51 protein-coding genes, 4 tRNA genes and 2 pseudogenes (2 of these 57 only partly in view) are annotated in these 56,947 nt (G+C 67.4%); 32 read left to right on the top strand and 25 right to left on the bottom strand.

Annotation, left to right across the window (positions count from 1 at the left end; translation table 11 throughout):
• Positions 1–68, bottom strand: partial view of a septum site-determining protein MinD gene (gene minD / locus PW843_17355; protein ID MDE1148356.1) — the 5' portion only. It extends 748 nt beyond the left edge of the window; 68 of the gene's 816 nt are visible here — the first part of the coding sequence; its start codon is at positions 66–68; its stop codon lies off the left edge, out of view.
• Positions 69–115: 47 nt separating this feature from the next.
• Complete coding sequence (gene minC / locus PW843_17350) at positions 116–886, bottom strand: septum site-determining protein MinC (GenBank protein MDE1148355.1); 771 nt, start codon at positions 884–886, stop codon at positions 116–118.
• 986 nt (positions 887–1,872) lie between these two features.
• On the opposite strand from minC, the gene PW843_17345 reads away from it, so the two are divergent.
• The 8 genes and pseudogenes from PW843_17345 to PW843_17310 all read left to right on the top strand — a co-directional run bounded on the left by PW843_17345 (position 1,873) and on the right by PW843_17310 (position 6,952).
• On the top strand, positions 1,873–2,625 hold the full coding sequence (locus PW843_17345; protein ID MDE1148354.1) for a PhoH family protein: 753 nt from the start codon (positions 1,873–1,875) through the stop codon (positions 2,623–2,625).
• A 162-nt stretch (positions 2,626–2,787) separates the two neighbouring features.
• Complete coding sequence (locus PW843_17340; GenBank protein MDE1148353.1) at positions 2,788–3,456, top strand: SCO family protein; 669 nt, start codon at positions 2,788–2,790, stop codon at positions 3,454–3,456.
• Between the two features lie 22 nt (positions 3,457–3,478).
• Complete coding sequence (locus PW843_17335) at positions 3,479–3,994, top strand: copper chaperone PCu(A)C (GenBank protein MDE1148352.1); 516 nt, start codon at positions 3,479–3,481, stop codon at positions 3,992–3,994.
• A 180-nt stretch (positions 3,995–4,174) separates the two neighbouring features.
• Positions 4,175–4,573 (top strand): AtpZ/AtpI family protein, encoded by a 399-nt coding sequence (locus PW843_17330; protein MDE1148351.1) that lies wholly within the window; start codon positions 4,175–4,177, stop codon positions 4,571–4,573.
• Entirely contained in the window at positions 4,563–5,312 is a 750-nt protein-coding gene (locus tag PW843_17325; GenBank protein MDE1148350.1) for a F0F1 ATP synthase subunit A, read from the top strand. The genes PW843_17330 and PW843_17325 overlap by 11 nt, the downstream gene beginning before the upstream one ends.
• A 74-nt stretch (positions 5,313–5,386) precedes the next feature.
• Positions 5,387–5,611, top strand: coding sequence for an ATP synthase subunit C family protein (locus PW843_17320; GenBank protein MDE1148349.1), 225 nt, complete (start codon positions 5,387–5,389; stop codon positions 5,609–5,611).
• Between the two features lie 213 nt (positions 5,612–5,824).
• Entirely contained in the window at positions 5,825–6,460 is a 636-nt protein-coding gene (locus PW843_17315; GenBank protein ID MDE1148348.1) for an ATPase, read from the top strand.
• A pseudogene (locus tag PW843_17310) lies at positions 6,460–6,952 on the top strand (F0F1 ATP synthase subunit B). Before PW843_17315 ends, PW843_17310 begins: the two are co-directional and overlap by 1 nt.
• Before the next feature lie 83 nt (positions 6,953–7,035).
• On the opposite strand, the gene PW843_17305 reads toward PW843_17310, so the two are convergent.
• The 4 genes from PW843_17305 to PW843_17290 form a co-directional block, all read right to left on the bottom strand.
• On the bottom strand, positions 7,036–7,569 hold the full coding sequence (locus PW843_17305; GenBank protein MDE1148347.1) for a hypothetical protein: 534 nt from the start codon (positions 7,567–7,569) through the stop codon (positions 7,036–7,038).
• 228 nt (positions 7,570–7,797) lie between these two features.
• The gene (locus PW843_17300; protein ID MDE1148346.1) at positions 7,798–9,600 is read right to left on the bottom strand and encodes a M3 family oligoendopeptidase; all 1,803 of its coding nucleotides are present in this window, start codon (positions 9,598–9,600) and stop codon (positions 7,798–7,800) included.
• A gap of 55 nt (positions 9,601–9,655) precedes the next feature.
• On the bottom strand, positions 9,656–10,702 hold the full coding sequence (locus PW843_17295; GenBank protein MDE1148345.1) for an aromatic ring-hydroxylating dioxygenase subunit alpha: 1,047 nt from the start codon (positions 10,700–10,702) through the stop codon (positions 9,656–9,658).
• A 62-nt stretch (positions 10,703–10,764) separates the two neighbouring features.
• The gene (locus PW843_17290; GenBank protein MDE1148344.1) at positions 10,765–11,727 is read right to left on the bottom strand and encodes a LysR substrate-binding domain-containing protein; all 963 of its coding nucleotides are present in this window, start codon (positions 11,725–11,727) and stop codon (positions 10,765–10,767) included.
• Positions 11,728–11,829: 102 nt separating this feature from the next.
• On the opposite strand from PW843_17290, the gene PW843_17285 reads away from it, so the two are divergent.
• On the top strand, positions 11,830–12,627 hold the full coding sequence (locus tag PW843_17285; protein ID MDE1148343.1) for a class III extradiol ring-cleavage dioxygenase: 798 nt from the start codon (positions 11,830–11,832) through the stop codon (positions 12,625–12,627).
• A 310-nt stretch (positions 12,628–12,937) separates the two neighbouring features.
• Complete coding sequence (locus PW843_17280) at positions 12,938–13,915, top strand: hypothetical protein (protein ID MDE1148342.1); 978 nt, start codon at positions 12,938–12,940, stop codon at positions 13,913–13,915.
• Between the two features lie 75 nt (positions 13,916–13,990).
• Here the strand turns inward: PW843_17280 and PW843_17275 are convergent, their stop codons facing one another.
• From PW843_17275 to PW843_17265, 3 genes are all read right to left on the bottom strand, one after another.
• A complete protein-coding gene (locus tag PW843_17275) occupies positions 13,991–14,251 on the bottom strand; it encodes a DUF2312 domain-containing protein (GenBank protein MDE1148341.1) in 261 nt (86 codons plus the stop codon).
• A 105-nt stretch (positions 14,252–14,356) separates the two neighbouring features.
• Positions 14,357–14,665 carry a DUF1244 domain-containing protein gene (locus PW843_17270; GenBank protein MDE1148340.1) on the bottom strand — a complete coding sequence of 103 codons (309 nt, stop codon included), beginning with the start codon at positions 14,663–14,665 and terminating at the stop codon, positions 14,357–14,359.
• Between the two features lie 12 nt (positions 14,666–14,677).
• On the bottom strand, positions 14,678–15,484 hold the full coding sequence (locus PW843_17265) for an N-formylglutamate amidohydrolase (protein ID MDE1148339.1): 807 nt from the start codon (positions 15,482–15,484) through the stop codon (positions 14,678–14,680).
• 407 nt (positions 15,485–15,891) lie between these two features.
• Between PW843_17265 and PW843_17260 the strand changes: the two genes are divergently transcribed.
• Positions 15,892–16,368 (top strand): GNAT family N-acetyltransferase, encoded by a 477-nt coding sequence (locus tag PW843_17260; GenBank protein MDE1148338.1) that lies wholly within the window; start codon positions 15,892–15,894, stop codon positions 16,366–16,368.
• Between the two features lie 73 nt (positions 16,369–16,441).
• Positions 16,442–17,212, top strand: coding sequence for an alpha/beta fold hydrolase (locus PW843_17255; protein ID MDE1148337.1), 771 nt, complete (start codon positions 16,442–16,444; stop codon positions 17,210–17,212).
• Between the two features lie 108 nt (positions 17,213–17,320).
• Here PW843_17255 and PW843_17250 read toward each other — a convergent pair whose 3' ends face one another.
• The 4 genes and pseudogenes from PW843_17250 to pdeM all read right to left on the bottom strand — a co-directional run bounded on the left by PW843_17250 (position 17,321) and on the right by pdeM (position 22,175).
• Complete coding sequence (locus tag PW843_17250; protein MDE1148336.1) at positions 17,321–17,845, bottom strand: ATP-binding protein; 525 nt, start codon at positions 17,843–17,845, stop codon at positions 17,321–17,323.
• 152 nt (positions 17,846–17,997) lie between these two features.
• Positions 17,998–19,332 (bottom strand): FAD-dependent oxidoreductase, encoded by a 1,335-nt coding sequence (locus tag PW843_17245; GenBank protein ID MDE1148335.1) that lies wholly within the window; start codon positions 19,330–19,332, stop codon positions 17,998–18,000.
• Positions 19,333–19,385: 53 nt separating this feature from the next.
• Complete coding sequence (locus PW843_17240) at positions 19,386–20,846, bottom strand: deoxyribodipyrimidine photo-lyase (protein MDE1148334.1); 1,461 nt, start codon at positions 20,844–20,846, stop codon at positions 19,386–19,388.
• Positions 20,847–21,424: 578 nt separating this feature from the next.
• Positions 21,425–22,175, bottom strand: a pseudogene (pdeM, locus tag PW843_17235) (ligase-associated DNA damage response endonuclease PdeM).
• Positions 22,176–22,333: 158 nt separating this feature from the next.
• On the opposite strand from pdeM, the gene PW843_17230 reads away from it, so the two are divergent.
• Positions 22,334–22,681 carry a carboxymuconolactone decarboxylase family protein gene (locus PW843_17230; protein MDE1148333.1) on the top strand — a complete coding sequence of 116 codons (348 nt, stop codon included), beginning with the start codon at positions 22,334–22,336 and terminating at the stop codon, positions 22,679–22,681.
• Between the two features lie 155 nt (positions 22,682–22,836).
• Here the strand turns inward: PW843_17230 and PW843_17225 are convergent, their stop codons facing one another.
• Positions 22,837–25,314, bottom strand: coding sequence for a ligase-associated DNA damage response DEXH box helicase (locus PW843_17225; GenBank protein MDE1148332.1), 2,478 nt, complete (start codon positions 25,312–25,314; stop codon positions 22,837–22,839).
• An 83-nt stretch (positions 25,315–25,397) separates the two neighbouring features.
• Between PW843_17225 and PW843_17220 the strand changes: the two genes are divergently transcribed.
• Both PW843_17220 and PW843_17215 read left to right on the top strand, forming a co-directional pair.
• Positions 25,398–26,168 carry a 5'-methylthioadenosine/adenosylhomocysteine nucleosidase gene (locus PW843_17220; GenBank protein MDE1148331.1) on the top strand — a complete coding sequence of 257 codons (771 nt, stop codon included), beginning with the start codon at positions 25,398–25,400 and terminating at the stop codon, positions 26,166–26,168.
• A 149-nt stretch (positions 26,169–26,317) separates the two neighbouring features.
• A complete protein-coding gene (locus PW843_17215) occupies positions 26,318–27,277 on the top strand; it encodes a pseudouridine-5'-phosphate glycosidase (protein MDE1148330.1) in 960 nt (319 codons plus the stop codon).
• A 39-nt stretch (positions 27,278–27,316) separates the two neighbouring features.
• Here PW843_17215 and PW843_17210 read toward each other — a convergent pair whose 3' ends face one another.
• Positions 27,317–28,210, bottom strand: a complete 894-nt coding sequence (locus tag PW843_17210) for an NAD(P)/FAD-dependent oxidoreductase (GenBank protein MDE1148329.1) — start codon at positions 28,208–28,210, stop codon at positions 27,317–27,319.
• Positions 28,211–28,353: 143 nt separating this feature from the next.
• Here PW843_17210 and PW843_17205 point away from each other — a divergent pair, with 143 nt between their 5' ends.
• The gene (locus tag PW843_17205; protein ID MDE1148328.1) at positions 28,354–28,836 is read left to right on the top strand and encodes an Rrf2 family transcriptional regulator; all 483 of its coding nucleotides are present in this window, start codon (positions 28,354–28,356) and stop codon (positions 28,834–28,836) included.
• On the opposite strand, the gene PW843_17200 is transcribed toward PW843_17205, so the two are convergent.
• Positions 28,830–29,984 carry a polymer-forming cytoskeletal protein gene (locus tag PW843_17200; GenBank protein ID MDE1148327.1) on the bottom strand — a complete coding sequence of 385 codons (1,155 nt, stop codon included), beginning with the start codon at positions 29,982–29,984 and terminating at the stop codon, positions 28,830–28,832. The genes PW843_17205 and PW843_17200 overlap by 7 nt on opposite strands.
• Positions 29,985–30,241: 257 nt before the next feature.
• On the opposite strand from PW843_17200, the gene PW843_17195 reads away from it, so the two are divergent.
• A complete protein-coding gene (locus PW843_17195) occupies positions 30,242–31,204 on the top strand; it encodes a phosphatidylinositol-specific phospholipase C domain-containing protein (GenBank protein ID MDE1148326.1) in 963 nt (320 codons plus the stop codon).
• A 180-nt stretch (positions 31,205–31,384) separates the two neighbouring features.
• Here PW843_17195 and PW843_17190 read toward each other — a convergent pair whose 3' ends face one another.
• The 7 genes from PW843_17190 to PW843_17160 all read right to left on the bottom strand — a co-directional run bounded on the left by PW843_17190 (position 31,385) and on the right by PW843_17160 (position 38,515).
• Positions 31,385–32,542 (bottom strand): M14 family metallopeptidase, encoded by a 1,158-nt coding sequence (locus tag PW843_17190; protein ID MDE1148325.1) that lies wholly within the window; start codon positions 32,540–32,542, stop codon positions 31,385–31,387.
• A gap of 402 nt (positions 32,543–32,944) precedes the next feature.
• Positions 32,945–33,409, bottom strand: coding sequence for a helix-turn-helix transcriptional regulator (locus PW843_17185; GenBank protein MDE1148324.1), 465 nt, complete (start codon positions 33,407–33,409; stop codon positions 32,945–32,947).
• Between the two features lie 157 nt (positions 33,410–33,566).
• Entirely contained in the window at positions 33,567–34,445 is an 879-nt protein-coding gene (gene aguB / locus PW843_17180; protein MDE1148323.1) for an N-carbamoylputrescine amidase, read from the bottom strand.
• A 61-nt stretch (positions 34,446–34,506) separates the two neighbouring features.
• Positions 34,507–35,271 carry an ABC transporter ATP-binding protein gene (locus tag PW843_17175; protein MDE1148322.1) on the bottom strand — a complete coding sequence of 255 codons (765 nt, stop codon included), beginning with the start codon at positions 35,269–35,271 and terminating at the stop codon, positions 34,507–34,509.
• Entirely contained in the window at positions 35,268–36,266 is a 999-nt protein-coding gene (locus tag PW843_17170) for an iron ABC transporter permease (protein MDE1148321.1), read from the bottom strand. The genes PW843_17175 and PW843_17170 overlap by 4 nt, the downstream gene beginning before the upstream one ends.
• Entirely contained in the window at positions 36,263–37,126 is an 864-nt protein-coding gene (locus PW843_17165; protein MDE1148320.1) for an ABC transporter substrate-binding protein, read from the bottom strand. Before PW843_17165 ends, PW843_17170 begins: the two co-directional genes overlap by 4 nt.
• Before the next feature lie 87 nt (positions 37,127–37,213).
• Positions 37,214–38,515 (bottom strand): pentapeptide repeat-containing protein, encoded by a 1,302-nt coding sequence (locus PW843_17160; protein ID MDE1148319.1) that lies wholly within the window; start codon positions 38,513–38,515, stop codon positions 37,214–37,216.
• A gap of 181 nt (positions 38,516–38,696) precedes the next feature.
• Here PW843_17160 and phoU point away from each other — a divergent pair, with 181 nt between their 5' ends.
• Together phoU and PW843_17150 are read left to right on the top strand one after the other, a co-directional pair.
• Complete coding sequence (gene phoU, locus PW843_17155; protein MDE1148318.1) at positions 38,697–39,428, top strand: phosphate signaling complex protein PhoU; 732 nt, start codon at positions 38,697–38,699, stop codon at positions 39,426–39,428.
• A gap of 79 nt (positions 39,429–39,507) precedes the next feature.
• On the top strand, positions 39,508–40,278 hold the full coding sequence (locus PW843_17150) for a hypothetical protein (protein MDE1148317.1): 771 nt from the start codon (positions 39,508–39,510) through the stop codon (positions 40,276–40,278).
• Positions 40,279–40,314: 36 nt separating this feature from the next.
• Here PW843_17150 and PW843_17145 read toward each other — a convergent pair.
• Positions 40,315–40,390, bottom strand: a tRNA-Thr gene (locus PW843_17145).
• A gap of 35 nt (positions 40,391–40,425) precedes the next feature.
• Positions 40,426–41,148, bottom strand: coding sequence for a 23S rRNA (guanosine(2251)-2'-O)-methyltransferase RlmB (rlmB, locus tag PW843_17140; protein MDE1148316.1), 723 nt, complete (start codon positions 41,146–41,148; stop codon positions 40,426–40,428).
• 400 nt (positions 41,149–41,548) lie between these two features.
• Between rlmB and PW843_17135 the strand changes: the two genes are divergently transcribed.
• The 13 genes from PW843_17135 to ltrA form a co-directional block, all read left to right on the top strand.
• Positions 41,549–41,634 (top strand) — tRNA-Tyr (locus PW843_17135).
• A 114-nt stretch (positions 41,635–41,748) separates the two neighbouring features.
• Positions 41,749–41,822, top strand: a tRNA-Gly gene (locus PW843_17130).
• Positions 41,823–41,889: 67 nt separating this feature from the next.
• Entirely contained in the window at positions 41,890–43,080 is a 1,191-nt protein-coding gene (tuf, locus tag PW843_17125) for an elongation factor Tu (GenBank protein MDE1148315.1), read from the top strand.
• Positions 43,081–43,438: 358 nt separating this feature from the next.
• A tRNA-Trp gene (locus PW843_17120) sits at positions 43,439–43,514 on the top strand.
• A 105-nt stretch (positions 43,515–43,619) separates the two neighbouring features.
• Positions 43,620–43,817, top strand: coding sequence for a preprotein translocase subunit SecE (gene secE, locus PW843_17115; protein ID MDE1148314.1), 198 nt, complete (start codon positions 43,620–43,622; stop codon positions 43,815–43,817).
• A gap of 5 nt (positions 43,818–43,822) precedes the next feature.
• Positions 43,823–44,356 (top strand): transcription termination/antitermination protein NusG, encoded by a 534-nt coding sequence (gene nusG / locus PW843_17110; GenBank protein ID MDE1148313.1) that lies wholly within the window; start codon positions 43,823–43,825, stop codon positions 44,354–44,356.
• Positions 44,357–44,519: 163 nt separating this feature from the next.
• A complete protein-coding gene (gene rplK / locus PW843_17105; GenBank protein ID MDE1148312.1) occupies positions 44,520–44,954 on the top strand; it encodes a 50S ribosomal protein L11 in 435 nt (144 codons plus the stop codon).
• Entirely contained in the window at positions 44,954–45,658 is a 705-nt protein-coding gene (gene rplA / locus PW843_17100) for a 50S ribosomal protein L1 (GenBank protein ID MDE1148311.1), read from the top strand. The genes rplK and rplA overlap by 1 nt, the downstream gene beginning before the upstream one ends.
• 359 nt (positions 45,659–46,017) lie before the next feature.
• Positions 46,018–46,536, top strand: a complete 519-nt coding sequence (gene rplJ, locus PW843_17095) for a 50S ribosomal protein L10 (GenBank protein MDE1148310.1) — start codon at positions 46,018–46,020, stop codon at positions 46,534–46,536.
• Between the two features lie 51 nt (positions 46,537–46,587).
• The gene (gene rplL / locus PW843_17090; protein ID MDE1148309.1) at positions 46,588–46,968 is read left to right on the top strand and encodes a 50S ribosomal protein L7/L12; all 381 of its coding nucleotides are present in this window, start codon (positions 46,588–46,590) and stop codon (positions 46,966–46,968) included.
• 315 nt (positions 46,969–47,283) lie between these two features.
• Positions 47,284–51,471 (top strand): DNA-directed RNA polymerase subunit beta, encoded by a 4,188-nt coding sequence (gene rpoB / locus PW843_17085; protein MDE1148308.1) that lies wholly within the window; start codon positions 47,284–47,286, stop codon positions 51,469–51,471.
• Between the two features lie 102 nt (positions 51,472–51,573).
• Entirely contained in the window at positions 51,574–55,773 is a 4,200-nt protein-coding gene (gene rpoC, locus PW843_17080; protein MDE1148307.1) for a DNA-directed RNA polymerase subunit beta', read from the top strand.
• A gap of 567 nt (positions 55,774–56,340) precedes the next feature.
• A protein-coding gene (gene ltrA, locus PW843_17075; GenBank protein ID MDE1148306.1) for a group II intron reverse transcriptase/maturase crosses the window boundary here: on the top strand, positions 56,341–56,947 show its 5' end (the start). The gene runs 644 nt beyond the window's last position; the window shows 607 of its 1,251 coding nt (coding positions 1–607); it begins with the start codon at positions 56,341–56,343; the stop codon falls past the right edge of the window.

The raw sequence follows: 56,947 nt of genomic DNA, 5'->3' as shown, positions 1-56,947 counted from the left end.
AAGGCGGCGGATGAGGTGGTCTTGCCGACGCCGCCCTTGCCCGATGTCATGACGATGATCTTGGCCAAGAACGTCTCCCTTGGAAAAGAAGGTTACTGGGAAAACCGGCCGTGCGTCAGACGGTGACCGGATCGATGTGAAGGAAACCCTGGTCCAGGTAGATCTGGACCTGGCGGCGCAGGACGGATTTCTCCAGATCCTCGCTGACACGGTACAGCCCGGCGATGGAGACCATCTCCGCCTCCAGGCTTTGGCAGAAGATACGGGCGTTGCGGTCGCCGGCCATGCCGGCCAGGGCGCGGCCGCGCAGCGAGCCGTAGACGTGGATGTTGCCGTCGGCCACCAGCTCGGCCCCGGGCGACACCGACCCGATCACCACCAGGTCGCCGCCCTGGGCGTACAGCTGCCGGCCGGACCGCACATTCTCCCGCACCAGCAGCGTGGCCTTCTGGTAGGGCAGGTCGTGCGCCGGTGCCGCCGTCACCGCCGGGGCGGGCGCGTCGGCCACGGCCACCGGCCGCGGTGCGGCCGGTTGGGCCGCCGGCGCCTCGGCCGCGGCGCGCCCTTGCGGGAACACGGCCAGGCCCACGGCCAGCGCCGCCTCCTGCTGTTCGCGGGTGCCGCCCTGCAGGCCCACGGCGATCAGGCCCAAGGTGCGCAGCAGGTCGCAGAAATTCTCAAAATCAAAACCCTGGCCCGGCGGAAGATCATCCAGGTCCAGCACTACCGGCGCATTGCGGAAAAAATTGGGCGCCTGGCGCACCTTGTCCGACAGCGCGAAGAAAAAGTTCTGGGCGTGCGGGTCCGAGACCTTCAGCACCATCATGGTGAAGTTGCTGCCGCGCAGCTGGAATGGTGCGTCGCGGAATGCCACCTGGTTGCTCATCTCGCCCCTGACCCCTCAAAATCCCCGGGGGAACCCCCGGGTGTAACCCTTGGCCTCGAAGCCCCACCACCGACCGGATGCCCCCGGCCACGCCCCGGCGGGGACGGACGTGGGGGACGATGGTCGCCCGAGGAGGGCAGAGGGCCCTATGATAAGGCGGCCACCTTCTGAAGAAGGGGGCCACGCCCGTGCCGAACCCGTCGAAAGCGCGTTTCAAGACCAGATAGGGTACAGGCGTCAAGGGAATCCTCAGATCCATATTTTGAGCGGAAACCGCCGGCGCACACAATATTTATTGAGTCTAAGTGCACCTTCGGGGGGAGGTGGCTGTCTTGCGTCGCACACGGTGTCCTTCGGCCCCGGGGGCCCAGGCGCTTGAATCGCGGGCGGGTTTTGGCTGTCGCGTGATGAAGCCCCGGGTGATGCGCGCGCCGGGCTTATCCCGAAGGGGCAGGCCGCCTCCGGCGACTCGGGGTACGGGCGTCGGCCGTGATTGCGGCTTTCCGACTCGAGCGACCTAGCCACTATATATAGTGTGAATATTCGGTGTACCACCCCAAGCCTGCTGACAGACGCTCGCACCTGCGGTAAAGTGCCTGCCAGGGTCGTCACTCCAGAATGACGGGTCGGGGATTTGCCAATCTGCGCGCTGCTGCCTTCGCTGCCGATTGACCACCGGGGGGATCAAGTCCCCCTGACGCACCCGATGCCGTTGACCCCCGCCCAGCCGCCATCGCCCCTTCGCCACGACGCACTGCCGGGACTTGGCGTCCCCGGATCGGGACGCCCCGCATCGGGATTGCCCGGATCGGGACAGTCCGCAGCGTCGCCCGCGATGGCCCATCCCAAACCGCATGCCCCACACCGGGGGATGCGGTTTTTTCGTGCCCGGCTGTCGCCGCGGCACGCGGTTCCTGCCTGCCTAGTAACCTTGACCGCCGGCGGTCCCGCCGGCGGCGCAAACCGGTGTGACTGAGGAGACAGACATGGCCAAGCGTCCAGTGAAGGTGACTTCCGGTGGCTCCACCTCGGACAACAAGGTCCGCCCGCTTTTCCCCGATGCCGCGCCCGTGCGCACCGGCACCTGGGACCCCATCGAGGAACGGCGGGACCAGAGCTATGTGCGCAAGGTCAAACCCCAGAGCCCCAATCAGAAGGTGCTGATGGAGGCGATACAGTCCCACAATCTGGCGCTGGCCCTGGGGCCGGCCGGCACGGGCAAGACCTATCTCGCCATCACCAGCGCGGTGGAGGCGTTGGAGGCCGGGACCGTCGATCGCATCATCCTGTCCCGCCCGGCGATCGAGGCGGGGGAGAGCATCGGTTACCTGCCGGGCGACATGGGGGAGAAGATGGCCCCCTTCCTGCGCCCGCTCTATGACGCGCTGAACGACCGCCTGGGCGGCAAGCGTCTGCGCACCCTGATGGCCGAGGGCACCATCGAGATCGCGCCGGTGGGCTTCATGCGCGGCCGCACCCTGAACAACGCCTTCGTGGTGATTGATGAGGCGCAGAACTGCACCTACGGCCAGATCAAGATGCTGCTGACCCGCCTGGGCTGGCATTCCACCATGGTGCTGACCGGCGACCCGGACCAGTCGGACCTGCTGAACGGCTTGTCCGGCCTGTCCGACATCGCCCGCCGGCTGGAACCGGTGGAGGGCATCGCCGTGGTGCGCCTGAACGAGAAGGACATCGTGCGTCACCCACTGGTGGCCAGCATGCTGAATGTCTTGTAGTTCCCGATAACGCTGGGAAGACGGGCGGGCGGTGCCGATGGGTGCCGCCCGCCCTTTTTTTGTGGCCGGCCAGACCCGCCGGAAGGACCATAGGAATGCCGGGGCAGGCGCGTTACCTTAGGCGCCGACCCCTTCTTCCCGTTGCGCGGGCATTCCCCATCCATGGCCAAGAAACGTCTGATCCGCCTGCTGCTGGCCGTGGTGCCGGCGCTCATCCTCGCCGCCCTGGTGGGCTGGTGGCTGGGGGCGCCGCCGTCGTCGCGGCCGGCGTCCAGCGCCAGCAGCACGGGCGGCGCGCCGGCCGGCGGTACGGGGGGCCGCATCGTGCCCGGCGTGGCGGTGGGCGGCCCCTTCGCCCTGGTGGACCAGTCGGGCAAGGCGGTGACGGAAAAGACCTACGACGGGTCCTGGCGCCTGATGTTCTTCGGCTACACCTTCTGCCCGGACATCTGCCCCACGGAACTGCAGGTCATGGCCCAGGCCATGGACCAACTGGGTCCCGACGCCGACAAGGTGCAGCCGCTGTTCGTCAGCGTCGATCCCGGGCGCGACACGCCGCAGCAGCTGTCGGACTACGTCGCCCAGTTCCATCCCCGCATGGTGGGGCTGACCGGCACGCCTGCCCAGGTGCAGGGGGCCATCCGCGCCTGGCGGGTCTATGCCGCCAAGGTCAATGGCGATGATCCGGAAAACTACCTCATGGATCACTCGACCTACGTCTACCTCATGGACCCGAACAACCGCCTGGCCACCATCTTCGCCCGCGGCACGACGGCGGAGGATATGGTGAAGGGCATCCGTGAGGCCATAGCCGCCGGCCCCGCCAAATAACATCCTGAAAAGGGGAGAACCCATGTCCTTGAAGCGACTCCGCACGGCGGCGATCCTGGTCCTGGCCGCCTTGCCCGTGGCGCTGCCGGCCTCAGCGCAAGAGGCGCCGGCGCCCGCCTCATCCATCCAGGCGGTGGCGGCCTGGTCCCGTCCCACCATCCGCGGCGCCCATGCCGGCGTCGCCTTCGTCACCCTGCGCAACACAGGCGCCGCTGACCGCCTGGTGGCTGTGGAGACGGACGTCGCTAAGATGGCGCAAATCCACATGGCAGAGGTTGTGGACGGCATCGCCCGCATGCGGCCCCTGGCCGATGGCGTGGCCCTGCCGGCGGGGGGCGACGTGACCCTGAAACCGGAGGGCGCGCACATCATGCTGATGGGCCTGACACGCCCGTTGTCGGTGGGGGAGCGCGTCCATTTGACCTTGCGCTTCAAGGCCGCAGCGCCGCTGGCGGTGGATGCCGTGGTGCTGGCGCCGGGGGCTGAACCGGGCATGGCCGGGGGTGCTACGCAGGGTGGCGGACACAGTGGTGGCTGAGGCTGCGGCATCGCCCCTGTGCGTGCCACGCGGGGCGGTAAAATAGTCCTTTAGAATCATATACTTGGCACTGTACTTTTGCGACTTGACAGGGGGTGGGCTGCCCCGTATGGTGCCGCCGCTTTCGCATGGCGGCGACTCCATTGCGGCGGAAGGGGCATACCTCCAGGGGTTTAGACCTTGACGGACCAGACACCCCCGCCTTCCTTGGAAGAGCTTGAAGCCCGCTTGGCGCAGGCGCGACGGGCCACCCATGCCCCTTCATCCACCGGTGACCGGAAGGATGAGGCGGGGAATGGTTGGTACGGCATCGCGTTTCGCATCGGGGCAGAGCTTGTCGCGGCGTTGGTGGTCGGGGTCGGTGGCGGCATGCTGATCGATCGCTGGCTGGGCTCTGCTCCCTGGGGACTGATCGTCATGTTCCTCCTGGGGTCGGCGGCCGGAATGTTGAATGTGTACCGTGCCGTCAACGGCATGGGATACGCGGTGGGATACAGGCGTCCTGAGGACGCCGGCCAAGGGGGTGGTGCTTCGCCGCCCCCGGCAAAGGATGAAGGCGAGGGGAATAGTGGCCACTGATCCGCTGCATCAGTTTCGCATCGAGCAGATCGTTCCGCTGCATCTCGCCGGGCACGATGTCTCCTTCACCAACTCCGCCCTCTACATGGTGATCGCGGCCGTGCTTGTCACGGGCCTGCTGACCATCGGCACCGCCTCGCGCGCGCTGGTCCCCGGCCGGCTGCAGTCCGTGGCGGAACTGCTGTACCAATTCGTATCGGGCATGGTGCGGGACAACGCCGGCGAAGAGGCGCGCCGCTATTTCCCGCTGGTGTTCTCGGTGTTCGCCTTCGTGCTGTTCGGCAACATGATCGGCATGATCCCCGGCTTCTTCACCTTCACCAGCCACATCATCGTCACCTTCGCCCTGGCGGCCATCGTCTTCATTTTCGTGACGCTGCTGGCGCTGTTCCGCCACGGCTTCCACTTCTTCAGCTTCTTCTTCCCCTCCGGCGCGCCGATCATCCTGGCGCCCATCCTGATCCCGATCGAGATCATCTCCTACCTGATGCGTCCGGTCAGCCTGTCCATCCGACTGTTCGCCAACATGATGGCGGGCCACACCATGCTGAAGGTGTTCGCCGGTTTCACCGTCACCATGATCGCAGCATTGGGCACCATCGGCTGGCTGGCTGGCATCCTGCCCATCGTCATCAACGTGGCGCTGATCGGCTTTGAAATCATGGTCGCCTTCCTGCAGGCGTACGTGTTCACCATCCTGACCTGCCTCTACATCCGCGACGCCATCGAGCTGCACTAAGCCCGGTATTCCCGCGTCGTTCCCGTGGGGCCTGTCTTCCCCTTTCAACCGTTCCATCACAAAGGAAGTCTACTATGGATCCGCAAGCCGCTAAGTTCATCGGCGCCGGTTTGGCCATGTTCGCCCTGGCTGGTGTCGGCATCGGCATCGGCAACATCTTCGCCAACCTGATCGCCGCCGTTGGCCGCAACCCGGCCGCCCGTGGTTCGGTGTTCCCGATCGGCATTCTGGGCTTCGCGCTGACCGAAGCCGTGGCGCTGTTCGCGCTGCTGATCGCCTTCCTGATCCTGTTCGCCTAAGCCTGATACCGGCTTGATGGAACGGCCGTGACGGCTGGCCCTTCGGGGGCGGGCGTCGCGTTTGGGTATGAGTGATGGGGCGGGGCCGGTTTGCCGGTCACCGCCCCTGATCCCATGTCCGGCCGCTGTTCCGGCTGAGCCATTCCAGGTTCTGTTTCCAGGTCCGGGCGACCTCGTAATCCAAGGTGATCTTCCATGGTGAATCCAAGGCTCATGGTCTGGCTCAAGGGCCTTGCCGTCGCCGCCGTCCTGGCGGTGAACCTGGGCGGCACGCCGGTGTTCGCGCAGTCGGGTGGTGATACCGTCCAGGCCGAGCCCAGCGTGGGGCAGGAGGTGGGCGAGCACGACGAAAAGGGCTTGCCCCAGCTCAACACCAAGACGTTCGCGAGCCAGATTTTCTGGCTGGTCGTCACCTTTGGCGCCCTCTACGTGCTGGTGTCCAAGGTCGGTCTGCCCCGTGTCGGCGCCGTCCTGGAAGCCCGCGAAGCCAAGATTTCCGGCGACCTGGACAAGGCCGTCCAGCTGAAGGCCGAGACCGACGCCATCGTCGCCGCCTATGAAAAGGCGGTGGCCGAGGCCCGGGCCGATGCCCACAAGCTGCTGAATGAGACCGCCGCCACGGCCGATGCCGCGGCCGCCAAGCGCACGGCCGACGTGGCCGCCGGCCTGGCGGTCAAGCAGAAGGAAGCCGAGGCGCGGATCGAAGGCCAGAAGCAGACCGCCCTGTCCAACGTTCGCACCCTGGCCGCCGAGGCGGCCTCCGCCGCCGTCGCCAAGCTGGCGGGCGTTGAGCCCGAGCAGGGCAACGTCGATGGCGCCGTCGATGCCGCCCTGAAGGAGCATGCGTGATGTTCAATCCGCAAGACGCCGAATTTTGGGTCCTCGTCGCCTTCGTCATCTTCTTCGCGCTGGTCATCTGGAAGGGTGGCCTGGGTGCCCTGGCCCGCAGCCTGGACGCCCGGGCGGAGAAGATCCGCCTGGAGATCGAGACCGCGCAGAAGCTGCGCCAGGATGCCGAGGCGGCCCTGACCGCCTATCAGAAGAAGCAGCGCGATGCCCTGAAGGAAGCCGACGACCATCATCGCGTCGGCCCGTGAAGAGGCCGACCGCATCCGCCAGCACGCGGAAGCCGACCTGGAGGCGACCTTGAAGCGCCGCGAGGCCCAGGCCCTGGAAAAGATCGCCCAGGCCGAAGCCACCGCCCTGCAGCAGGTGCGCAGCCTGGCGGTCGATGTGGCGCTGGCCGCCACCGAATCGCTGCTGGCCAAGTCCATTGACAAGACCCGCAGCGACGCGATGATCGAATCCGCCATCGCCGAACTGCCGGGCAAGCTGCACTGATCCACCGGATCGGACGCACAGCGACATGAAAAAGGGCGGTCCCATCGGGGCCGCCCTTTTGCTATGTGCGGACTGCGCACGGTTTATTTCGGCGTGTACTCCACCACCGGCGGTGCCTTCTTGGCGGCGGCGCCCAGGCCCCGGCGCAGGGTCACGTGGGTGCGGCCGGCCTTCCAGACGGCTTCCGCCGACAGGTTGTCCTTGGCTTTCGCCCGCTCGGCCGGGGCGCCCAATTGCTTGACCAGCAGGGCGTCGATGCCCTCGCCGCATTCCTTGGACGCCTCTTGCCCGTACAGGGTCACGCGACGCAGGGCGTTGCGCTTCATCTCGAAGTCCACAGCGTAGGTGCAGCCGGCCAGGCGCAGGCTTTCCAGCCCGAACAGGTAGCGGACGTGCGGCGGCGTGCCCAGTTCGTACTCGTGCGCCTTGGGATAGGCGGTCAGCACCTGCTTGTGCGTCATGCCCCAGGTCACCAGGCCCCAGCCGTTGACGTCCTTCGGCTTGGCCGGCGCCGCCTTGGCGGGCGGATGCTTGGCGGGCGCGGCAGCCGTGGCGGTGCCGGAAACCAGCAGCGCCGCCAGCAGGGGAAGCGCCAAGTGAATGGAAAGATGCGTCATGTCGTTGATACTTGCCCCAATCAACCAGAACACGCCCGAGTCAATGCCGCCCCCGGCCCCGACTCGGATAATGATCTTATAGCAGCGGCGTGAGGTTTCGCCTCATGCCGCTGTAGGCTGCGACCGCAGCCGCCGCAGATTTCCGGGGAGCCGTCGGCGGACCGGAAATCGAGGAAAAGCCCAGCCGGCGGATGCCGGCGCCCGGCGCCTGAGGGAACATTGTAAGAATCACCCCAGCGCTTCCAACTCGTCGATGAAGCTCTTTAGCATAGCCAGGCCCTTGTGCCAGAAGGCCGGGTCGGTGGCGTCCAGGCCGAAGGGCGCCAGCAGCTCCTTATGCCGCTTGGTGCCGCCGGCCGCCAGCATGTCCAGGTAGCGGCGGGCGAAGGCGTCGGCGCCATTATGGGCGGCGGCCTCCTCGTACGCGGCGTACAGGCTGTTCACCAGGCAATCGCCGAAGGCATAGGCGTAGACGTAGAAGGGCGAATGGATGAAGTGCGGGATGTAGGACCAGTAGGTCGCGTAACCCGCATCGAATCGCAACGCCGGGCCCAGGCTTTCCGTCTGCACGTCCAGCCATAGCTGGCCCAGCCGTTCCTCCGACAGTTCGCCCTGGCGGCGCTCGCTATGTACCCGGCGCTCGAAATCGTAAAAGGCGGTCTGGCGCACGACGGTGTTCAGCATGTCCTCCACCTTGCCGGCCAGCAGGGCGCGGCGGCGGGCGGGGTCGGTCTCCTGCGCCAGCAGGCCGCGGAAGGTCAGCATCTCCCCGAACACGCTGGCGGTCTCCGCCAGGGTCAGCGGCGTTTCCGATTGCAGGTGGCCTTGGGCGCCGGCCAGCACCTGGTGCACGCCGTGACCCAGCTCGTGCGCCAGGGTCATGACGTCCCGCGTCTTGCCCATGTAGTTGACCAGCAGATAGGGATGGACGCTGGGCACGACGGGGTGGGCGAAGGCGCCGGGGTTCTTGCCCGGTCGCGCTGGGGCGTCGATCCAGGCATGGTCGAAGAAGCGCCGGCCCACGTTCGCCAGGTCCGGACTGAAGCGCGCGTACGAGGACAGCACGATGTCGCGTGCCTCCTGCCACGGGATGGTGGGTTCGGCCACGTCGGGCAGGGGGGCGTTGCGGTCCCAGTAGTCCAGCGACTCGGCGCCGAACCACTTGGCCTTCAGTTTGTAATAGCGGTGGGACAGGGCGGGATAGCTGTCGCGCACGGCGCCCACCAGCGCCTCCACCACCCCATCCTCCACCCGGTTGGACAGGTTGCGGGCCGACCACGGCTGGTCGTAGCGCCGCCACTTGTCCTCGATCTCCTTGTCCTTGGCGAGCGTGTTGGTGATCAGGGTGAACAGACGGCCATTGCGGCCCAGCACGGCGCCGATCTCCACCGCCGCCGCCCGGCGCACGGTCGCGTCCGGGCTGGACAGCAGGTTCAGCGCCTCCGCCGAGGTCAGGTCGCGGTCCTCGATTCGAAAGCGCAACGATGCCATGGTCTCATCGAACAGGCGGGTCCAGGCGTTGCGGCCCACCACCGCCTTCTCATGCAGGAACCGCTCCACCTCATCCGACAGCTGGTGGGGGCGGTAGATGCGCACGTCGCGCAGCCAGGCGGCATAGCGCTGGGCCTCCGGCGCCTTCAGCTTGGCGGCCAGGTCCCGGTCCTCCAACTGGTTCAGTTCCAGGGTGAAGAACAGCAGGTTGACGGAAATGCCCGTCACCCGTTCCTGCATGGATTGGTAGAAGCGGGCGATGGCGCCGTCGCTCTGGTCGCCAGCGTACAGCAGGCCGGCGTAACTCATGACCCGGGTCAGCGCCTCGTCCAGCGCCTCATACGTGGCGATGGCCAGGCCCAGCTCGCGGCCCGACAGGCCGGGCAGCTTGGCGGCGTAGCGCTGGTGGAAGGCCTGGGCCTCACGCTCCACCCGGTCCAGTTCGGCCGCCAAGGCGGGGCTGTCCGGGGCCTCAAACAGGTCGGACAGGTCCCAGGTGGGCAGGGCGCCCAGGGCGGGGTCGGATGCGGGGGCGGTCATGGCCGGTCCTCTTGGTCTCAAGCGGGTACGGCCATGACTATAGCGGAACAGGGGATCAGCTGCGCCAGCGCAGCACGACGTCCTTCACCGGGTTTTCGAACGGCCGCGCCTCGTCCCGCGCGCGGCGGAACTCATTCTTCAGCTGATAGTACCAGCGCGCCTGGGTGTCGGCGTCCTTGATCAGCATCAGGGTCGGGTTGTGGCGCAGGCCTTCCTGCTGCATCACCACGGCGGTGCGGTCCTGGCCCAGGAAGTGTTTGGCGATGGGCTTGAAGATGGGCTTCAGCAGGCTGGCCCAGGGCATGGTCCAATAGAACATGTTGGTGATGCGGGTGTTGTTGTCGTCCAGCGGCGTCACCGCCGTCAGGTTCCACACCCGGTTCTGGCCGGCTTCGATCGTCTCCGTGCGGATGCCGGGCAGGCGGAAGGCGATCTCCGTCTCCGGCACGCCGCCCAGGATGGTGTAGGCGCGGGAGTTGCTGGACGGCCGGTGCTTTTTCATCACGAAGCCGAAGGGGCCGGGGCCGAACGCCTTCTGCTTGGCATGGATGGATTTCGGGCTGCGCCAGAACCAGTTCTGGTGGACGAAGGGGCCGTGCGCCGGGTCCATCAGGCCCACCACCGCATGGTCCAGGTGGCAGGGGAAATCCATGGTCATCAGCATGTCGGGTTGCTTGTCCACCGGCAGGCCCGGTGGCTGCGGCGGTTCCTGGTCGGGCTCACCCGTGCCCATCCACACCCAGATGTTGCCGCTCATCTCCCGCACCGGGTACTTGCGCACCTTGATGCGGTCCAGGTCGAAATCCTGGTCCGGCACCAGCGAGGGGATGTCGGTGCACTTGCCGTGCTGGTCGAAGCGCCAGCCGTGGTAGCAGCACTCCACCTCCGTCCCGTCGAACCGGCCGCAGGACAGCGGGATGCCGCGGTGGGGGCAGATGTCGCGCAGCGCGAACACCACGCCCTCCTTGGTGCGGCCGAACAGCACGGGCTGGCCCAGCAGGGTCATGGTCTTCATGGTGCCGGCCGGCAGCGTGCCGCTGCTGAGCGCGAAGTACCAGATGTCGTCCAGGAAAAAGTTCGGCTCGGGCCAAGGCGGGTACACCGGATAGGGGGAATCGAGGCGCGCACTTTACATCGCGGGCCCCCGGGGGCCAATGAGGCAGGTCAAGCGGCTGGGTTGCCGGCAAGTTCGGGCACTTCCGGAATGGGCGGCAGGGCGCGCGCCACCTCTGCCACCCGGCGGCGCAGCCAGGCATGGGCGGGGTGGCCATCCAGCCGGCGGTGCCAGACCATGGACAGGCGCATGCCCAGCCGCATGTCGCCCACATCCAGCGGCAGGGCGCGCACCACCAGGCCGAAGGCCGCCGCCAGCGGATGGGCCACGCGGGCCGACATGGTGCACAACAGGTCGCTGTCGCGCAGCATGGGGGCGGCCGCCAGCAGGTGTGAGGCCACCACCGCCAGGGTGCGCCGCCGCCCGATGGCCTCCAACAGTCGATCCACCGCCCCCACCCGCGCCGCGGTGGCGGAAACCAGCAGATGGGAATGGGCGAGATACGCCTCCAGCCCCCATTCGGCATCCTGCGCCGGGTGCCCCGGCCGCATCAGTACCGCCAGGCCGTCACGCACCAGCATCTGCCGCGTCATGTGCGCCGGCGGGTCGGGCAGCATGCCCAGCGCCAGGTCCAGTTGCCCTTGCTCCAGCCCCGGTAGGGCGGTGTCCTTGTCGGCATGGCGCAGCACCAGCGACAGGCCCAGCGCCTCGGCCCGCATGGCCGCCACCAGGGGCGGGGCCAGCACGAACTCGGCATGGTCGGACAGGCCGATGGTGAAATCGCTGCAGGCGGTACCCGGCTGGAAGGGCCGGCTGGCCGCCAAGGCCGCCCGCACCTGTTCCAGGGCGCCTTGCAGGGGGGCGGCCACCGCGTCGGCCACGGCGGTGGGCACCATGCCGTCGGGCGTGCGGATGAACAACTCGTCCTGCAAGTGCCCTCGCAGCCGGGCCAGGGCGTTGCTGACCGCCGATTGCGACAGGCCCAGCGCCCGGCCGGCGCGCGTCACCTGCCGCTCCCGGTACAGGGCGTCGAACACGTGCAGCAGGTTCAGGTCGATGCGGGTGAGATCCATGAATCATCATTATCATGAATGATGATGTTGATGATCAGTGATTTGGCAAATGACGATGCCGGGGCCATGTTGGGATGATCAATGCCCAGCTAAGGTTTCCTCATGTCCACCCCCGTCCGCCAGCCAGCCTATTTCATTTCCCACGGGTCGCCCATGATCGCGCTGGAGGACAGCGCCGCGCGGCGTTTCCTGATGGGGTTGGGGGCGGAGATCCGGGCGGCCGGCACCCCCCGGGCCATCCTGGTGCTGTCGGCCCATTGGGAAACGGGGACGCCCACCACCTCGACGGCCACGGCCCCGGAAACCATCCATGATTTCGGCGGCTTCCCCCGCGCGCTGTTTGAGATGCAGTATCCTGCTCCCGGCGCGCCGGAGGTGGGACGCCAGGCCTTGGCCGCCCTGGCCGCGGCCGGCATCACGGTGACGGGCGGGCAGGAACGCGGGCTGGACCATGGCGCCTGGGTGCCCCTGATCCTGATGTTCCCGGAGGCCGACATCCCCGTGGTGCAACTGTCCATCCAGCCGCAGCAGGACGCGGCCTATCACCGTCGCCTGGGCGCCGCCCTGCGGCCCTTGCGCGACCAGGGCGTGCTGATCGTCGCCTCCGGCTCCCTCACCCACAATCTGCGCGCCCTGAATTGGGAGGGGACGGATGAGGTGGCGCCCTGGGCCGCCGCCTTTCAGACCTGGATCCACGACAAGATCAGCGGCGCCGACGTCACGGCGCTGGACGACTACCGGAACCGCGCGCCCTTCGCCCGCCAGAACCATCCGCGCGACGAACACCTGCTGCCCCTGTTCGCCGCCGTGGGCGCTGGCACCCCCGGCGTCCCCGGCCGCCGCCTGCACGCCAGCGTGCAACTGAGCGCGCTGGCCATGGACACCTACCGGTTTGATTGAGGCGGCCTGGCATCGTCGCCTTAATTGATCGCCCGGCCGACACCACAGCCATATTCCATCCCCAAATGGTCAGCATTCCATCGGATGGCCTTTCTGACCTTACGGAGTTGATGGTGCATGCGATGTGTTCAGGCATCGCCACGACGGTGCGGGTGGGTTCGGGACGGGGGGATCTGGAAACCCGGTTGCCTTGAAGGGCGCCGGGCCTTGATCCAAGCGCACGGCGGCGGCGAAGTGAAGCACCTCCCCTAGCCAGATCCCGACTTCTACCCCAATGGTAAGGCCATGAAAAATGGCGACGGGGGTGGGGATGAAGCGGCATGCGACCCTTCTGTTTTTGGCGATATCGACACCCGCGCTGGCGGACGCTGATGCGCGGGTCGAGGTGCCCGTCACCCTGACGGTGTTGCCGGACGGCGCGCCGCGTTATTCCGTCCCGGTGACGGTGGACGGGCGCGAAGTTCAGGCCATGCTGGACAGCGGGTCCTTCGGCTTGCACCTGCTGGCGGGTCCTGATGGCGCCGGCGAGGGGGTGCCCATGCAGGCCGCCTACGGCAGCGGGGTGCAATTGTTGGGGCCGATGCGGGCGGCGTCGGTCATGCTCGGTGGTCTCACGGCTTCCATGCCGGTGCAATGGGTGGGACATGTCGGCTGCGTCGCCGCCCGACCGGACTGTCCGGCCCGCGCCCTGTCCCAGGCCGACTACCGCATCGGTGGCGATGGTTTCCCCCAGGTCGGTTTCGTCGCCATCATCGGCGTGTCGCTACCCCAGCCGGGCGGGCATCCACCGCTGCCCAATCCCCTGACCCTGCTGGCCCACCGCTGGGTCATTGATGTGCCCCGGGCCGGGCGGATCATGGGCCGTCTGGTCCTGAACCCAACGGAGGATGAGGTGGCGAGCTACGTTCGTTTCCCGCTGGATCCGGCCATGCGCGGCCGGGGTGGCGGTATGAACGACGCCGTGCCCGGCTGTATCGCCGTGGGCGACGGCGCGCCCGTCTGTGCGCCGGTGGTGGTGGACAGTGGCGCCGTGGGGGTGATGCCCCTGGGCCATGCCGCGCTTCGGGGCCAGGGCGACAGCGGGCCTGCGGTGCTGACCATCGGCAGCGGTGCCGGCGTGGTCCGCCTGCCTTATGCCGCCGGGGCCGACGCTGCCAGCCGCACGGACCTGTCCGGGGCGGATGGCGCGCCCGGCATCCTGACTGGGGTGCTGGCCTATCAGCACGCGGCCGTGCTGTACGACGCCGACAAGGCGGAGATTGGCTTCAAGCCGGATGCCACCCCATAAGAAAAAGGCCGGGCGCCCGTCGGGGCGGCCCGGCCTTCTCCTGCGGCTCAAGGGTGGCGCTGGTCGCGCCGGCCCTTACTCCATGCCCAGGGCGGACTTGTAGAGTTCCAGCAGGGCGTCCTGCTCCTGACGGTCGTTCTTTTCCATCTTCCGCAGGCGGATGATCGCGCGGATCACCTTGGTCTCGAACCCGGTGCCCTTGGCTTCCGCGTAGATGTCCTTGATATCGTCCGCGATGCCCTTCTTGTCCTCTTCCAGGCGCTCGATGCGCTCGATGATGGAGCGCAGGCGTTCGCCGGCGATGCCGCCAACATCCGTTACCGGGGCGTCCGACATGGGGAATGCCTCTTCATTCTAGGGGGTGGTCTATGGTGAGGGCGCGACCTTACCCGCGCCCGCCCGGATCTGGCAAGCGCCGGTGACGGTTAATCCGCTGGCGCGTCAGTCCTGGGGCTTGGCACGCTCGAAGGCGGCCTGCTGTTCGGCCGTCGCCTCGCGCTGGTGCAGGCGTTTGAAGTCCTCATACGGCATGCCGTAGACGATCTCGCGCGCGCCTTCGTAGTCCAGTTCGACGCCCTGCTCATTGGCGGCGGCGCGGTACCATTTGGACAGGCAATTGCGGCAGAAGCCGGCCAGGTTCATCAGGTCGATGTTCTGCACGTCGGTGCGTTCGCGCAGGTGGGCCACCAGCCGGCGGAAGGCCGCGGCCTCAAGTTCCACGCGGGTGGCGTCGTCGATGTCGGGGATCATGGGATGGGGTCCTCAAGGGGCGTTCAGCACATGGTGTATATCGGGCCGGCCGATCAGCTGTCCAAGGGCGTCGGCCAGCACACCCGCCCAGTGTTCCGCGCCGTCGGCGTCGCCGATCAGATCCTGCCGCACCTCGATCAGCACGCCGGGCAGGCCGGGGGCGCTGGAATGGGTCTGCAAGGTATAGCCGTGGCCGTCGCGGCCTGAGTAGGGGACGTTGTCGCCCACCACCACGCCCGGCAGGCCGCGCAGGCTGTCCAGCAGCGGCAGGGGCAGGCGCCCGTCCTGGTCCCACAGGATCCCCAGGTGCCAGGGCCGCTGGACGCCATCCATGACCGGCGTGAAGCTGTGGACGGAGATGATGGCCGGCACTTGGGCCCCATCCCGCTTGGCCGCCACCAGCGCGTTCGCGGCGGCATGGAAGGGATGGAACAGGGCGTCCAGCCGCGCCTGGCGGTCGCCGTCGTGCAGGGACTGGTTGGCCAGGATGGGCGTGCCGTCGCTGACCGCCGGCATCAGGGTGGGGCTGTCTAGCGGTCGGTTCAAATCCACCACCAGGCGCGAATAACCCGCCACCACCGCCGGCGCGTCCAGCCGCCGCGCCAGGGCGCGGGTCACCGCCTCCGCCCCGATGTCCCAGGCGATGTGGCGGCGCATGTCCCCCGCCGCCACGCCCAGGGTGCCCAGGCGGGCCGGCACGCGGTTGGACGCGTGCTCACACAGCAGCACCACGGGGGCGGCACCCCCCGGGTTCACCACCGTGACGGCCGGCGGTTCATCGGGGTGCAGGAAAGGGGCAGGGGCGAGAGCGGTGTTCAAGGGGGTGAGGCCAGGGTGGTTGCGATGTCGGTTTCCAGGATAGCGGGATGGGCGGCGGATGGAAGCCCCGAGCCCGTTGCGTTTGGGGTGCGCCTCTTCCCCCGAGTCTAGGGCATGGGTGGTCAAGCCATCCGCCGGCCTTTGCCCTATTGCAACGGTATCGCGCGATTCCGCATTCCTTCCTGCCGCTGGACCGCCAAAATAGCGGATGTGCGTGTCCCGGTGGTGCCATCGGTGACGCCATGGCGCATGGCGGCTTGATGCACATCTTTACCGCGATATAGTTGAAAGAACCGCGCGCGCCGTTTGTGAGCGCTGTCCCCCTGGGGGGCGCGGAATTCCGAAGAAGGGTCGAATTGGGCGGCATGTACCGGTCGAGCGTCAGAACCCCACCTGCCGACGCGCCTTTGCCCGCGATCCGCCCGGCCGACGCCGCCGATGCCGAGGGCATCCGCCAGGTCCATATCCGCTCCGTCCACGCCTTCTGTGCCGGGCATTATTCGCCGGAACAGCTGATGGCCCTGCTGGGTGGTCGGGAGGCGGCGGACTACCGCGCCGCCATGACCGACTGGGGGGAGCACGTGGTGGTGGCCGACATGGCCGGCCGCGTCGTGGGTTTCGCCGCGCTCTACAGTGCGGAGGTGCGCGCCGTCTATGTCGACCCGGTGGCGGCCAAGGGCACCGGCCGGTTGTTGTTGACGGCGGTCGAGGATGTGGCGTGGAGCCGGGGGGCGGGCGGCCTGCACCTGACCTCTTCCATGAATGCGGTCGGGTTTTATGAGGCCATGGGGTACCGGCGCCAGGGGCCCCGGCTGATGACCATGGCGTGCGGCACCCAGCTGGCCGCCTGGGGCATGCGCAAGGCGCTGTTCCGCCAGGCCTGAAGAAAGGTTTCCATCGCGGCCCGGCAGGGCTGTAGCCTGGGCACCCCGCATCCCGACGCTGGAGCCTTGCCCCGTGGCCACGCCTGCCTTTTCCGACATTCCCGTCCAGTATTTCCAGGGCCACGGCGGCGCGCGGCTGGCCTATCGCGAGGTGGGGCAGGGCCGGCCGCTGGTGCTGATCCATGGCTATTTCTCCACCGCCACCGTCAACTGGCTGAAGTACGGCCACGCGGCCAAGATCGCGGCGGCCGGCTACCGTGTCATCATGCCGGACCTGCGCGCCCACGGCGACAGCGCCAAGCCGCACGAGGCGTCGGCCTACCCGTCCGATGTGCTGGCCGACGACGGCCTGGCGCTGGTGGCCCATCTGGGCCTGACCGACTATGATCTGGGCGGCTATTCCCTGGGCGGGCGCACCACCATGCGCATGCTGGCCCGTGGCGCCACGCCGGGCCGCGCCATCCTGGCCGGCATGGGGCTGGAGGGCATCCTGCACACCGCCGGCCGGGGGGCGCACTTCCGCCACATCCTGACCAACCTGGGCACCTTCGAGCGCGGTTCGCCCGAATGGATGGCGGAGGCTTTCCTGAAGACGGTGGGCGGCGACCCCGTCGCCCTGCTGCACATCCTGGAAACCTTCGTGGACACGCCGGCCGACGTGCTGGCCGGTCTGACCCTGCCGGTGCTGGTCACATCCGGCGCGCAGGACCGGGACAACGGTTCCGCCCAGGATCTGGCCGACCGTTTGCCCGGGGGCCGCTACGCCGAGATCCCCGGCGACCACATGAGTGCGGTGACCAAGCCCGACCTTGGGACCGTCATCGCGGACTTCCTGGTGGATTGATCAAGAATTCCCTCAAGCGCCGGGCGCGGCCATCCGGCCGCTGGGCTCATCCTCGACTTCCAGTCCGCCTTCGGCTCCCCGGAAGTCTGCGGCGGCGCCGGTCGGCGCCTACAGCGGCATGAGGCCAGACCTCATGCCGCTGATATCGGGCCGGTGCACCCGCACGACGAAGCCTTCCTCTTCCGTCGGTGGTGTGAAGTAGCTGGTGATGGCGTCGTACTCCGCGTCGGTGGCGGCGAAGTCATGGCCGCCGGCCGCGTTGCGGGCGCGCAGCCGCTGGCGGCAGACCGCGTCCGGCACGTCCAGATAATGCAGGGTGTGATCGCTGCCGGCCTGGTCGATCAGGCCGCGCATCCAGGCACGCAAGCCTACTGTGTTGGCGGGGAAATCCAGCACCACCGACAGGCCGGCCCGCAACAGGTCGATGACATGCGGGCCCATCACCTGCCGCAGCCGGGCGGAACAGCGCACATAGTCGGCGATCTCTCGGATCTCATCGGGGTAGAGCCGGGCCAGCCAATGGTCTTCCGCCACCAGCACGGTGGCGGGGGCGGTCGCCAACTGGGCCGTCAGCGTCGATTTGCCGGCCGCGATCTTGCCGCACACCAGGTGCAGCACAGGGGGATGGGACATGGGTGATTTCCTGATGCCGAAGGGCCGGCCCCGTTGGGGGCGCCCTGATTGAACCCGAACGCCAACGCCCGGCCTGTCGTCAGGCCGGGTTGGTAATTCGCGGAATGCCGCGCGCGTTCAGGATCAACGACATGGGTTCAGGCTAGCACGGCTTAGCCGGTGGCGGCCAGGTGGGTGCCGCGCGGGCGGGCGTTGCGGCCGGCGGGGCTGGCATCGGCCACGTGCCAGGGCCGCTGGCCGCCCAGCGATTCCGCCACCGCCAACCCGGCCGACAGCCCATCCTCGTGGAAGCCATAGCCGCAATAGGCGCCGCAGAACCAGGTACGGCGCACGCCCTGGATCAGGCCCAGATCCTGCTGCGCGGTGACCGCACCCAGGTCGAACAGCGGGTGGTCGTAGATGAACTCCCGCACCTTCAGGGACGGCCTGGGTTCGGCGATGGGGTTCAGGGTAACGAACAGGGGTACCCGCTTGTCCAGTCCCTGCAACATGTTCATCCAATAGGTGACGGACACCTTGGCGTCGCGTTCCCGCGTGGAATGGGCGGTATAGTTCCAGCTGGACCAGGCCTTGGCGCGGCGGGGCATCAGCTGCGGGTCACGGTGCAGCACCGCCCGGTTCATCTGGTAACGGAAGGCGCCCAGGACGCGGCGCTCCTCCTCCGACGGGTCGGTCAGCAGGGCCAGCGCCTGGTCGGCGTGGGTCGCCACCACCACTTGCTCAAAACTGGTGATGCCGCCCTGGGAATCCTGCATGTGCACGCCGCCGGCGCTGCGACGGATGGCGGAGATGGCGCGGTTGACGTGGAAATGCCCGTCCAGCGACCGGGTCAGGCGTTCCACATAGGCGCGGCTGCCGCCCGTCACGGTGCGCCACTGCGGCCGTTCCTTCAGCTTCAGCAGGCCGTGGTTGCAGAAGAAGCGCACGAAGCTCTGCACCGGGAAGGACAGCATCTCCCCGATGGTGGAGGACCAGATGGCCGCCCCCATGGGCAGCAGATGGTCGTAGATGAAGCGGTGGCCGTAGCGCTGCGCCACCAGATATTCCCCCAGCGTCAGGCCGGCGGCCGACGGCTGGTCCAGCAGGGCCGGGGCCGTCTTGTAGAAGCGCAGGATATCGCGCAGCATCAGGTGATAGGTGGGCGACAGCAGGTTGCGCTTCTGTGCGAACATGCCGGCCAGGTTGGTGCCGGAATATTCCAGCTTGCCCCGGTCCAGGCTGACGGCGAACGACATCTCCGACGCCTGGGTCGGCACGTCCAGATAATCGAACAGCGCCACCAGGTTGGGGTATGTCGCGGCGTTGTAGACGATGAAGCCCGTGTCCACCGGCAGGGGGTGGGCGTCGCGGCCCGGCACCATCACCGTGTTGGAATGCCCGCCCAGATAGCCGTTCTGTTCGAACAGGGTGATGTCGTGCCCCTGCCGGGCCAGCAGCCAGGCGCAGCTCATGCCGGTAATGCCGGCGCCGATGACGGCGATCTTCATGCCTGCGATTCCCAAACCCAAAAATCCAACGGCGCCAGTCTAACGCCAAGTCATTACGTATTGTCGTCCTCGTTTGGATCACCCTTGATCTGCGCGAAGGTATCCAGCGCCCGCTGGCGCGCCGCCTTGTGTTCCACGATGGGGTGGGGATAGTCGCGGCCCAGAGTGACGCCGGCCGCGCGGAGCACCGGGGTGCTGGCCGTCCACGGCTGGTGGATCAGGCTGTCGGGCAGGCCCGCCAGTTCCGGGACCCAGCGGCGGACGTAGTCCGCTTGGGCGTCGAACTTCTCCCCCTGCAGCACCGGGTTGAACACCCGGAAATAGGGGGCGGCATCGGCGCCGCAGCCGGCGATCCACTGCCAGCTGGCGGCGTTGTTGGCCAGGTCCGCGTCCACCAGCGTATCCCAGAACCAGGCCTGGCCGGCCGTCCAGGGCAGCAGCAGGTGCTTCACCAGGAAGGACCCCACCACCATGCGCACCCGGTTGTGCATCCAGCCGGTGGCCCACAGTTCGCGCATGCCGGCATCGACGATGGGATAGCCGGTGCGGCCCCGCTGCCACGCCGCCAGGTGGCGGTCGTCGCGATCCCAGGCGAAGGCCTCGAACTTCGGGTTCAGGGGGCGTTCCGGCAGGACGGGGAAGTGGTACAGCAGGTGGTGGCAGAATTCCCGCCAGCCCAGCTCGCGCTGGAAGGCGTCGACCTCACCCCGGTTCCCGGGCGTGGCCGCCGCTTCCGCCGCCACCCAGATCTGGCGGGGGGAGAGTTCACCGAAATGCAGGTGGGGCGATAGGCGTGAGGTGCGGGGCTGGGCCGGATAGTCGCGGCCCTCGCTGTAGCCCGCCACCGGGCCAGCCAGGAAGTCCGCCAGCCGCCGGTGGGCGCCGGCCTCGCCGGGTGTCCAGGTATCGCGCATCCCGCCGGCCCAGTCCGGCTTGGTCGGCAGCAGGCCCCAGTCGGACAGGCTGTCGCCGTCCGGCGGGGTGGGCGGGGCGGCCAGGCTTTTGGGTGTGGGCGCCAGGTCGGGTGGCGCCAGATTGGCGCGCAACGATTTCCAGAAGGGGGTGAAGACCTTGAATGGGCCGCCGGCGTTGGTCTTGACCGTCCAGGGTTCGGCCAGTAGGGCGGCGTTGAAGCTGTCGACCGCCACGCCCTCCGCCTTCAGATCGGCCTTCAGCGCGCTGTCGCGGGCGATGGCGTGGGGCTCATAGCACCGGTTCCAGACGACGGCGCTGGCGCCGACCTCTCGCATCAGGGTGTGCAACACCACGTCGGCCCGGCCCCGGCGCAACACCAGGGGGCAGCCGGCCTTGGTCAAGGCGTTGCCCAACGCCGCCAGGCTGTGGTGCAGCCACCAGCGTGAGGCGCCACCCGGTGCCCAGGCGCCGGGCGCCGCCTCATCCAGGATGTACAGCGGCACGATCGGCCGGCCGGTGGCATGGGCATGGGCCAGCGCGGGATTGTCGGCCAGGCGCAAATCCTGGCGGAACCAGACGATGATGGGGGCGGTGGTCATGGAAGGCGGGGCCCAGGCTTTGGTTGAGCAGGCTGCGCGGAAAGACGCGCATTCGGGTAGGGTCAGGATTGCGCTGAACGGACGTGCCGCATGTTAACGGTACAATAGGGCCCAAGAAGAACAGCCCCTGTCGCCCTTTCCATAAGCCTTTCCGCGCGTTCCGGCAGGATGTTGGGCGGATGGTCGCAGGACGAACCGCTTATGACGAAAGATACGTGCCTGTCCATCCGGCGGATCACGGGTAGTGAAATCTACTACCAACCCTATCCTGATGTATTGGCGTGCTTGTTTTTGCCGGAGGGCTTCCTATCTCAAACATTGTCCGCTGGTGATCCAGTACGCCGGTCCCCCCATCCCGGCCTGGTTGCGCACCCCCCAAAAGCGCATTCGGCGGACGACCTAAGGGCGGCCCGGGTTCCCCCATCCCCGGGCCGCCCGTTTCCTTTTCTGGGGCTCTTCAAATTCCCCCTCATGCGCCGGGCGCCGGCATCCGCCAGCTTGGCTGGTCCTCGCTTTCCAGTCCGCCACGCTCCCCGGAAAGCTGCGGCGGCTGCGGTCGCAGCCTACGGCGGCACGAGTCAGGTCTCGTGCCGCTGGCATCCAATTCCGTCGTCCTCGCCATCCCCCACGATGTGCGCCGAGTGGAAGGCATAACCCCGGTCGCGGTGCAGCAGCACGATGCGGAAGGTGCCGGGGAACAGCCGGCGCAGCGCCGGGTCGCGCACGTCCAGCCCGCCGGTATAGGCGCCGAAGGCCGGCAGCACCAATCGCATCCCGTCGGTGATGAAGCACCGTCCGCCCACCCGGCGCGCCCGCGTGGGCACGCTGGCCTTGGGGTGGTAAATGGCCGGAGACCTCCCCCGCTGCCTGGCCGTCCACCGCCTCATGCCGGAACACCAGGGGGCCTTCCACCCAGTCGGCCACCACCTGGCCGCCCCAGCCGGGCGGCGGGGCGGGGTCGTGGTTGCCAGCCACCCACAGCCAGTCGTGTCCCGCCACCAGGGCGCCCAGCCGCCGCCCGTCCTCGACCGACAGCCGGTCGGCGGCGCGCCGGTCGTGGAAACTGTCGCCCAGGCACAGCACGCGGCGCGGCGCCAGCCGTCGGCACACCGCCTCCAGCCGCGCCAGGGTGGCGGCGGTGTCGTAGGGTGGCAGCAAGGTGCCGCGGCCGGCGAAGGCGCTGCCCTTTTCCAGGTGCAGGTCGGCCACCACCAGCAGGCCGCGGTCGCGCCATAACAGGGCGCCGCTGGCATCGGCCAACACCTCCGTCCCGTTCAGCGTCAGGGCGGTCTGGTCGCCGGTATCACCGGTGCCGAAACGGACGTTCATGCGCGACAGGGTCCCCGGCCTCGGGCTGGTGTTGGGCGGCGCGGGGAAACATGGGCGTCGGCCGCTGGTTCGTCCAGGGTCCCGGCGTTATCTTCGACCCATCGGTTCACGGGCGGGCCGCACGGCACCACCCCCGAAGGCAGAGGACAAGCACCATGATGCTCGATTGGAACCAGTACCGTCAGCAGATCAAGGCCGGCGTGGGGGAGTATTCCAAGCTCACCCCCGATACGGTGAAGGGCTATGCCGCCCTCAGCAACGCGCCCAACCAGACCAACCATCTGGACGCCAAGACGCGGGAGTTGATCGCGCTGGCGGTGGCGGTCACCGCCAAGTGCGACGGCTGCATCACCGTCCACACCGACGCCGCCATCCGCCACGGCGCCACCAAGGATGAGATCGCCGAGGCGTTGAGCGTCGCCATCGCCATCGGCGCCGGTGCGGCCCTAGTCTACACCACCCGCGTGATGGACGCGTACAACCAGCATCCGTCCACGCAAGGGTGATTGGGCCGCCGACCTCGTCCCCTGCCTTCACGCCCCCGGAGCGAAGCGACAAGGCCACGGCCGTGGCCGCCGCAGCATTCCGGGGAGCGCGAGCGGACTGGAATGCGAGGATAGCCCAGGGCCCGGATGGGCCCGCCCGGCGCTTGAGGGGACTTCTAAAAAGGCAACAGGCCCTGGCCCTGCTTCACGGTCTTGGGCAGGGCTTCCGCCGCCAGTTCCTCGGCCGCCTCCTGCAACAGCACCTCGTCCGCCCGGCCGCCCACCATGACGCGTCCGATCTCCAGCAGCACGGGCACGGCCAGGGGGGAGATGCGGTCCAGCGCCCGGTGGTGGATGTGGCCCTTCACCCGGGCCAGCATGTCGGCCAGGCGGCGGATGTCGGTCAATCCCGCCGCCGCCTCGGCCCGCGTCGCCTGCAACAGCAGGTGCCCGGGGTCGTGGCGGCGCAGCACGTCGTAGATCAAATCGGCGCTGACCGTCATCTGGCGCTTGGTTTTTTCCTCCCCCGGGTGGCGGCGTTCCAGGGTGCCGGCGATGGTGGCCACGGTCTGGAAGGTCCGGCGCAGCATGCTGGACTCGTCCATCCATTCTTCCAAATCATCACCCAGCATGTCCTGGGCGAACAGCGCGTCCATGTCGGTGGGGGCATTCAGCGACCAGATGGCCAGCACATAGTCGGTGGCGACGAAGCCCAGCGGGTGCAGGCCCATGCGCTCCATGCGACGGGTCAGCAGCATGCCCAGGGTCTGGTGGGCGTTGCGCCCCTCGAAGGTGTAGGCCACCAGGAACTGCTTGCCGCCGCGCGGGAAGGTCTCCACCAGCAGCCCTTCGCGGTCGGGCAGGCTTGAGACGTAACGCTGGATGCGCAGCCATTCCGCCACCTCCGCCGGCAGATCGGCCCATTGCCCAGGGTCTGACAGCATCGCGCGCACGCGGTCGGCCAGGTGGGTGGTCAGCGGCAGGCGGCCGCCGGCATAGACCGGCACCTTGGGCTGGCCCTGGCCGCCCTTGGCGACGATGGCGACGTTGTCGCGCAATCCCACGAAGCGCAGCAGTTGGCCGCCGAAGATGAAGGTGTCGCCCGGCACCAGGCCCTGGATGAAATATTCCTCCACGTCGCCGATCGATCCGCCGTTGGCCATGCGCACCTTGATCGTCGGCTCCTCCACAATGGTGCCGACGTTCAGGCGGTATTGGCGGGCGACCTGGTAATTGGCCAGCTGCCACAAACCATCCTCCCGCCGGCGCAGGCGCTGGAAGCGTTCATAGGCGCGCAGCGCGTAGCCGCCGGTGGCGACGAAATCCATCACCTGGTCGAAGCGGTCACGCGTGAGGTCGGCGTAGGCTGCGCAACTGCCGACCTCGGCGAACAGATGGTCGGCGTCGAACGGGCCGGCGCAGGCGGTGCCGACGATGTGCTGGGCCAGCACCTCCAGCCCGCCGGGGCGCGGCGGGTCGCCGTCCAGGGTGCCGGCGCGCACGGCGTCGATGGCGGCCTTGCACTCCAGCACCTCGAACCGGTTGGCCGGCACCAGCAGGGCGCGGGAGGTCAAATCGATGCGGTGATTGGCGCGGCCGATGCGTTGCAGCAAACGACTGACACCCTTAGGTGCGCCGATCTGCACCACCAGATCCACCGCCGCCCAGTCGATGCCCAGGTCCAATGAGCTGGTGGCGACGACGGCGCGCAGGCTGCCCTTGGCCATCGCCGCCTCCACCTTGCGGCGCTGCTCGGTGGACAGGCTGCCGTGGTGCAAGGCGATGGGCAGGCCGTCGGTGTTCACCCGCCACAGTTCCTGGAATACCAGTTCCGCCTGGGCGCGGGTGTTGACGAAGATCAGGGTGGTGCCGCAGGCCTTCACCTGCTGGTACACGTCGGGCATGGTCTGCAGCGCCATGTGCCCGCCCCAGGGGATCTCCCGCGTCAGCAGGGTGCCGACCTCCGCCGGGGCGCCGGGCGCGCCGCGCACGATATTCACTGGATTAGGGCCCGCCAGCGGGTGGCCGGGCAGGGCCAGATAGTCGGCCAGCGCCCTGGGGTGCGCCACCGTGGCCGACAGCCCGACCCGCCGCGCGCTTGGCGCCAGGCTGCCCAGCCGCGCCAGGTGCAGGGCCAGCAGGTCGCCGCGCTTGGAACCGGCGAGCGCGTGCAACTCATCCACGATGATGGTGCGCAGGGTGTCGAACAGCTTGGCCGCCTCCGGATATGACAGCAGCAGCGCCAGGCTTTCCACCGTGGTCATCAGGATCTGCGGCGGGTGGGCGCGCTGGCGGCGGCGCTTGGCCTCCGGCGTGTCGCCGGTGCGTGTCTCCACCCGGATGGGCAAGCGCAGTTCCGCCACCGGCTGTTCCAGGTTGCGGGCGATGTCCACCGCCAGCGCCTTGAGGGGGGAGATGTAGAGGGTGTGCAAACCTTCGCGCGGGCGTTCCGACAGGTCGATCAGGCTGGGCAGGAAGCCCGCCAGCGTCTTGCCGCCGCCGGTGGGTGCGATCAGCAGGGTGTGTTCCCCCCGGCGGGCGGCACCCAGCATCGCCAATTGGTGGGGATGGGGCGTCCAGCCGCGATGGGCGAACCAGCCCGCGATGTTGGCGGGTAAAAGATCGGAATCGGGGAAGAGCGCGACAGGCGGCATGGCGTCAGGATATATGAGGGGCGGGCCCGGCGCTCACCAGATGTCGCCGGCACATACGCAGGTTGATTGGGGACCTTTGAAGCATGACCGAGACCACGCGGCCGCTGGGCCTGATTTGCGCCATCCCTGAGGAAATCGCCCATTTCGGCGCGCATTTCCAGGCGGACAGCGTGCAGGACATCGCCGGCTTCACCTTCCAGCGCGGCCGGATGGATGGCCACGACGTGGTGCTGGTGGAAGCCGGGATCGGCAAGGTCAACGCCGCCGTCGTCTCCACCCTGCTGTTGCAGGTGTTCGGCTGCCGCGCCCTGCTGTTCTCCGGCGTGGCCGGCGGCGTGGATCCGGAATTGGCCATCGGCGACGTGGTGGTGGCGACCCGCCTGGTGCAGCACGATTACGGCGCGCTGGCGCACGGGGAGCTGAAGGTCTACCAGCCGGGCGTGCCGCCCCTGCCGGGCTTTGACGAGGTCCATGGCTATGACCTGGACGCCGCCCTGGTGGCGAAGGCGCGCGCGGCCCTGGACGGGCTGACGCTGCCGGCCCTGTCGGCGGCGGCCACGGGCGGGCAGGCGCGGGTGCCCGGCATCCATTTCGGAACCGTGCTGACGGGTGACCAGTTCCTGAACTGCGAGACCTCGCGCGACCGGCTGTTCCGCACCTTCTCAGCCCAGGCGGTGGAGATGGAGGGCGCGTCGGTGGCCCAGGTCGCCACGCGCTGGGGCGTGCCCTACCTGGTGGTACGCAGCCTGAGCGATCTGGCCGGTTCCGACAGCCACATGGACTTCCCCGCTTTCTGCCAGGCGGCGGCGGCCGGGGCGGCCGAGCTGATCCGCCGGCTGGCGTCGGTGCTGTGACGTGCTCAATGGCAGTGTCTCATGACGCTGTAGGATGCGACCGCATCCGCCGGAGGTTTCCGGGGAGCGTAGCGGACTGGAAACTGAGGAAGCCAAGCCCGCGGATGCGGGCGCCCGGCGATTGAGGGCACACGACAGTGGGGGTGGCCATGCTGGACTATTGCGTGATCAAGGCCGAGGTCGCGGCCGCCGTGAAGGCGGGGCGCGCGGTGGTGGCGCTGGAATCCACGGTGATCAGCCACGGCCTGCCCTATCCCGCCAATATCGAAACCGCCCAGGCGATGGAGGCAACGGTGCGCACGCACGGTGCCGTGCCGGCCACCATCGCCATCCTGGACGGCCGTATCCGCGTGGGCCTGGAGGCGGAGGATTTCCAGCGCCTGGCCGCCGGCGGCATCCGGAAGGTCAGCCGCCGAGACCTGCCCCTGGTGCTGGCGGCGGGCGGCGATGGCGCCACCACCGTGTCGGCCACCATGATCGGCGCGCGGCTGGCCGGCATCAGCGTCTTCGCCACCGGCGGCATCGGCGGCGTGCACCGGGGGGCGGAAACCACCCTGGACATCTCCGCCGACTTGGAGGAACTGGCCCGTACCGACGTGGCGGTGGTCTGCGCCGGGGCCAAGGCCATCCTGGACCTGCCCAAGACCCTGGAATATCTGGAGACGCGCGGCGTGCCGGTCATCGGCTACGGCACCGATCATTTCCCCGCCTTCTACACCGCCAACTGCGCCCTGCCGGTGGATGCGCGCTGTGATTCGGCGGAGGACGTGGCCCGCATCCTGCGCGCCAAATGGCACCTGGGCCTGACCGGCGGCGCCATCATCGCCGTTCCCATCCCGGAGGAGGCGGCGCTGGACGCCGAGGCGATCGAACAGGCCATCCGCCTGGCGGTGGCCGAGGCCGAGGGCCAGGGCGTGCGCGGCAAGGAGCTGACGCCCTTCCTGCTGTCTCGCCTGGAACAGCTGACGGAAGGCGCCAGCCTGGTGGCCAACCGCGCCCTGCTGCTGAACAACGCCGCCGTGGCGGCGCGGATCGCCAGCGCCTACGCCACCCTGCGCCAGGACACCGCCCTGCCGCGCCGGCCGCCGGGCAAGCGTCCGTTGTATTGAGGGCAGCGGGGCATCCGCCTCGCCGCCTATTCGCTTCGCTTAATCCGGGAACAGCAGCGACCGGTGGGCGGTCACGCCGGCCATGGCGCCGCTGGACACCGCCAGCGCCACCGATGCCATCATGCGCGACAAATCCCCGCCGGCGAACAGTCCGGGTACGTTGGTCTGCTGCATCTCGTCCACCCGCACCCATTCGCCCAGCGGCCCGGTTTCGACATCCACACCCAGCTGGACCACCAGCGGGTTGGTGATGCGGGTGCGGGCCATGGTGAACAGGCCGGCCAGGGGGATGGTGCGTCCGTCGGCCAGGCGGAGGTCGGCGCCCTCATCGAACAGGCCGGCGACGGGTGTGCGCTCCACCGTCACGCCGCGCCGTTCCAGGTCCGCCAACTGATCGGCGTCCGGCTCGAACGCGCCGTTCAGGAACAGGGTGGTGGGGCCCCAGTCGGGCAGCATCTGGGCGTGGTGCAGCGACCACGGCCCGGTGGCCAGCACGCCGACGCGGCCCTGGTTCAACTCATAGCCATGGCAGTAGGGGCAGTGGAACACATGCCGGCCCCAGCGCGCCGCCAGGCCCGGCACCTCGGGCAGCACATCCTCCACCCCTGACGCGAGGATCAGCCGGGCGCTGGCGGCGGTGCCGGTGGTGGTCTCCACGGTGAAGCCGGCCTGCGTGCGCGATGCCGCCAGGGCCTTGCCCTCCATCACCGTCACGGTGGTGTAGCGCGCCAGCTGCGCCCGCGCGGTGGCGATGATCTGGCCGGGCAGCACGCCGTCCTGGCCCAGGAAGCCGTGTGAGGCGTCGGCGAAGCGGTTGCGGCGCTGGCCGGCATCGATGACCAGGACGCGGCGGCGGGCGCGGCCCAGTTGCAGGGCGGCGGACAGGCCGGCGTAGCTGCCGCCCACGATGATGACGTCGTAACTTCCGGTCATGGAACGCTCTCCAGATTAGATCGTAACTTTGACTATTACGAATCCTGGTGAACGGTCAAGGGATATGAAACAGTGTCTGTTGCGAATGGGATGGGGCGCGGCTACCTTGGAATGGCCAAGGCTTCGGGAAGGGATCAGGTCGGGTGAGCAGGGATTCGCGGTTGGCGCGCATGGCGCATGTGATGGTGCACATGGCCTGCCATGATGGGGCGGCCACGTCGGACACCATCGCCCGTATGCTGGGCACCAATCCGGTGGTGGTGCGCCGGACCATGGCGGCCTTGCGCGACCGGGGTTACGTGGCGTCGGAGAAGGGGCCGCGCGGTGGCTGGCGCCTGCTGCGCCCGCTGGCCGATGTGACCCTGCTGGATATCCACCGCGCGCTGGAAACGGCGTCCGTCTTCACCCTGGGCCCGTCGGCGGAGCGGGCGGACTGCACGGTGGAGCATACCGCCAACCTGGCTATCCTGGACGCGATGGACCAGGCCAACGCCGCGCTGGAGGCGGCGCTGGGCCGGGTGCGCCTGTCGGACATCCTGGCCCAGGGGCTGGCGCTACGGCAGGCGCAGGCGCTGGCCGTGGGCCAGCCGCAAGCCTGTGCCAACGATTCCGCGATCCATCAATAACCGGCGGCGGGCCCACGGCGGCGCAGATGGGTGGTGGCGCCGCCCAGGCCCAGCAGCAGCAGGCCGAACTTCACCAGGCCGCCGGCCAGGGGAATGGCCTGCACCACGCTCAACACCAGCACGGTCAGGGCGTAGCGGCGGATGCGGTCCCCGGGGCTGACCGGCGGGCCGCGCCGCTGGGTCATCAGGTCGGACAGGGCGAAGCCCGCCAGCGGCATGGCCACCATCAGCAGCAGCACATAGGCAAAGCCCAGCACCAGGCTGACCGGGATGCCGATGATGGTGACCAGGCACAACAGCGCCACCAGCGGGACCAGGATCAGGACGGCCAGCCCCTTGACCGCCGCCGACCCCGGCTGTGCGGCGATGCCGGCGGCAACATTGGTGACCACGCCGGGGAACAGGACGTACAGCACGCCGCCCACCAGCAGCATGCCGACGGCGAAGCTGATCAGGCCGATGCCGCCGAACCAGGGCATCCAGATGTGCCAGCCATGGTGATTGTCGCGCCGGTCGTGGCGGTCCTGCGCGCTGTCCTCATCCTCATCATCGTCGTGGGAGGAGCGGTGCATGGACTCGCCCTTGTGTTCGACCTTGCCTTCGATGTGGGCGCCGGCCGGCACGTCCAGCGCGTGCGGGCCGCTGAAGGTGACGTTGCCCATGATGCGGGCCCCGGGCAGCAGCGCCAGCTTGCCGGAACTGGCGTCCACATCGCCCATGACGGTGCCGGCCAGGGTCAGGTTGCCGCCCTTCACCGCCACGTCGCCGGCCACCGTGCCGCTCAAGGTCACGTCCCCACCCAGCAGGGTGGCGTCGCCCGACACGACGGAGGTCTTCTCCATGTCGATGGAGCCGGCGACCAGCACCACGTCGCCCGCCACCTGGCCGGTCAGGGTGGTGCTGCCGGCCAGCACGAACAGGCTGTCGGCCACGGTGCCGCTGACGGTGGCGGTGGAGCCCAGCAGCACGACGCTGCCGGCCACGGGCGCATCCACCTGGATGGTGCGGCCCACGGCGACGACGCCGTCATCGGCGGGGCTGGCCACGATGATGTTGCGCCCGGTCAGCCAGCCGCTGGCCCCGGCTGTGCCCGGCAGGCCCGACGCCAGAAGAAGAACCAGGAACGCCGCCCGTAATCCCCGCACCATGATGATCCACGCCCCCGCGCCGGCCTGGCGCCATTCCCCCGCGGAATAGTGAAACCCGGCCGAAGCCCGCACTTTCCAATGGAAAGGGTTGCTGGGGCAAGGGCCACCGGCCCTGGCGCCCGGGGGTGCCAATTCATCGCTATCTAAAGGATGCTCTCATCATAGATATGCCCTTTTAACGGGTATAAATGGCGCCCCGGCATTGCTACTGATGGACCGACCCTGTCAGCCGACAGATCGCCCGAACGGAGCCCACCATGGCCTACACCGCCCTGAACTGGATGTCGCAGCTTGCCGCTGACCGCATGCTGCATCAGATCACCATCCCCGGCACGCACGACAGTGCGACCCACGAACTCAACTATCCCAGCAAGACCCAGAACGCGACCGTGCCCGAGCAGCTGGACATGGGCGTGCGTTATTTCGACCTGCGGATGGACGGCAGCACCAACGGCCTGCGCATCATCCACGGCGGGACATGGGGCAGCGGCAACACCAGCTATTACCTGGGTGACATCGCGAAGATGTTCCACGATTTCCTGGTGAAGCCGGCATCCAGCCAGGAGACGCTGATCGTCCAACTGAAGTACGACCGCTGGGAACTCAGCAACTACCACGCCGGCGTCCTGGACATCCTGCGCACCGCCTTCGGCGCCGAGCAGAGCCGCCTGTATCTGAGTCCCATCCGGGCCGACAACACCATTCCCACCCTGGCCGGGCTGCGCGGCAAGCTGGTGGTGCTGCGTCGTTACGAGATCGACACGAATGAAGAGGTGGCGGACGCCTGCACCCCGGTGAAGATGTTCGCGAAGGGGAGCCTCTACAACGCGTGGAGCGCCAATCCCGACAACCACACCTGGGCGTCGGTGTTCGAGGGGGCCAAGTTCGAATGGCCGGACACGGGCGCCAACCTGAATGACTACCGCAACCGTCACGGCCTGTCCTTCGTCATCCAGGACGCCTACACCGACGATCCGGCGGACAAGGTGAAGAAGGTGCTGGCTTTCATCGAGGCGGCTGGAAAGTCCGCCGGGCCCGACAGCTGGTATCTCAATTTCTCCAGCACGAAGGACCCGGGGGCCTCGGCCGAGATCATCAATCCGCAGCTGACCCAGAAACTGGACGGGTCACCCAAACACCCCGTGCACGGCTACGGCACCATCCTGATGGATTTCGTGACGCCGTCGTTCGTCAACTCGGTGATCGCCGCCAACTTCTGACGGCGCGCATACATCAGCGGCACGAGTGACTCGTGCCGCTGTAGGACGCGACTGCGTCCGCCGGAAGTCTCTGGGGAACGAAGTGGACCAGAAACTGAGGAAGCCAAGCGACCGGATGGTCGCGCCCGGCGCTTGAGGGGCGGCATTTGAGCGGTCACGTTCAAATGCCGCGCGCATAAGTCAGCGCGCGGTCAGCAGGCCGCTGCCCTCATCGGCCAGCGGCTTCTCGCCGGCGACGCTGGCGATGATGGCGCCGGCGGCGGCGTAGCGCTGTTCCGCCCGGGCCCAGACGATACCGGGGGTGCGGGCGCGCGCCGGGTGGCGGATGCCGGTGACGGGATCCACCACCTCCGCCACCGTCTGGCCGATGCTGACGGTGTCGCCCAACGCCGCCCGGTAAAGGATGACGCCGGCAACCGGTGCCCGCACCCGGTCCACGCCGGCCAGGGGGGTGGCGGTGCCGGCGGGCAGCGGCGGGGGTAGGGCGTCACCCGCCACCAGGCCCCGGCGCACCAGGAAACGCATCAGCGCGTCGGCGTCCGTCGCGGCCAGGCCGTCATCCACATCCTGGCGTCCGCGCAGCTCGATGGTGGCGGCCAGGCAGGCGGCGGGAAGGGGTGGCGCTTGCTTGCCATCCGCCGTCAGGCGGTTACGCAGGCGCCACCACAGGCCGGAACAGGCCTCGTCGAACGGGCTGCCGCCGGATTCCAGCGCCAGGAAGACGGCGCGGCAGCCCAGGTCGGCCATCAGATCCTGCGCCTCCGGCCAGGATTCGGTGCCGGTGTAGGCGTGCAGCAAGGCCTCGCTGTCGCAATGCAGGTCCAGGACATAGTCGGCGTCGATGGCCAGGCCCAGCAGCGCCTTGCGCAGGCTGTCGGCCTCGGTCGCGGTCTCCAGGGCGGCGGCGGCGGCCACGGCGGCGCGGCGCACCAGGGCCACGTTGGTCGTAGCGTCGGCGCCCAGGTGGCTCATCACCTGGTCGGCCACCTGGGCCGTCAGGTCAGGGAAATCGCGGTTGAAGTTGACGCCGCTGCTGAGCGCGAAGCGGCCGATGGCGGTGCCCAGCACGGCCTGGGACAGGCCGATGGGGTTGGCATAGGGCACCAGGACGATGTCGCCACGGATCAGCCCCTGGGTGTCGGCCTGGGCCAGGCGCGCCAGCAGATGCTGGGCCACCAGCAGGCCCGGTATCTCATCGGCGTGCAGTGCGGCCTGGATGTAGGCCTTGGGAACCGGTGCGGATGCAGGGGAAGTGGGACCGAAACGATGGATGGTCAGGCTGCGCCGGGTTCCGGGGAAGCCATGGTCCAGGGCGATGTCTTCGGTCGTGTGCGTCATGCAGGCATTAACACTTTTGGCGGGACCGTTGGCAACCACCCGTGGGCAGCCGCACGTCAAATGTCGGGGGCACGGGATTCCGCCCCTTAACATTAGGATGCGACCGCATCCGCCGCAGGTTCCCGGGGAGCCGCAGGCGGACTGGAAACCGGGGAAGCCCAGCGGCCGGATGGCCGCGCCCGGCGCCTTAGGGCCGGCATAAACGAAATGGCCACGCCTCGTGCCGCTAGGATGCGACCGCATCCGCCGGAACTTTCCGGGGAGCGAAGCAGACCGGAAAGTGAGGAAGCCCAGCGGCCGGATGGCCGCGCCCGGCGCTTGAGGGCCTGCAAAATGAAACGGCCGCCGGGGATTGCCACCGGCGGCCGTGTCACAGGCATGGACTGGACGAAAGTGCGGGGATCAGGCGTCCGCAGTCTCGCGCACGTCGCCACCCAGGGCCTTCAGCAGGTCGAAGGCGCGGCGACGGACGGCGCCGTCCGGTACGCGATAGTAGGCGCGCACCAGTTCCAGCGTTTCGCGGCGGGCCATGGTCTCGCCTTCCTCGCTGCCCAGCGCGATGCGCGTGGCTTGCTCGGACGCCGGAAGGTCCTCGAAGAAGTATCCGACGGGAATGCCCAGCACCTGCGAAAGGTTGAACAGGCGGCTGGCGCTGATGCGGTTCATGCCACGTTCGTACTTCTGGAGCTGCTGGAAGGTGATGCCGACGGCTTCACCCAAAATCTCCTGACTCAGGCCCAGCAAAGTACGGCGCAAGCGCAACCGGTTGCCAACGTGAATGTCGATAGGATTGGGACCCTCACCGCGCTTGGAAAGCGAATACGCGGATGCAAGGGTACCGGTCACAGAGCTCTTTTGAGCACCCATTTGATTGACCTCGATTTAACAACTGCCGCCCCTGATTTATCGCAGAATCGGTCCAGGCAAAAGGATTTATCTGCGGCTGCGGCAGTTGGGGCCAATGCACGACACATTTGTCGCATTTATTGTTGGTTAATCCGTCATTTATCGGCTGATTTCATGGTCAACCCCTGCGTGTGCGTCCATCCAGGGTCAACAGGGACGCATAGAGCTCCGGCCGGCGGTCGCGGAACACGCCCCAGGACGATCGCATGGCCGCGACCTCGTCCAGATCGAAGGTGGCGGTCAGCACCGTCTCTTCCGTGCGAGTCGCCTCCGCCACCTTGGCGCCCTTGGGATCGGCGATGAAGGACGACCCGTAGAAGGTGATGCTGCGGTCGTCGTCCGCCTCGGTGCCGATGCGGTTGCTGGCCACCAGCGGCACCAGGTTGGCGCCGGCATGGCCCTGCATCACCCGTTGCCAATGGTCGCGGCTGTCCAGGGTGGGGTCCTGCGGTTCCGAGCCGATGGCGGTGGGGTAGAACAGGATCTCCGCCCCCTGAAGCGCCATGGCGCGGGCGGTTTCCGGGAACCATTGGTCCCAGCAGATGGCGGTGCCGATGGCGGCGTATCGGGTCTGGTAGACCTGGAAGCCGGTGTCGCCGGGGCTGAAGTAGAACTTTTCCTGATAGCCCGGGCCGTCGGGAATGTGGCTCTTGCGGTAGACGCCCAGGATGGCGCCGTCGGCGTCGATCATGGCCAGCGAGTTGAAGTAGGCGTTGCCCGCCCTCTCGAAGAAGCTGGTGGGCAGTACGACCTCAAGCTCGCGGGCCAGCGCCGAGAAGTGGGCCAGCACGGGATGCCCCTCCGCCGGGGCGGCGTGGGCGAAGTGCGCGGCCTTCTGGTTGATGCAGAAATAGGGCGTCTCGAACAGTTCCTGGGGCAGGATGATCTGGGCGCCGGCAGCGGCGGCCCGGCGCACCAGCGCCTCCACCCGGTCGATGTTGCCGCCCTTGTTCCAGTCGCACCACGTCTGGGTGGCCGCCACCGTCACCTGTCGCATCGCACTGCTCCTTTCCCTGGAATTTCAAGGTGGCCCATCATAGCGCCGTCCGTGACAGCCGCTAGCGCCGGGCAATAAAAATCGGCTGGCCATCGACCTGGCCCCGGGCGATCTCCACGCCGTAAATGGTATGCAGCAGCCCCGGTTCCAGTACCTCGGCCGGCGGACCGTCCGCGACCAGCCGCCCGCCGTGCAGCATCAGCACCCGGTCGCACCAGCCGGCCGCCGCGTTCAAATCATGCAGCACGGCCAGGACGGCGGCCCCTTGCCCCGCCATGTGTTTCAGCAGCGCCATCACCTGCACCTGGTGCAGGGGGTCCAGGCCGGCCGCCGGTTCGTCCGCCAGCAGGATGTCCGGCTGCCCCGCCAGGGCACGGGCCAGCAGCACCCGCGCCCGTTCACCCCCCGACAGGGTGGTGGCGACGCGCGTACGCAGATGGGCGCAATCGGCGGCGGCCAATGCCGTCTCCACCGCCGCGCGGTCGGCGGGACCGTCGGCGCGGAAGGGGCCGCGATGGGGCAGGCGGCCCAATTCCACCACATGCGCCACCGTCAGCGGCCAATGGATGTCACGGTCCTGCGCCAAATAGGCCAGGCGGCGGGCCGTGGCGCTGTCGGGCGGGCTGGCCAGGGGCGCACCGTCCAGCGTCACCCTGCCGCCATCCGGCCGGCGCAGGCCCGCCAGGACGCGCAGCAGGCTGGACTTGCCCGCCCCATTGGGGCCGATCAGGCCGCACAGCTGCCCTGGATTCAGGGCCAGGGATACGCCGTCCAGCACGGTGCGGGCGTCCAGGGCCAGGCGGATGTCATGGGCTTCCAGGGTCATGCCAGCCTCCGCCGCGTCGCCAGCACCAGGCCCAGGAAGAAGGGCGCGCCCAGCAGGGCGGTGACCACGCCCAGCTTCAGCTCATGCCCCGGCCCGCCCAGGCGCAGGGCCGTGTCGGCCGCCAGCACCAGGCAGGCCCCGCCCAGGAAGGACGGGACCAGCAGGCGGCGCGGCTGGTGCCCCACCAGCGGGCGCAGCAGGTGGGGCACCACCAATCCCACGAAACCCACGGCCCCGGTGACGGCCACCGACGCGCCCACCGCCAGCGCGGTGCCCAGCACCACCCGGGCGCCCACCCGGCTGACGGGAAAACCCATGGACCGGGCGGTATCCTCCCCCAGCGACAGGGCGTCCAGCGCCGGCCCAGCGCTCAGCAGCAGGGCCGCACCCACGGCGATGAAGGGGGCGGCCAGATAGACCTGGTCCAGGGTGCGGTCGGCCAGCGAGCCCATCATCCAGAAGACGATCTCCGCCAGCGCGTAGGGGTTGGGCGATAGCGACAGGGCCAGCGAGGTGGCCGCACCCGCGAAACTGCTGAGCGCGATGCCGGCCAGGATCAGGGTCAGCACGCCCACGCTGCGGCCGGCCAGGGCGAACAGCAGGGCCACGGCCAGCAGGGCGCCCGCGATGCCGCCCAAGGGCAGGCCCAGGGGCAGGGCATTGGCGAAGCCGCTGTAGAAGGCGATGACGGCGCCCAAGGCGGCGCAGGGCGACACGCCGATGACCGCCGGCTCCGCCAGCGGGTTGCGCAGCATGCCCTGCAGGGCGGCACCGCTCATGCCCAAGGCACCGCCCACCAGCAGGCCCAGCAGGGCGCGGGGCAGCCTGATCTCCGTGAAGATCACCATGGCCGTGCCGCCCCCACCGCTGCGCCAGTCGGCCAGCACGCCGCCCAGCGACACGCCGCTGGCGCCGATGGACAGCGACGCGACGAACAGGGCCGCCGCCAGCGGCAGCAGCAGGGCCCGGGGGTGGCGACGCAGGAAGGCGGTCATGGCGCGACTTTCCCATGGTGGGCCAGCCAGTCGGCGCGGGCCAGGGCCAGGGCCTCCACCGCCGCCGCCGTGTAGGGGCCGCCGCAGCCCAGCAGGTTCTCCGCCAATTGCGGACGGCGGTCCGGCGGCAGGGCGCGGCGCAGGGCCGGATGGTCAATCAGGGCGCCGGACAGGGACGGCCGGTCCTTGGGCGCAGTATTGGCGATCAGCAGGTCGGGCGGGTCGGCGGCGATGCCCTCCACCGTCAGATAGCCGTAGCCCTTCAGGCCGTGGGCCTCGGCGTAGTTGGCCAGGCCCGCCGCCGCCATGACGGCGGCCGTCAAGGTGCCGGCGCCGGAGGTGAAGGCGCCCGGCGCCAGCGACAGGGCGGTGGGGCGGCGCGCGTCCGTGGGTGCGGCCGCGGCCAGGCGCCGGTCCATGTCGGCCAGCAGTTCCTCACCCCTGGCCGATTCGCCCAAGGCGGCGGCCACGGTGCGCACCTGGGCGCGGATTCCGTCGAAATCGGCGATCAGGCCCACCTGTACCACCGGGATATGGTGGGCCTTGGCCAGGCGCACCGCCGGCTGGGCCGTGTACTTGCCGGCCAGCACCAGGTCGGGCGCCAGGTGCAGCAGTTCCTCCGCGCCACCCTGGGTGACGGGGATGCCGCCGATACGGTCGGCGACATAGGACAGTTCCGGGTCGCGCGCCAGGTGCGACAGGGCGGCGATGCGCGCCGGCGGCAGCAACAGTGCTGCCAACTGGTCGGTGCACAGGTTCAGGGAAACCACGCGTTGCGGGGCTGGTTCGGCCAGGGCCGGCGGCGGGGCCGACAATGCTGCGCCCAGCAACAGCGCCTGCAAGGACCGGATGATCGTCAACGGTGCCGCTTCCCCATCGCCGCGCCGGGCGGATCCCCGGGCGCGGGTCCCATGGTTAGCGGCGTCGCCTCCCGCTGGGAAGGGCGATCAGTCGTCGTCGTCGTTGATGGCGGCCGGCATGGTGGCGCCGTCCAGCTGGGCACCCTCCAGCTGGGTCCCGCGCAGGTTGGCGTCGATCAGGTTGGCGCCGCTGAGGTCGGCGGCACGCAGGTCGGCGCCGGTCAGGTTGGCGCTGCGCAGGTTGGCGCGTTGCAGGCTGGCGTGCGTCAGCTGGGCATCGGCCAGGTTGGCGGGCCACAGCCGGCCGGTGGGGCGCCCGTCCGGCCCCTTGATATCGACGGAGCCGATTTCCGCTCCGTCCAGCTTGGCGCCGGTCAGGTCGGTGCCGCGCAGGCTGACGCCGTCCATGGTGGCGCCGCTGAGGTCGGCGCCCCGCAGGTCCGCGCCGGCCAGGTCGGACATGATGAACAGGGCGTCGCGCAGCTTGGCGCCCACCAGCTTGGCGTTCTTCAGGTTGGCGCCGCTGAGGTTCACGCCGTTCAGGTCGATGTGGCTCAGATCCTCGGCCGCCAGTTCGGCGCGCACGCCCTTGGCGCCGTTGGTGTTGATCCAGGTGCGGTGCAGGTTCAGCGCCTCCTGGATCTTCTGTGAGAAGTTTTCCGAACCGCGGGCCAGGTTGGCGCCGGTGGTGTCCACGCCCGACAGGTCCACGCCTTCCAGGTTGGCGCCCGTCAGGTCGGCATTGGTCAGGATGGCGCCGGCCAGCGTGGCGCCAGCCAGGCGGCAGTCGCGCAGCACGGCGCCGGTCAGGTTGCTGCCCGACAGGTTGACGCCCCGCATGTCGCAGCCGGTGAAGTTGGCGGCCTTCAGCATCGCTTTGGACAGGTTGCAGCCGGCCAGTTGCGCGCCGGAGCAGTCGGCCCCCACCATGCTGCTTTCGCTGAGGTCGGCGCCGGCCAGGTTGGCGCTGGACAGCAGGGCGTCATCCATGTCGGCGCCGCGCAGGTCGGACTGCATCATGCTGACCTGGCCGGGGCCCCGGCGGTCCAGCAGCGCCCCGCCGCGCAAATCGGCCTCGCGCAGGATGGCGCCCTTCAGGCGGGCGCCGCGCAGATGGGCGCCGCGCAGGTCGGCGCGATAGAGGTTGGCGTTGACCAGGACGGCGCGGTTCAACCGCGCCGCGAAAAGATCGGCCAGGCTGAGGTTGACATTCGTGAAGTCACAGCCAGTGAGGTTGGCCCCGGACAACTTGGCGGATTGCAGATTCATGCCGGAGAAGCTGGCCCCCTGCAAATCAACCAGGGGCAGCATTGCCCGCGCGCCGCCGGTTTTCTTTTTCAGCCAACGGTCGTGCTTTTCCAGAACGGCGATCAATTCGTGAGGGGTCATGCCCTGGCCGGGCCTTTCAATGACAGTACGAAATTTGGGTCGCAGTCTGTATTTCTTTTGGACTGGTTACAACTGAACATCCTACTCCTTTGCTAAGAAAACATTGACGTTGGGGCCGCTTCGACCATGCTTGGTCCCTATCTTCCGGTCAGATGGCCGTCCCCGAGAAATGAGAGAGCGCATGTCCACCGGCCATATCGTGGCGTCCTATGATGAGGAACTGGCCCAACTCCACCACGCCATCACCGAGATGGGGCGGCTGGCGTCGGTTCAACTGGGCCAGGCGCTGAAGGCCACGCTGGACCGCGACGGCGACCTGGCCGCCGCCGTGATGGCCAGTGACGCCCGCATCGACACCCTGGAACGCCAGGTGGAGGCCCAGGCCCTGAAGGTGCTGGCCTTGCGGGCGCCGGTGGGCCGCGACCTGCGTGAGGTGGTGGCGGCGTTGAAGATCGCCACCAACCTGGAACGCATCGGCGACTTCGCCGCCAACGTCGCCAAGCGCTCCCTGGCGCTGAACCAGTTGCCGGAGGTGGAACTGACCCGGTCGCTGCGTCGCATCGGCGATGCCGCCAACGACATGCTGACCCAGGTGGTGACGGCGTATGCCGACCGCGACGCGGTGGCCGCATTGGCCGTGCGCGATGCCGACAGCGAGGTGGATCTCGCCTACACCGCCCTGTTCCGCGAACTGCTGACCTACATGATGGAAGCGCCGCAGCGCATCACCGCCTGCACCCATCTGATGTTCGCGGCCAAGAACCTGGAACGCATCGGCGACCACGCCACCAACATCGCCGAGACGCTGTGCTTCCAGATCCAGGGCCGCGCGCCGGAGACGGAGCGGACCAAGGGCGACGACAGCGCCTCCACCGTCCTGACGCCGGCGGACAGCCCCTCCGCCAGCGCGTGAAGGCGCTCGGCACGGTGTTTGCTTATCTGTCGGGTGGATCGCCCCGCTGGGCGGTTGTCGCCCAGAGATGAGCCGCCCCATGCCCCGCGCCGCGTCCGTTTTCCCATCGTCCCCACGCCGCCTTCCCTGGCGCCTGCCGCTGGCCGCGTGCGGCCTTATGTTGGCCGGTGGCCTGCTGTCCGGCTGCGCGGAACGGCCGGTGGCGGCCCCCTTCATGACCCAGCCGCAGTACAAGATGGAAACGATGGCCCATTGGGTGATCGTGGCCAACGACGTCGCCTCGGCAGTTTCCGCCTATCTGTCCGAACAGACGGGGCAAAAACCGCCGGTGCAGGTCTATCTGACCCGCCATAGCGACACCACCTTCGCCGATGCTTTCCAGCAGGCCATCACCACCGCCTTCGTCCAGAACGGCAACGCGGTGGCGCAGGAGCCCAAGCCCGATGTGGTGGCCATCGCCATCGACGTGCTGCCCGTCGCCCATGCCAAGTTCCACGGCGGGAACCACAGCGTCCCGGGCCCGCTGACGGCGCTGGGCGCCGGCGTGGCGGTGGGGCGCTTCATGCTGGACGCCCTGCCGTGGGGCATCACCGCCGCGGCCGCCGGCATGGCGCTGGATGCCAAGAGCGCCTCGGTGGAGGAAACCTCGACCGAACTGATGCTGACGGTGTCGATCAGCCGGGACGGGTATTTCATCTACCGCTCGTCGGCGGTCTACTACGTCGATGACGACGCCCTGGCCGAATATATGGGCGGCCCCGGCGCCAGCGGCCGCTACCGCAGCTTCAACGACGTGCCCGAGGGCAACATCGGCCTGGATTTGGGCCACAAGCCGTATGTGATTAAGTAGTTTGGTTCGTGCGCCTCAGGCGCTTGAATCAGGAAATGGTGCCGGCTGCGGGACTTGAACTCGCGACCTACCGCTTACAAGGCGGTTGCTCTACCAGCTGAGCTAAGCCGGCACATTCCTGGTGGCCGTTACGGCGCGGGGCAGACCTTAGCGTCGCCGTGCGACCTCGTAAAGCGCCACGGCGGCGGCATTTGAAACATTCAGGCTGCCGATGGGCGGCCGGGTGGGCAGATGGGCCAGGGCGTCGCAGCGTTCCATGGTCAGGCGGCGCAGGCCGTCGCCCTCCGACCCCATGACCACGGCCACGCGGCCGGGGAAATCCAGCTCGTGCAGTGCCTTCGGGCCCGATTCGGCCAGGCCCACGCACCAGAAGCCGCCCTCCTGCAATTCGGTCAGCGCCCGCGACAGGTTGGTGACGCGCACGATGGGCACCACCTCCAGCGCGCCCGACGCCGTCTTGGCCAGCACGCCGGTCACTTCCGGCGCGTGCCGGTCCTGGACGATGACCGCCTTGGCGCCGAACGCGGCGGCGGAACGCAGGATGGCGCCGACATTGTGCGGGTCGGTCACCTGGTCCAGCACCACCACCATGTCGGTCTCGCCGCAGGCGCGGGTGACATCGGCCACGTCCAGCTCGGGCAGGGGGCTGGCGTCCAGCACCAGGCCCTGGTGGACGGCGCCGGCCGGCAGCAGGCGGTCCAGCGCCTCACGTTCCACCACCGTGGGCGCGGGCCGGGTCAGGCCGGCGGCCGTGGCGGCGGCGAACGCCTCCGTCATCAGGTCCAGGCCCGCCGCCGTCGCCAGCAGGGCCTTGCAGCGCCGTTCCGGGTTGGTCCAGGCGGCCACCACCGGATGCTGGCCGTACAGCATGCCGGGCTTGGGCGCCGGCTTCTTGGCACCGCCCCGGGGTTCCCGGTTGTCGGGCTTCCCTTCGCCCCGCGCCTCATGCGCACGCGCACGATCGCCTGCGCCCTGCGCCCCCTTGGGCGCGGACACGCCGGGTCTGCCGCCATCGCGGGGCGGGCGGGGGGAATGGGAGGGGGAGGGGCCGTTGCCGCCGGTGCGGGAACCACCCTGGCCTGAATGTCCAGATCGCTTCATGGTGCCATCCTTAGCGCCAGCGGGGCAGGGGTGCCACTGCTTTTGGCGGTCATGGCGCTGTTATCCCCAAGACTTTTTGCCGGACTGAAAATTCATCGTTGACAGGTGGGGGTCGAAACGCCTACTCACCCGTCCACCGTTTTCGACCCCGGTCGGACACGCGGCGCACGGAAGGGTGGCCGAGTGGTTAAAGGCAGCAGACTGTAAATCTGCCCGCGTTAGCGTACGTAGGTTCGAATCCTACCCCTTCCACCATTTTACCGGCAAAACCGCCCCCCAGAAAATGAGGGGTGGGTTTGCTGGTTCCCCGCGTGCGCGAAGCAGTTTCCGGGGACGGCAGCGGCCCGATGTCGGGGCCGGTAGCATCAGGCGGGTGTAGCTCAATGGTAGAGCAGAAGCCTTCCAAGCTTACGACGAGGGTTCGATTCCCTTCACCCGCTCCAGCTTACGGCATCACGTGAATTCCAAAGCTTAACTTTCAGACTGTCAGGCACAAAGGCGGATAGGACCATGGCCAAGGCGAAATTCGAGCGCAACAAGCCGCATTGCAACATCGGCACGATCGGTCACGTTGACCATGGCAAGACGTCGCTGACCGCTGCCATCACGAAGGTGTTGGCCGAGAGCGGTGGCGCGACGTTCACCGCGTACGACCAGATCGACAAGGCCCCGGAAGAGAAGGCTCGTGGCATCACGATCTCGACCGCCCACGTCGAGTACGAGACGGGCAACCGTCACTACGCCCACGTCGACTGCCCCGGCCACGCTGACTATGTGAAGAACATGATCACCGGCGCCGCGCAGATGGACGGCGCGATCCTGGTGGTGTCGGCCGCCGACGGCCCGATGCCGCAGACTCGTGAGCACATCCTGCTGGCCCGTCAGGTCGGCGTGCCCGCCCTGGTCGTGTTCATGAACAAGGTCGACATGGTCGACGATCCCGAGCTGCTGGAGCTGGTGGAGCTGGAAGTGCGCGAGCTGCTGAGCAGCTACGACTTCCCTGGCGACGACATTCCGATCGTGAAGGGCTCCGCCCTGTGCGCCCTGGAAGACCGCAGCCCCGAGCTGGGCAAGGACGCCATCCTGGAGCTGATGAAGGCGGTCGACGCCTACATCCCGCAGCCGGAGCGTCCGGTTGACAAGCCCTTCCTGATGCCGATCGAAGACGTGTTCTCGATCTCCGGCCGCGGCACCGTGGTGACCGGCCGTGTCGAGCGCGGCATCGTGAAGGTGGGTGAGGAAATCGAGATCGTCGGCCTGAAGGCCACGGTGAAGACGACCGTCACCGGCGTCGAGATGTTCCGCAAGCTGCTGGACCAGGGTCAGGCTGGCGACAACATCGGCGCGCTGCTGCGCGGCACCAAGCGTGAAGACGTCGAGCGTGGCCAGGTCCTGGCGAAGCCCGGCTCGATCACCCCGCACACCAAGTTCGTGGCCGAAGCCTACATCCTGACGAAGGAAGAAGGCGGCCGTCACACCCCGTTCTTCACCAACTACCGTCCCCAGTTCTACTTCCGCACCACGGACGTGACGGGCATGGTCTCGCTGCCGGAAGGCACCGAGATGGTGATGCCGGGCGACAACGTGCAGGTGACCGTGGAGCTGATCGCCCCGATCGCCATGGACGAAGGCCTGCGCTTCGCCATCCGTGAAGGCGGCCGCACCGTCGGCGCCGGCGTGGTCGCCAAGATCATCGCCTAAAGTACGCGTGCGGAGGTTTGGCCATGCCTCGCCCTCGGGCGGGGCATGTGCCTGCCGTGATGGGTTGAGGGGTGCCCCCGGTTTCCGGTGGCACCCCTTTGCCTTTAAGTAGGGGAGGGTGCCCAGGCGCCCCGGGAATGCCCCTTGGGATCGCCGCAGGGCCACCCCCAAGCCCCTGAAAACACCGCTTTTCACCGCGCCCCGGGGCCGGGGAAAGGGGTGGCGCCGGACCATCGGCCGCTTGCTGGAATGCAGGTCTGCCCCGCGTACGGGGGACGTGCTGTTTTATCTGGACAAGCGGTCCCGAATGGTGAATAAACCGGCGCTCCGTGACGCGGGAAACTGCGGCCGGCGACGTAGGAGTGTAGCTCAACTGGTAGAGCACCGGTCTCCAAAACCGGGGGTTGGGGGTTCGATCCCCTCCACTCCTGCCACGTCGCCCCGCTGAAAACGCGTCCGGACGGCCTCGCGGGCCGGATGCCGGCAGGGATGCCGGAATAGTAATGACGAGTAGCTCTGAACGTGGTGGCGTAGCCCTTATGGCGAAGACCAGTCCTGCCCAGTTTGTACGCGAAGTTAAGCGTGAGATGACCAAGGTGACGTGGCCGTCCCGTAAGGAGACGGTTATTTCCACCTGGATGGTGTTTCTCATGGTCATCGTCGCGTCTCTGTTCTTCCTGGCGGTCGATCAGATCATCGCGTTCGCTGTCCGCCTCGTTTTCGGTATCGGAGGCTAAGTCCCATGTCCGCCGCGCGCTGGTACGTCGTTCACGTCTATTCGGGCTTCGAGAAGAAAGTCTCCCAGTCCATCCGTGAGAAGGCCGAGCAAAAGGGCCTTCAGGATATGTTCGAAGAGATCCTGGTCCCGACCGAAGAGGTCGTGGAGGTGCGCCGTGGCGCCAAGATCAACTCCGAGCGCAAGTTCTTCCCCGGCTACGTGCTGGTGAAGATGCAGCTGACGGACGACACTTGGCACCTGGTGAAGAACGCGCCGAAGGTGACGGGTTTCCTGGGTGGCGGCGGCAAGCCCCAGCCCATCAGCGAGGCGGAAGCCTCGCGCATCATGAACCAGGTCCAGGAGGGGATTGAGCGGCCGAAGCCCTCCATCCACTTCGAGGTGGGCGAGCAGGTGCGTGTCACCGACGGCCCCTTCACCTCGTTCACCGGCCTCATCGAAGAGGTCGACGAGGACAAGGCGCGGGTCAAGGTGGCGGTGTCCATCTTTGGCCGTGCGACCCCCGTCGAGCTCGAGTACACGCAGGTCGAAAAGATTTAAGCGGGAAGGCCCTCTCCGGAGGGTTTTCCCATTCCCCGCGCGGGAGGCGAGCCCGGTTCCGAATGGAACAAGTCCATGGGGGCAAGCCGCACCGCGCATCCCGCAGATCCGGGTGGCGTCGCCGACAAGGCGGTTCCGTCCGGATTGTTGTTGAGGAAGTGTCATGGCGAAGAAGATCGTCGGTTACATCAAGTTGCAGGTGCCGGCCGGCAAGGCCAACCCGTCGCCGCCCATCGGCCCGGCGTTGGGTCAGCGCGGCCTGAACATCATGGAATTCGTCAAGGCGTTCAACGCGAAGACGGCCGACCTGGAGCAGGGCATGCCCATCCCGGTCGTGATCACCGCCTACGGTGACCGCACCTTCACGTTCGTCACCAAGACCCCGCCGAACACCTACTTCCTGAAGAAGGCCGCCGGCATCACCAAGGGTGCCGTGCAGGTTGGCAAGGGTGCCGCCGTCGGTTCGGTGAAGATGTCTCAGATTCGCGAAATCGCGAAGACCAAGATGCCTGACCTGAACGCGAACGACATTGAGGCGGCCGCCAGCATGCTGGTCGGTTCCGCTCGGTCCATGGGCCTGGAAGTGGTGGAGGATTGATCATGGCCGGCAAGCGTCTCAAGAAGGCTAACGCCACCGTCGACCGCAACAAGTTCTACGCCCTGGACGAAGCCGTCCAGACGGTGAAGGGCAACGCCACCGCCAAGTTCGACGAGACCGTCGAAATCGCCATGAACCTGGGCATCGACCCGCGTCATGCCGACCAGATGGTCCGCGGCATGGTTCAGCTGCCCAACGGCACCGGCAAGACCGTTCGCGTCGCCGTGTTCGCCCGTGGCCCCAAGGCTGACGAAGCCCTGGCCGCCGGTGCGGAGCTGGTCGGTGCGGAAGACCTGGCCGACAAGATCCAGGCGGGCGAGATGAACTTCGACCGCTGCATCGCCACCCCGGACATGATGGCCCTGGTCGGCCGTCTGGGTAAGGTGCTGGGCCCGCGCGGCCTGATGCCGAACCCGAAGCTGGGCACCGTGACGATGAACGTCGGCGAAGCCGTGAAGTCCGCCAAGGGCGGCTCGGTCGAGTTCCGCGCCGAGAAGACCGGTATCGTCCACGCCGGCGTGGGCAAGGCCAGCTTCAGCCAGGAAGCCCTGACGCAGAACGTCCAGGCTTTCGTGTCCGCGATCAACCGCGCCAAGCCGACGGGTGCCAAGGGCACCTACATCGAGAAGGTCAGCCTGAGCTCCTCCATGGGCCCGGGCCTGAAGCTCGACGTGTCGGCGCTGGTCGCTTCGATCGTCGCCTAAGGCGTATTCGAGTTTCCGTGATCGCCGTCCGGCCTTCGGGTCCGGGCGGCGGTGACGGCTTGGGAAGGCGGCGCAATCCTTCTTCCCAACCCTGTCCGAGACTGCGGGCGCCAAGCCGGTACCGATTTCCCTTCGCGGGGAATGACGTCCGGGGCGGCTTAATGCAACGCCGGCATAGACGGGAGTAGCAAGTTGCCAGGCTGGACGGGTTTCCCCGCGCTCGCTTGGGTCAGGCTTGTCACTTCTGGGGCAGGTTCACCGGTTCCGATCGACGCCCGCTCGCGGGAACAGGCCGGGACCACATTTGGACCGGGGGGAAGGGTGTCAGCCCATCCGCCCCAGTTGTTAGGAGGCGAACCGTGGATCGCACAGAAAAGCAAGCGACGATCGCGGCCCTGAATCAGGCGCTCTCCGCCACCTCTTTGGTCGTTGTGACCCGCCAGTCGGGCATGACGGTCGCCGAGGTGACGGATCTGCGTCGGAAGATGCGGGCCGCTGGCGCAAGCTTCAAGGTGACCAAGAACCGGCTCGCCCGTATCGCCCTGAAGGGCACCCAGTTCGAAAAGCTGGACGACCTCTTCGTCGGCGTGACCGCCATCGCTTACTCAAGCGATCCGGTCGCGGCTGCGAAGGTTGCCGTCGCTTATGCCAAGGCCAATGACAAGTTCAAGATCATTGGCGGCGGCATGGGCTCGGTCGTCCTGGACGACAAGGGCATCGAGGCTCTCTCGAAGCTGCCGTCGCTGGACGAACTGCGTGGTCGCCTGCTTGGCATGATCCAGACGCCCGCCACCCGCATCGCCGGTGTGTTGCAGGCGCCCGGTGGCCAGGTTGCGCGCGTGCTGTCGGCTTATGCCACGAAGGGCGAGGCGGCCTGAGCCTCGCGTACTTATCGTTTTTCAAGACAAGATCTGATTTAGGAGATACCCATGTCCAAGCTGGAAAAGCTGGTTGAAGAGCTGTCCGCTCTGACCGTCATCGAAGCCGCCGAGCTGTCGAAGCTCCTGGAAGAGAAGTGGGGCGTGTCCGCCGCCGCTCCGGTGGCCGTCGCCGCCGCTGCCGGCCCGGCCGCTGAAGCCGCCGCTCCCGCCGAAGAGCAGACCGAATTCACCGTGATCCTGGTCGACGCTGGCGACAAGAAGATCAACGTGATTAAGGAAATCCGCGCCATCACCAGCCTGGGCCTGAAGGAAGCCAAGGACCTGGTCGAGGGTGCGCCGAAGACCGTCAAGGAAGCCGCCACGAAGGACGAGGCTGCTAAGATTAAGAAGCAGCTGGAAGACGCCGGCGCGAAGGTCGAAGTGAAGTAAGAAACGACCCCTTGCGGACGTTTCTGAAAAAAGTGATGGCGCTGGACGGTGGCACCCCCCATATGGGGGACCGCCGCCCAGCGCTGTCGCCTTTTCCCGGAGGGTGGCGTATGCTGAACCTCCAAGGTCTTCCCGAAGAAGGTTTCCGAATGGGAATTGGGGGCGGGAAGCGTAGTTTTAGTGGTTTGGCGCCGGACGGCGGCCGCTCCTGAAGGGGCGGGGCCGGACGCGCCTATTTGTGTTTGTTTCGCTTGCCGTCGCATCCAATTCGGCCGGCGCAGTTGACCCGGGCCTAGTTCACGAGAGGCGCATTTCATGGCCAAGTCGTTCACGGGACGTAAGCGTATTCGCAAGAGCTTCGGGCGCATTCCCGAAGTGACCCGCATGCCGAACCTCATCGAGGTTCAACGGAGCTCCTACGACCACTTCCTTCAGATGGACACCGCGCCCGAGAAGCGGACCAATCTGGGCCTTCAGGAAGTGTTCAAGTCGGTCTTCCCGATCAAGGACTTCTCCGACCGTGCCGTGCTCGACTTCGTTAAGTACGAGCTTGAACAGCCCAAGTACGACGTGGAGGAATGCCAGCAGCGCGGCATGACCTTCGCGGCGCCGCTGAAGGTGACCCTGCGCCTGACCGTGTTCGACACGGACGAGGACACGGGCCTGAAGTCGATCCGCGACATCAAGGAGCAGGACGTCTACATGGGCGACATGCCCCTGATGACGGCCAACGGCACTTTCGTGATCAACGGCACCGAGCGCGTCATCGTCAGCCAGATGCACCGGTCGCCGGGCGTGTTCTTCGACCACGACAAGGGCAAGACCCATTCGTCGGGCAAGTACCTGTTCGCCGCGCGCGTCATCCCCTACCGCGGTTCCTGGCTGGACTTCGAGTTCGATGCCAAGGACCTGGTCTATGTCCGCATCGACCGTCGCCGCAAGCTGCCCGCCACCACCCTGCTGTTCGCGCTGGACGGCGCCGAGACGCAGAAGGCGCGGGCCGAGCGTGCCAAGCAGGGCCATAACCTGGCCCCGTATGAAGCCCAGGGCATGTCCAAGGAGGAAATGCTCGGCGCCTTCTACGACACCATCACCTACACCCGCGCCGGCGACGGCTGGAAGACCGCCTTCGTCGCCGATCGCATGAAGGGCATCAAGCTCGTCTCCGACCTCATCGACGCCCGCACGGGCGAGGTGCTGTTGCAGCGCGAGACCAAGATGACCCCCCGCGTGCTGAAGAAGCTGCAGGAGGGTGGCCTGGAAGAGGTGAAGGTCCCGACCGAGGAATTGGCCGGCCGTTACCTCGCCATCGACATCATCAACGAACTGACCGGCGAAGTGATCTTCGAGGCGGGTGACGAGATCACCACCGCCGCCCTGGAGAAGCTGGAGAAGGTCGGCGTTGACGAAGTGCCGGTGCTGGCCATCGACCATCTGAACGTCGGCGCCTACATCCGCAACACCATGGCGGCGGATCGCAACGCCAGCCGTGAAGACGCGCTGATCGACATCTACCGCGTCATGCGTCCCGGTGAGCCGCCGACGCTGGAAAGCGCGGAAGCGCTGTTCAGCGGCCTGTTCTTCGACAGCGAGCGCTACGACCTGTCGGCCGTGGGCCGCGTGAAGATGAACGCCCGCCTGGGCTTCCAGACGGACGACCAGATGCGCGTCCTGCGCAAGGACGACATCCTGTCGATCCTGAAGCTGCTGGTCGAGCTGAAGGACGGCCGGGGCGAGATCGACGACATCGATCACCTGGGCAACCGTCGCGTCCGCTCCGTCGGCGAATTGATGGAGAACCAGTACCGCGTCGGCCTGCTGCGCATGGAACGCGCGATCCGCGAGCGCATGAGCTCGGTCGAGATCGACACGGTCATGCCGCACGACCTGATCAACGCCAAGCCGGCGGCGGCCGCGGTGCGTGAATTCTTCGGCTCCTCGCAGCTGTCGCAGTTCATGGACCAGACCAACCCGCTGTCGGAAATCACCCACAAGCGTCGTCTCTCGGCCCTCGGGCCGGGCGGTCTGACCCGTGAGCGCGCGGGCTTCGAAGTCCGCGACGTGCATCCGACGCACTATGGCCGTATCTGCCCGATTGAGACCCCCGAAGGTCCGAACATCGGTCTGATCAACTCGCTGGCGACGTACGCCCGCGTGAACCAGTACGGCTTCATCGAAAGCCCCTACCGCAAGGTGGTGGACAAGCGCGTCACCAACGAGGTGGTCTATCTCTCCGCCATGGAGGAAGGCCGCTACATGGTGGCGCAGGCCAACGCCACGCTGGACGCCGACAACCGCTTCATGGACGACCTCATCAGCTGCCGTAAGGGCGGTGAGTACATGATGACCCGTTCCGACATGATCGACCTGATCGACGTGTCGCCGAAGCAGCTGGTGTCCGTCGCGGCGGCGCTGATCCCGTTCCTGGAGAACGACGACGCCAACCGCGCGTTGATGGGCTCCAACATGCAGCGTCAGGCCGTGCCGCTGATCAAGGCGGACTCGCCCCTGGTCGGCACCGGCATGGAAGCGACGGTCGCCCGTGACTCGGGCGTTGCCATCGCGGCCCGCCGCGCCGGCATCATCGACCAGATCGACGCCACCCGCATCGTCGTGCGCGCCACCGGCGACACGGACGCGGCGGCCCCCGGCGTCGATATCTACAACCTGCTGAAGTTCCAGCGCTCCAACCAGAACACCTGCATCAACCAGCGTCCGCTGGTGAAGGTGGGCGACCGGGTGGAGAAGGGCGACATCATCGCCGACGGTCCCTCGACCGACCTGGGCGAGCTGGCCCTGGGCCGGAACGTGCTGGTCGCGTTCATGCCCTGGAACGGCTACAACTTCGAAGATTCGATCCTGATCTCCGAGCGCATCGTGCGCGATGACGTCTTCACGTCGATCCATATCGACGAGTTTGAGGTCATGGCCCGCGATACCAAGCTGGGCCAGGAAGAAATCACCCGCGACATCCCCAACGTCGGCGAAGAGGCTCTGAAGAACCTCGACGAGGCGGGCATCGTCTACATCGGTGCCGAGGTGAAGCCGGGCGACATCCTGGTCGGCAAGGTGACGCCGAAGGGCGAAAGCCCGATGACGCCGGAAGAAAAGCTGCTGCGCGCCATCTTCGGTGAAAAGGCCTCGGACGTGCGCGACACGTCCATGCGCCTGCCGCCGGGCGTCACCGGCACGGTGGTCGAGGTTCGCGTCTTCTCCCGTCGCGGTGTCGACAAGGACGAGCGCGCCCTGGCGATTGAGCGGGCCGAGATCGAGAAGCTGGCCAAGGACCGCGACGACGAGAAGGGTATTCTGGAGCGCAGCTTCTATACCCGCCTGAAGGAAGTGCTGGTCGGCCAGTCCGTGCTGTCCGCCCCGCGCGGCATCAAGTCGGGCGAGATCATCAACGAGGAGCTGCTGTCGGGCCTGTCGCGCGGCCAGTGGCGCCAGATCGCGGTCGGCAACGACCAGATCATGGAGAACGTCGAGGCCTACGGCCGGGTGTTCGATGAGAGCATCCAGAAGCTGCAGGAGCGGTTCGAGAACAAGGTCGAGAAGCTGCAGCGCGGCGACGAGCTGCCGCCCGGCGTCATGAAGATGGTCAAGGTCTTCGTGGCGGTGAAGCGCAAGCTGCAGCCCGGCGACAAGATGGCCGGCCGTCACGGCAACAAGGGTGTGATCAGCCGCATCCTGCCGATCGAGGACATGCCCTACCTGGCCGACGGCCAGGCGGTGGACATCGTTCTGAACCCGCTGGGCGTGCCCTCGCGCATGAACGTCGGTCAGATCCTCGAGACCCACCTGGGTTGGGCGTCCGCCGGTCTGGGCAAGCAGATCGGCCAGATGCTGGACCAGATGCGCCATGCGGAGCCGGAGGCCAAGGCCCCCGTCCTTGAGAACATCAAGGGCCGCATGAAGCACATCTACGGCGAACAGGCGTACGAGGAGGAGGTCAGCGACCTCACCGACGGCGAGGTCCTGGAACTGGCCGGCAACCTGCGCCGCGGCATCCCGTTCGCGACCCCCGTCTTCGACGGCGCGCGGGAGGACGACATTGTCCACATGCTGACGGAAGCCGGCATCGACAGTTCGGGCCAGATGGTCCTGACCGACGGTCGTACCGGCGAGGCGTTCGACCGCAAGGTCACCGTCGGCTACATCTACATGCTGAAGCTGCATCACCTGGTGGACGACAAGATCCACGCGCGCTCCATCGGCCCGTACAGCCTGGTCACCCAGCAGCCGCTGGGCGGCAAGGCCCAGTTCGGTGGTCAGCGCTTCGGTGAAATGGAGGTCTGGGCGCTGGAAGCCTACGGCGCCGCCTACACGCTGCAGGAAATGCTGACGGTGAAGTCGGACGACGTGTCCGGCCGTACCAAGGTTTACGAGGCCATCGTCCGCGGCGACGACAACTTCGAAGCCGGCATTCCGGAAAGCTTCAACGTGCTGGTCAAGGAACTGCGGTCCCTGGGCCTGAACGTCGAGCTGAACGAGCGGTCCTACTGATCACCGGGTTCTTTTTAGCGGGCGGCGCCTCAGCAATGGGGCGCCGCCGCATCCCGGTTTGCAGCCCACACGGTTTCCAGCCCTTCCCAGGGGAGACGGCTTATGAATGAGTTGATGAACATTATCGGCCAGGTGCAAGGGCCGCAGAGCTTCGATCAGATCCGCATCTCGATCGCGAGCCCGGAGCGCATCCGCTCCTGGTCGTTCGGCGAGATCAAGAAGCCTGAAACCATCAACTACCGGACCTTCAAGCCGGAGCGCGACGGTCTGTTCTGCGCCCGCATTTTCGGTCCGATCAAGGATTACGAGTGCTTGTGCGGCAAGTACAAGCGCATGAAGTACCGCGGCATCATCTGCGAGAAGTGCGGCGTCGAAGTGACGTTGGCCAAGGTCCGGCGCGAGCGCATGGGCCACATCGAGCTGGCCTCGCCCGTCGCGCACATCTGGTTCCTGAAGAGCCTGCCGAGCCGCATCGGCCTGCTCATGGACATGACGCTGAAGGATCTGGAACGGGTCCTGTACTTCGAGAACTACGTCGTCACCGAGCCCGGCCTGACCCCGCTGAAGCTGCACCAGCTTCTGTCGGAGGAAGAGTACACCCAGGCCCAGGACGAATACGGCGAGGACGCCTTCACCGCGTCCATCGGTGCCGAGGCCATCAAGGTCCTTCTCTCCGCCATCGATATGGAAGAGGAGATGAAGACCGTCCGCGAGGACCTGAAGGAAACCGCCAGCGAAGCCAAGCGCAAGAAGCTGGTGAAGCGCCTGAAGCTGATCGAGGCGTTCCTGGAGTCCGGTTCGCGGCCCGAGTGGATGATCCTGGACGTCGTCCCGGTCATCCCGCCGGAACTGCGCCCGCTGGTCCCCCTGGACGGTGGCCGTTTCGCCACGTCCGACTTGAACGACCTGTACCGCCGCGTCATCAACCGCAACAACCGTCTGAAGCGGCTGATCGAATTGCGCGCGCCCGACATCATCGTGCGTAACGAAAAGCGCATGCTGCAGGAGGCCGTCGACGCCCTGTTCGACAACGGCCGCCGCGGTCGTGTCATCACCGGCGCCAACAAGCGTCCGCTGAAGTCCATCAGCGACATGCTGAAGGGCAAGCAGGGCCGCTTCCGTCAGAACCTGCTGGGCAAGCGCGTCGACTATTCCGGCCGTTCGGTCATCGTCGTGGGCCCGGAGCTGAAGCTGCACCAGTGCGGCTTGCCGAAGAAGATGGCGCTTGAGCTGTTCAAGCCCTTCATCTACGCCAAGCTGGAACTGTACGGCATGGCCTCCACCATCAAGGCGGCCAAGCGCATGGTGGAGAAGGAGCGTCCCGAGGTCTGGGACATCCTGGAAGAGGTCATCCGCGAGCATCCCGTGATGCTGAACCGCGCGCCGACGCTGCACCGTCTGGGCATCCAGGCCTTCGAGCCGACCCTGATCGAAGGCAAGGCCATCCAGCTGCACCCGCTGGTCTGCACCGCCTTCAACGCCGACTTCGACGGCGACCAGATGGCCGTGCACGTCCCGCTGAGCCTTGAGGCCCAGCTGGAAGCGCGCGTCCTGATGATGTCGACCAACAACATCCTGTCGCCCGCCAACGGCAAGCCCATCATCGTTCCCAGCCAGGACATCGTCCTGGGTCTGTACTACATCACGATGGAACTGGCCGGCGCCGTGGGCGAGGGCATGGCCTTCACCGACATCGGCGAGATCGAGCAGGCCCTGGCCGCCAAGGTCGTGACCCTGCATTCCAAGGTGCAGTGCCGCTATCACACGATTGACCAGGATGGTAACCCCATCATCACCCGCGTGGAGAGCACCCCCGGCCGCATGCTGCTGTCGGAAATCCTTCCCCGTCACCCGGCCATCGGCTTCGCGATGATCAACCGGCTGCTGACCAAGAAGGACGTGGGCAACATCATCGACGCCGTCTACCGCCATTGCGGTCAGAAGGAGACGGTGATTTTCGCCGACCGCCTGATGAAGCTGGGCTTCAGCCACGCCTGCCGCGCCGGCATCTCCTTCGGCAAGGACGACATGGTCATCCCGGCCGAGAAGGAAGTGCTGATCCACGAGGCGCAGGAGCGCGTCAAGGAATACGAGCAGCAGTACCTGGACGGCCTGATCACCCAGGGCGAAAAGTATAACAAGGTGGTCGACGTCTGGTCGGAAACGACCGAAAAGGTCGCCGGCGCCATGATGAAGGTGATCGAGCAGCCGCGCCCCGGCGTCGGCGTCAACTCGGTCTACATGATGGCCCACTCCGGTGCCCGTGGTTCCGCCGCCCAGATCAAGCAGTTGGCCGGTATGCGCGGTCTGATGGCCAAGCCCTCGGGCGAGATCATCGAGACGCCCATCATCTCCAACTTCAAGGAAGGCCTGACCGTGTTGGAGTACTTCAACTCCACCCACGGTGCCCGTAAGGGTCTGGCCGATACCGCCTTGAAGACGGCGAACTCCGGTTACCTGACCCGTCGTCTGGTCGACGTCGCCCAGGACGCCATCGTCGTGGAAAACGACTGCGGCACCACCAAGGGCCTGACCATGCGCGCCGTCATCGATGGCGGTGAGGTGATCTCGCCCCTGTCGGAACGCATCCTGGGCCGTTGCGCCTCGGTTGACGTGGTCGATCCGCTGAACGGCACCGTCCTCGTTCCGGCCGCCGGCCTGATCGATGAGCAGGCCGTGGAGCTGATCGAGCGTGCCGGCATCGACACCGTGCTGATCCGCTCGGTGCTGACCTGTGAGACCCGCGAGGGTGTCTGCGGTTGCTGCTACGGCCGCGACCTGGCCCGCGGCACCACCGTGAACATCGGTGAGGCCGTCGGCGTCATCGCCGCGCAGTCGATCGGTGAGCCCGGCACCCAGCTGACGATGCGTACCTTCCACATCGGCGGTGCGGCCCAGCGTGGTGCCGAGCAGTCGTCCGTGGACAGCAGCATCGACGCCAAGGTCGTCGTGAAGAACCGCAACATGGTTCTGAACGGCGACGGCGTGCCGGTCATCATGGGCCGCAACTGCGAACTGGCGCTGTTCGACAGCCAGGGTCGTGAGCGCGCCCGTCACCGCATCCCCTACGGCGCCAAGCTGAACAAGCTGCTCGTCGAAGACGGCGTGCTGGTGAAGAAGGGTGATCGCCTGGCGGAGTGGGACCCCTACACCCTGCCGATCATCACCGAGCGTGAGGGCACCGCCAACTACGTCGACCTGGTCGAGGGCGTGTCCATCCGTGAAGTGGTTGACGAGGCCACGGGCATTTCGTCCAAGGTGGTGGTCGATTGGCGGCAGCAGCCGCGTGGCGCGGATCTGCGTCCGCGTATCACGCTGCGTGACGCCAACGGCGACATCATCAAGCTGCCGAACGGCGTGGAAGCCCGCTACTACCTCAGCGTGGATGCCATCCTGTCGGTGGAAAACGGCGGGCATGTCCGCGCCGGCGACGTGCTGGCCCGTATCCCGCGTGAAAGCTCCAAGACGCGTGACATCACCGGTGGTCTGCCGCGCGTGGCGGAACTGTTCGAGGCCCGTCGTCCCAAGGACTTCGCCATCATCTCGGACATCGACGGCCGGGTTGAGTTCGGCAAGGACTACAAGACGAAGCGCCGCATCGTCGTCGTTCCCAACGACGAGGCCGAGAACCAGCGTGAGTACCTGATCCCGAAGGGCAAGCACATCTCCGTGCAGGAGGGTGACTTTGTCCAGAAGGGCGACCTGCTGATGGACGGCAACCCCGTCCCGCATGACATCCTGGCCGTCATGGGCGTGGAGGCTCTCGCCTCCTACCTCACCAACGAAATCCAGGACGTCTATCGTCTGCAGGGCGTGAAGATCAACGACAAGCACATCGAGGTGATCGTTCGCCAGATGCTGCAGAAGGTCGAGATCGACGAGCCGGGCGACACCACGCTGCTGATCGCCGAGCAGGTGGACCGCGAGGAGTTCGACGCCGAAAACCGCAAGGTCCAGGCCCGCATGGACGAAGGCGAGGGTGGCCTGCGGTTTGCCCGCGGCCGTCCGGTGCTGCAGGGCATCACCAAGGCCAGCCTGCAGACGCGTTCGTTCATCTCCGCCGCCTCGTTCCAGGAAACGACCCGCGTCCTGACGGAAGCCGCCGTCCAGGGCAAGTCGGACAACCTGGAAGGCCTGAAGGAAAACGTCATCGTCGGCCGCCTCATCCCGGCGGGTACCGGCAGTGTCGTGAACCGCCTGAAGCAGATCGCCGCCGAGCGCGACCGCGAGCTTTCCGCCCTGCAGGGCGGCGAAGCCCCGGCCCTGCCGGTGGAAGTCGCGACGGAACAGCCGGCGGCCTGAGGCCAACCGGATGCTTGAGTAAAGCGAAGGGCCGCATCCCAAACCGGGGTGCGGCCCTTTTCTTGGTGCGCCCAGCATGGGCGCGTTCTTGAGGGTGGAAGTCCCTCCGTAAGCTGATCACGGTGAACGAAGCGAAACGCAACTGCGAGAGGGCGACTGATCGTGGGGAGGAAGCGTGGAGCGAAACCACGAGCCGATGAACAAGAACCGGATAGAAGGCGGTGCCGAGCAGGGCGAGCGGGCCATGAACCGCGAAGCTCTCGTGATCAAGGGTCGGCGCCGTAGATCCGGCGGTTGTGTGGTGAAGGAGCGCGCTCTTACCTGGGGAGATCCCGCCTTATGCCTGAAAGGGTGACGGTGTCGAGCCGGAGCGGGAAGTCAGCAGAGGTCATAGTAGGGGCCGGTTCAACTGGTGCCGAAGGACCGAACGAGGAGGAGTGTTGATCCACCGTGGCGATGCGGAAGGCAGAGCGTCAGATGTCCGCGCAAGCGGGGCGGTCGGGAGGGGGGCGAGGTGAAGCCTTGCCCGGGCCCGGCAGCGACGAAGCCTTGCGCCCGCGCCCGGAAATGGAAAACACGGGGTCAGGGCTGCTGCTGGCGGCCCTGACGCGAGAGAACCTGCAACGGGCTTGGCGACGGGTGCGGTCCAACAAGGGCGCGGCGGGGGTTGACGGTCTGGACATTGACCAGACGGCGGCCCATCTGCGCACGGTGTGGCCCGCGATCCGGAGCCAGGTGTTGTCGGGGACGTACCGGCCTTGGCCGGTACGACGGGTGGCGATCCCGAAGCCGGACGGTGGCGAGCGTGAACTCGGCATCCCGACGGTGACGGATCGCCTGATCCAGCAGGCGCTGCTGCAGGTGTTGCAGCCGCTCCTTGATCCGAGCTTCAGCGAGTACAGCTACGGCTTCCGTCCGGGGCGAGGGGCGCACGACGCGGTGCTGAAGGCACAGTCGTACGTCCAGTCGGGCCGGCGGGTTGTGGTTGACGTGGACCTGGAGAAGTTCTTCGACCGGGTGAACCACGACATCCTGATCGACCGTCTCTGGAAGCGCATTGGGGATGCCGGCATCGTCCGGCTGATCCGGTCGTACCTGGACAGCGGGATCATGGTGGGGGGCGTGGTCCAGGCACGGGAGAGGGGGACGCCGCAGGGCGGCCCGCTGTCGCCGC

The sequence above is a fragment of the Azospirillaceae bacterium genome, from assembly GCA_028283825.1.
GTDB lineage: Bacteria > Pseudomonadota > Alphaproteobacteria > Azospirillales > Azospirillaceae > Nitrospirillum.
The sequence above is the reverse complement of the archived record's forward strand: the minus strand, read 5'-3'. Positions and strand labels throughout refer to the sequence as shown.

Excerpts from the sequence above, each read along its gene's own strand:
- minC (MDE1148355.1), bottom strand. The coding sequence starts at position 886 with ATGAGCAACCAGGTGGCATTCCGCGACGCACCATTCCAGCTGCGCGGC.
- PW843_17345 (MDE1148354.1), top strand. The coding sequence starts at position 1,873 with ATGGCCAAGCGTCCAGTGAAGGTGACTTCCGGTGGCTCCACCTCGGAC.
- PW843_17340 (MDE1148353.1), top strand. The coding sequence starts at position 2,788 with ATGGCCAAGAAACGTCTGATCCGCCTGCTGCTGGCCGTGGTGCCGGCG.
- PW843_17335 (MDE1148352.1), top strand. The coding sequence starts at position 3,479 with ATGTCCTTGAAGCGACTCCGCACGGCGGCGATCCTGGTCCTGGCCGCC.
- PW843_17320 (MDE1148349.1), top strand. The coding sequence starts at position 5,387 with ATGGATCCGCAAGCCGCTAAGTTCATCGGCGCCGGTTTGGCCATGTTC.
- PW843_17315 (MDE1148348.1), top strand. The coding sequence starts at position 5,825 with ATGGTCTGGCTCAAGGGCCTTGCCGTCGCCGCCGTCCTGGCGGTGAAC.
- PW843_17305 (MDE1148347.1), bottom strand. The coding sequence starts at position 7,569 with ATGACGCATCTTTCCATTCACTTGGCGCTTCCCCTGCTGGCGGCGCTG.
- PW843_17300 (MDE1148346.1), bottom strand. The coding sequence starts at position 9,600 with ATGACCGCCCCCGCATCCGACCCCGCCCTGGGCGCCCTGCCCACCTGG.
- PW843_17290 (MDE1148344.1), bottom strand. The coding sequence starts at position 11,727 with ATGGATCTCACCCGCATCGACCTGAACCTGCTGCACGTGTTCGACGCC.
- PW843_17285 (MDE1148343.1), top strand. The coding sequence starts at position 11,830 with ATGTCCACCCCCGTCCGCCAGCCAGCCTATTTCATTTCCCACGGGTCG.
- PW843_17280 (MDE1148342.1), top strand. The coding sequence starts at position 12,938 with ATGAAGCGGCATGCGACCCTTCTGTTTTTGGCGATATCGACACCCGCG.
- PW843_17275 (MDE1148341.1), bottom strand. The coding sequence starts at position 14,251 with ATGTCGGACGCCCCGGTAACGGATGTTGGCGGCATCGCCGGCGAACGC.
- PW843_17270 (MDE1148340.1), bottom strand. The coding sequence starts at position 14,665 with ATGATCCCCGACATCGACGACGCCACCCGCGTGGAACTTGAGGCCGCG.
- PW843_17250 (MDE1148336.1), bottom strand. The coding sequence starts at position 17,845 with ATGTCCCATCCCCCTGTGCTGCACCTGGTGTGCGGCAAGATCGCGGCC.
- PW843_17245 (MDE1148335.1), bottom strand. The coding sequence starts at position 19,332 with ATGAAGATCGCCGTCATCGGCGCCGGCATTACCGGCATGAGCTGCGCC.
- PW843_17240 (MDE1148334.1), bottom strand. The coding sequence starts at position 20,846 with ATGACCACCGCCCCCATCATCGTCTGGTTCCGCCAGGATTTGCGCCTG.
- PW843_17230 (MDE1148333.1), top strand. The coding sequence starts at position 22,334 with ATGCTCGATTGGAACCAGTACCGTCAGCAGATCAAGGCCGGCGTGGGG.
- PW843_17225 (MDE1148332.1), bottom strand. The coding sequence starts at position 25,314 with ATGCCGCCTGTCGCGCTCTTCCCCGATTCCGATCTTTTACCCGCCAAC.
- PW843_17220 (MDE1148331.1), top strand. The coding sequence starts at position 25,398 with ATGACCGAGACCACGCGGCCGCTGGGCCTGATTTGCGCCATCCCTGAG.
- PW843_17215 (MDE1148330.1), top strand. The coding sequence starts at position 26,318 with ATGCTGGACTATTGCGTGATCAAGGCCGAGGTCGCGGCCGCCGTGAAG.
- PW843_17210 (MDE1148329.1), bottom strand. The coding sequence starts at position 28,210 with ATGACCGGAAGTTACGACGTCATCATCGTGGGCGGCAGCTACGCCGGC.
- PW843_17200 (MDE1148327.1), bottom strand. The coding sequence starts at position 29,984 with ATGGTGCGGGGATTACGGGCGGCGTTCCTGGTTCTTCTTCTGGCGTCG.
- PW843_17195 (MDE1148326.1), top strand. The coding sequence starts at position 30,242 with ATGGCCTACACCGCCCTGAACTGGATGTCGCAGCTTGCCGCTGACCGC.
- PW843_17190 (MDE1148325.1), bottom strand. The coding sequence starts at position 32,542 with ATGACGCACACGACCGAAGACATCGCCCTGGACCATGGCTTCCCCGGA.
- PW843_17185 (MDE1148324.1), bottom strand. The coding sequence starts at position 33,409 with ATGGGTGCTCAAAAGAGCTCTGTGACCGGTACCCTTGCATCCGCGTAT.
- aguB (MDE1148323.1), bottom strand. The coding sequence starts at position 34,445 with ATGCGACAGGTGACGGTGGCGGCCACCCAGACGTGGTGCGACTGGAAC.
- PW843_17175 (MDE1148322.1), bottom strand. The coding sequence starts at position 35,271 with ATGACCCTGGAAGCCCATGACATCCGCCTGGCCCTGGACGCCCGCACC.
- PW843_17170 (MDE1148321.1), bottom strand. The coding sequence starts at position 36,266 with ATGACCGCCTTCCTGCGTCGCCACCCCCGGGCCCTGCTGCTGCCGCTG.
- PW843_17160 (MDE1148319.1), bottom strand. The coding sequence starts at position 38,515 with ATGACCCCTCACGAATTGATCGCCGTTCTGGAAAAGCACGACCGTTGG.
- phoU (MDE1148318.1), top strand. The coding sequence starts at position 38,697 with ATGTCCACCGGCCATATCGTGGCGTCCTATGATGAGGAACTGGCCCAA.
- PW843_17150 (MDE1148317.1), top strand. The coding sequence starts at position 39,508 with ATGCCCCGCGCCGCGTCCGTTTTCCCATCGTCCCCACGCCGCCTTCCC.
- rlmB (MDE1148316.1), bottom strand. The coding sequence starts at position 41,148 with ATGCTGTACGGCCAGCATCCGGTGGTGGCCGCCTGGACCAACCCGGAA.
- tuf (MDE1148315.1), top strand. The coding sequence starts at position 41,890 with ATGGCCAAGGCGAAATTCGAGCGCAACAAGCCGCATTGCAACATCGGC.
- secE (MDE1148314.1), top strand. The coding sequence starts at position 43,620 with ATGGCGAAGACCAGTCCTGCCCAGTTTGTACGCGAAGTTAAGCGTGAG.
- nusG (MDE1148313.1), top strand. The coding sequence starts at position 43,823 with ATGTCCGCCGCGCGCTGGTACGTCGTTCACGTCTATTCGGGCTTCGAG.
- rplK (MDE1148312.1), top strand. The coding sequence starts at position 44,520 with ATGGCGAAGAAGATCGTCGGTTACATCAAGTTGCAGGTGCCGGCCGGC.
- rplL (MDE1148309.1), top strand. The coding sequence starts at position 46,588 with ATGTCCAAGCTGGAAAAGCTGGTTGAAGAGCTGTCCGCTCTGACCGTC.
- rpoB (MDE1148308.1), top strand. The coding sequence starts at position 47,284 with ATGGCCAAGTCGTTCACGGGACGTAAGCGTATTCGCAAGAGCTTCGGG.
- rpoC (MDE1148307.1), top strand. The coding sequence starts at position 51,574 with ATGAATGAGTTGATGAACATTATCGGCCAGGTGCAAGGGCCGCAGAGC.